37 protein-coding genes, 1 rRNA gene and 13 pseudogenes are annotated in these 52,023 nt (G+C 74.1%); 27 read left to right on the top strand and 24 right to left on the bottom strand.

The window, feature by feature from the left end:
* The first annotated feature begins 102 nt into the window (after positions 1-102).
* Both rrf and UG55_RS32610 read left to right on the top strand, forming a co-directional pair.
* Positions 103-219: ribosomal RNA gene (rrf, locus tag UG55_RS05080) — 5S ribosomal RNA — on the top strand.
* Positions 220-2,309: 2,090 nt separating this feature from the next.
* On the top strand, positions 2,310-3,653 hold the full coding sequence (locus tag UG55_RS32610; RefSeq protein ID WP_242423750.1) for a hypothetical protein: 1,344 nt from the start codon (positions 2,310-2,312) through the stop codon (positions 3,651-3,653).
* 132 nt (positions 3,654-3,785) lie between these two features.
* Here the strand turns inward: UG55_RS32610 and UG55_RS05070 are convergent, their stop codons facing one another.
* Positions 3,786-5,126, bottom strand: coding sequence for a DUF1015 family protein (locus tag UG55_RS05070; protein WP_066063469.1), 1,341 nt, complete (start codon positions 5,124-5,126; stop codon positions 3,786-3,788).
* 374 nt (positions 5,127-5,500) lie between these two features.
* On the opposite strand from UG55_RS05070, the gene UG55_RS05065 reads away from it, so the two are divergent.
* From UG55_RS05065 to UG55_RS32600, 3 genes and pseudogenes are all read left to right on the top strand, one after another.
* Complete coding sequence (locus UG55_RS05065) at positions 5,501-5,932, top strand: lipopolysaccharide assembly protein LapB (RefSeq protein ID WP_066063468.1); 432 nt, start codon at positions 5,501-5,503, stop codon at positions 5,930-5,932.
* Positions 5,929-6,592: pseudogene (locus tag UG55_RS32605) on the top strand (HAD-IIA family hydrolase); the annotation flags it as partial. The gene UG55_RS05065 and the pseudogene UG55_RS32605, both read left to right, overlap by 4 nt.
* Before the next feature lies 1 nt (position 6,593).
* Positions 6,594-7,056: HAD hydrolase-like protein (locus UG55_RS32600; protein WP_242423749.1), on the top strand; the 463-nt coding region annotated here is incomplete at its 5' end.
* 49 nt (positions 7,057-7,105) lie between these two features.
* Here UG55_RS32600 and UG55_RS05055 read toward each other — a convergent pair.
* Positions 7,106-7,444, bottom strand: coding sequence for an SCP2 sterol-binding domain-containing protein (locus UG55_RS05055; protein WP_066063462.1), 339 nt, complete (start codon positions 7,442-7,444; stop codon positions 7,106-7,108).
* Between the two features lie 169 nt (positions 7,445-7,613).
* Here UG55_RS05055 and UG55_RS05050 point away from each other — a divergent pair, with 169 nt between their 5' ends.
* The 9 genes and pseudogenes from UG55_RS05050 (at position 7,614) to UG55_RS05025 (ending at position 14,203) form a co-directional block, all read left to right on the top strand.
* The gene (locus UG55_RS05050; protein WP_066063460.1) at positions 7,614-7,829 is read left to right on the top strand and encodes a hypothetical protein; all 216 of its coding nucleotides are present in this window, start codon (positions 7,614-7,616) and stop codon (positions 7,827-7,829) included.
* 16 nt (positions 7,830-7,845) lie between these two features.
* Positions 7,846-8,850 carry a TlyA family RNA methyltransferase gene (locus UG55_RS05045; protein WP_066063589.1) on the top strand — a complete coding sequence of 335 codons (1,005 nt, stop codon included), beginning with the start codon at positions 7,846-7,848 and terminating at the stop codon, positions 8,848-8,850.
* The gene (locus UG55_RS05040) at positions 8,850-9,737 is read left to right on the top strand and encodes an NAD kinase (protein WP_066063458.1); all 888 of its coding nucleotides are present in this window, start codon (positions 8,850-8,852) and stop codon (positions 9,735-9,737) included. Before UG55_RS05045 ends, UG55_RS05040 begins: the two co-directional genes overlap by 1 nt.
* 106 nt (positions 9,738-9,843) lie before the next feature.
* Complete coding sequence (gene recN, locus UG55_RS05035) at positions 9,844-11,595, top strand: DNA repair protein RecN (RefSeq protein WP_066063456.1); 1,752 nt, start codon at positions 9,844-9,846, stop codon at positions 11,593-11,595.
* Between the two features lie 212 nt (positions 11,596-11,807).
* Positions 11,808-12,444: pseudogene (locus UG55_RS32595) on the top strand (CTP synthase); the annotation flags it as partial.
* A 1-nt stretch (position 12,445) separates the two neighbouring features.
* Positions 12,446-12,586 (top strand): annotated as a pseudogene (locus tag UG55_RS32590) (hypothetical protein); the annotation flags it as partial.
* A 1-nt stretch (position 12,587) separates the two neighbouring features.
* A pseudogene (locus UG55_RS32585) lies at positions 12,588-13,335 on the top strand (CTP synthase); the annotation flags it as partial.
* A gap of 1 nt (position 13,336) precedes the next feature.
* Positions 13,337-13,583: pseudogene (locus tag UG55_RS32580) on the top strand (CTP synthase); the annotation flags it as partial.
* On the top strand, positions 13,580-14,203 hold the full coding sequence (locus tag UG55_RS05025) for an NUDIX domain-containing protein (protein WP_066063452.1): 624 nt from the start codon (positions 13,580-13,582) through the stop codon (positions 14,201-14,203). The pseudogene UG55_RS32580 and the gene UG55_RS05025, both read left to right, overlap by 4 nt.
* Positions 14,204-14,231: 28 nt before the next feature.
* Here the strand turns inward: UG55_RS05025 and UG55_RS05020 are convergent, their stop codons facing one another.
* Positions 14,232-15,098: a PKD domain-containing protein gene (locus UG55_RS05020; protein WP_066063451.1), complete on the bottom strand. Its 867-nt coding sequence runs from the start codon at positions 15,096-15,098 to the stop codon at positions 14,232-14,234.
* Positions 15,095-15,817 carry a hypothetical protein gene (locus UG55_RS05015; protein ID WP_242423748.1) on the bottom strand — a complete coding sequence of 241 codons (723 nt, stop codon included), beginning with the start codon at positions 15,815-15,817 and terminating at the stop codon, positions 15,095-15,097. Before UG55_RS05015 ends, UG55_RS05020 begins: the two co-directional genes overlap by 4 nt.
* A gap of 221 nt (positions 15,818-16,038) precedes the next feature.
* Between UG55_RS05015 and UG55_RS05010 the strand changes: the two genes are divergently transcribed.
* A partial coding sequence (locus UG55_RS05010; RefSeq protein WP_242423747.1) for a tyrosine recombinase occupies positions 16,039-17,056 on the top strand: 1,018 nt, incomplete at its 5' end.
* A gap of 27 nt (positions 17,057-17,083) precedes the next feature.
* Here the strand turns inward: UG55_RS05010 and UG55_RS05005 are convergent.
* Positions 17,084-17,302: a hypothetical protein gene (locus UG55_RS05005; protein ID WP_006542192.1), complete on the bottom strand. Its 219-nt coding sequence runs from the start codon at positions 17,300-17,302 to the stop codon at positions 17,084-17,086.
* A gap of 534 nt (positions 17,303-17,836) precedes the next feature.
* Between UG55_RS05005 and npdG the strand changes: the two genes are divergently transcribed.
* Positions 17,837-18,520 (top strand): NADPH-dependent F420 reductase, encoded by a 684-nt coding sequence (gene npdG, locus UG55_RS05000; RefSeq protein WP_242423746.1) that lies wholly within the window; start codon positions 17,837-17,839, stop codon positions 18,518-18,520.
* A 14-nt stretch (positions 18,521-18,534) separates the two neighbouring features.
* Positions 18,535-19,338, top strand: coding sequence for a helical backbone metal receptor (locus UG55_RS04995; RefSeq protein ID WP_066063447.1), 804 nt, complete (start codon positions 18,535-18,537; stop codon positions 19,336-19,338).
* A 75-nt stretch (positions 19,339-19,413) separates the two neighbouring features.
* On the opposite strand, the gene panB is transcribed toward UG55_RS04995, so the two are convergent.
* Positions 19,414-20,379 (bottom strand): 3-methyl-2-oxobutanoate hydroxymethyltransferase, encoded by a 966-nt coding sequence (panB, locus tag UG55_RS04990; protein WP_066063444.1) that lies wholly within the window; start codon positions 20,377-20,379, stop codon positions 19,414-19,416.
* A 400-nt stretch (positions 20,380-20,779) separates the two neighbouring features.
* Between panB and UG55_RS04985 the strand changes: the two genes are divergently transcribed.
* The 6 genes and pseudogenes from UG55_RS04985 to UG55_RS04970 form a co-directional block, all read left to right on the top strand.
* Entirely contained in the window at positions 20,780-21,424 is a 645-nt protein-coding gene (locus UG55_RS04985; protein WP_066063441.1) for a TetR-like C-terminal domain-containing protein, read from the top strand.
* Between the two features lie 246 nt (positions 21,425-21,670).
* Positions 21,671-23,647: a threonine--tRNA ligase gene (thrS, locus tag UG55_RS04980; protein ID WP_066063439.1), complete on the top strand. Its 1,977-nt coding sequence runs from the start codon at positions 21,671-21,673 to the stop codon at positions 23,645-23,647.
* Between the two features lie 286 nt (positions 23,648-23,933).
* Positions 23,934-24,315 (top strand): annotated as a pseudogene (locus tag UG55_RS32575) (glutamine synthetase beta-grasp domain-containing protein); the annotation flags it as partial.
* A gap of 27 nt (positions 24,316-24,342) precedes the next feature.
* A partial coding sequence (locus UG55_RS04975) for a glutamine synthetase family protein (protein WP_242423745.1) occupies positions 24,343-25,292 on the top strand: 950 nt, incomplete at its 5' end.
* Positions 25,289-26,246 (top strand): annotated as a pseudogene (locus UG55_RS32565) (bifunctional glutamine-synthetase adenylyltransferase/deadenyltransferase); the annotation flags it as partial. The gene UG55_RS04975 and the pseudogene UG55_RS32565, both read left to right, overlap by 4 nt.
* A gap of 1 nt (position 26,247) precedes the next feature.
* A partial coding sequence (locus tag UG55_RS04970) for a bifunctional [glutamine synthetase] adenylyltransferase/[glutamine synthetase]-adenylyl-L-tyrosine phosphorylase (protein WP_242423744.1) occupies positions 26,248-28,426 on the top strand: 2,179 nt, incomplete at its 5' end.
* A 188-nt stretch (positions 28,427-28,614) separates the two neighbouring features.
* On the opposite strand, the gene glnII is transcribed toward UG55_RS04970, so the two are convergent.
* The 5 genes and pseudogenes from glnII to UG55_RS45140 all read right to left on the bottom strand — a co-directional run.
* Complete coding sequence (gene glnII, locus UG55_RS04965; protein WP_066063432.1) at positions 28,615-29,670, bottom strand: glutamine synthetase GlnII; 1,056 nt, start codon at positions 29,668-29,670, stop codon at positions 28,615-28,617.
* Between the two features lie 485 nt (positions 29,671-30,155).
* Positions 30,156-30,468: pseudogene (locus UG55_RS32560) on the bottom strand (type I glutamate--ammonia ligase); the annotation flags it as partial.
* A gap of 1 nt (position 30,469) precedes the next feature.
* Positions 30,470-31,318: pseudogene (locus tag UG55_RS32555) on the bottom strand (type I glutamate--ammonia ligase); the annotation flags it as partial.
* Between the two features lies 1 nt (position 31,319).
* Positions 31,320-31,501: pseudogene (locus UG55_RS32550) on the bottom strand (glutamine synthetase); the annotation flags it as partial.
* 1 nt (position 31,502) lies between these two features.
* The coding region (locus tag UG55_RS45140) for a hypothetical protein (RefSeq protein WP_396230807.1) at positions 31,503-31,601 on the bottom strand (99 nt) is incomplete at its 3' end.
* A 160-nt stretch (positions 31,602-31,761) separates the two neighbouring features.
* Between UG55_RS45140 and UG55_RS04955 the strand changes: the two genes are divergently transcribed.
* Complete coding sequence (locus UG55_RS04955) at positions 31,762-32,238, top strand: RDD family protein (protein WP_083986405.1); 477 nt, start codon at positions 31,762-31,764, stop codon at positions 32,236-32,238.
* Between the two features lie 78 nt (positions 32,239-32,316).
* On the opposite strand, the gene UG55_RS04950 is transcribed toward UG55_RS04955, so the two are convergent.
* The 4 genes from UG55_RS04950 to UG55_RS04930 all read right to left on the bottom strand — a co-directional run bounded on the left by UG55_RS04950 (position 32,317) and on the right by UG55_RS04930 (position 36,490).
* On the bottom strand, positions 32,317-33,312 hold the full coding sequence (locus tag UG55_RS04950; protein ID WP_066063425.1) for a DUF4191 domain-containing protein: 996 nt from the start codon (positions 33,310-33,312) through the stop codon (positions 32,317-32,319).
* A gap of 682 nt (positions 33,313-33,994) precedes the next feature.
* Positions 33,995-34,981, bottom strand: coding sequence for a lipoyl synthase (gene lipA / locus UG55_RS04940; RefSeq protein WP_066063423.1), 987 nt, complete (start codon positions 34,979-34,981; stop codon positions 33,995-33,997).
* Entirely contained in the window at positions 34,978-35,643 is a 666-nt protein-coding gene (gene lipB / locus UG55_RS04935; protein ID WP_242423743.1) for a lipoyl(octanoyl) transferase LipB, read from the bottom strand. Before lipB ends, lipA begins: the two co-directional genes overlap by 4 nt.
* A 106-nt stretch (positions 35,644-35,749) precedes the next feature.
* On the bottom strand, positions 35,750-36,490 hold the full coding sequence (locus UG55_RS04930) for a peptidase E (protein WP_066063420.1): 741 nt from the start codon (positions 36,488-36,490) through the stop codon (positions 35,750-35,752).
* Positions 36,491-36,732: 242 nt separating this feature from the next.
* On the opposite strand from UG55_RS04930, the gene UG55_RS04925 reads away from it, so the two are divergent.
* The gene (locus tag UG55_RS04925; RefSeq protein ID WP_242423742.1) at positions 36,733-38,607 is read left to right on the top strand and encodes a protein kinase; all 1,875 of its coding nucleotides are present in this window, start codon (positions 36,733-36,735) and stop codon (positions 38,605-38,607) included.
* Between the two features lie 25 nt (positions 38,608-38,632).
* On the opposite strand, the gene UG55_RS04920 is transcribed toward UG55_RS04925, so the two are convergent.
* The 7 genes and pseudogenes from UG55_RS04920 to UG55_RS04905 form a co-directional block, all read right to left on the bottom strand.
* The gene (locus tag UG55_RS04920; RefSeq protein ID WP_066063414.1) at positions 38,633-39,547 is read right to left on the bottom strand and encodes a TIGR01777 family oxidoreductase; all 915 of its coding nucleotides are present in this window, start codon (positions 39,545-39,547) and stop codon (positions 38,633-38,635) included.
* 111 nt (positions 39,548-39,658) lie between these two features.
* Positions 39,659-39,981, bottom strand: a pseudogene (locus tag UG55_RS32545) (2-oxo acid dehydrogenase subunit E2); the annotation flags it as partial.
* Position 39,982: 1 nt separating this feature from the next.
* Positions 39,983-41,098 (bottom strand): 2-oxo acid dehydrogenase subunit E2 (locus UG55_RS04915; RefSeq protein WP_242423741.1); only part of this gene is annotated, 1,116 nt, incomplete at its 3' end.
* An 83-nt stretch (positions 41,099-41,181) separates the two neighbouring features.
* Positions 41,182-41,865, bottom strand: a pseudogene (locus UG55_RS32540) (FAD-dependent oxidoreductase); the annotation flags it as partial.
* Between the two features lies 1 nt (position 41,866).
* On the bottom strand, positions 41,867-42,564 hold a 698-nt coding region (locus UG55_RS32535; protein ID WP_242423740.1), incomplete at its 3' end, for an FAD-dependent oxidoreductase.
* 246 nt (positions 42,565-42,810) lie between these two features.
* Positions 42,811-42,922 (bottom strand): annotated as a pseudogene (locus tag UG55_RS32530) (hypothetical protein); the annotation flags it as partial.
* A 1-nt stretch (position 42,923) separates the two neighbouring features.
* A partial coding sequence (locus tag UG55_RS04905) for a leucyl aminopeptidase (protein ID WP_242423739.1) occupies positions 42,924-44,421 on the bottom strand: 1,498 nt, incomplete at its 3' end.
* A gap of 152 nt (positions 44,422-44,573) precedes the next feature.
* On the opposite strand from UG55_RS04905, the gene gcvT reads away from it, so the two are divergent.
* Complete coding sequence (gcvT, locus tag UG55_RS04900) at positions 44,574-45,689, top strand: glycine cleavage system aminomethyltransferase GcvT (RefSeq protein WP_066063576.1); 1,116 nt, start codon at positions 44,574-44,576, stop codon at positions 45,687-45,689.
* A gap of 13 nt (positions 45,690-45,702) precedes the next feature.
* On the opposite strand, the gene UG55_RS04895 is transcribed toward gcvT, so the two are convergent.
* Positions 45,703-46,530, bottom strand: a complete 828-nt coding sequence (locus UG55_RS04895) for an adenosylcobinamide-GDP ribazoletransferase (protein WP_066063401.1) — start codon at positions 46,528-46,530, stop codon at positions 45,703-45,705.
* 10 nt (positions 46,531-46,540) lie between these two features.
* A partial coding sequence (cobT, locus tag UG55_RS26890; RefSeq protein ID WP_128422853.1) for a nicotinate-nucleotide--dimethylbenzimidazole phosphoribosyltransferase occupies positions 46,541-47,704 on the bottom strand: 1,164 nt, incomplete at its 3' end.
* A 208-nt stretch (positions 47,705-47,912) separates the two neighbouring features.
* Between cobT and UG55_RS04885 the strand changes: the two genes are divergently transcribed.
* Positions 47,913-51,986, top strand: coding sequence for a DUF4062 domain-containing protein (locus UG55_RS04885; RefSeq protein WP_066063395.1), 4,074 nt, complete (start codon positions 47,913-47,915; stop codon positions 51,984-51,986).
* The last annotated feature ends 37 nt before the right edge of the window (positions 51,987-52,023 follow it).

Raw genomic sequence — 52,023 nt, 5'->3', positions numbered from 1 at the left:
CCGGTACTAATAGGCCGAGGGCTTGACCACAAAGATTCTGCTGTTTTGCGTCCACTGTGCGGTTCTCGGGCTGCGACCGGTTATGGTCGGGTCTGATAGTGTTTCGGTGGCTATGGCGAAGGGGAAACGCCCGGTTCCATTCCGAACCCGGTAGCTAAGCCCTTCAGCGCCGATGGTACTGCGCGGGGGACCGCGTGGGAGAGTAGGACGCCGCCGGACTTCTTTATGGTTGGGGGCTGTTTCTGGCTGGTGCCGGAGACAGCCCCTACCTGTTTTTGCGGGATGTTCTGAGCGTGGNGCATCCCTGGCCGCCACACCCTGCCGCTGCCCGAGAGCTGCTCCAGGTCTCCCGAGCGGGAACGGCGGTGTTGCCGGTCGGTTCAGCGGAGCTGGCGGTGCGGCCGCGCTGATCGGTCCGCGCGTCTCCTGGCGGCCCGTCCCTTGGCTTCAGCCGCTGGTCGGCGATCTGCGGAGCAGTGCTGCGATGCCGCTCCGCCACGAGCGTGAACCCGGGCGGCTACGAGGCCCGGCCCGGCGCGGCAGTCCGCTGGCGCACCGCGGACAATGAGTTTCACCTGGGGAAGGCCGCGTTCCGGCACCCCGGAACGAAAGGAATGCTTTCCGTCATGCCGAACGACGAGTCGAGGTCCCAGCCTCCGAGGTCCGACAGGTCCGCCGGCGGCAGCCGGCCGGGCTACCAGAGCCAGGCGGCACAGCGCGGTGGCGAACGGCGGGGCGGTACCGGCGGCGCGCGCCGGGGTGCACCTGGAACCGAGCGGGGACCCGCCGGTGACGCGCGCCGGTCCGGCCGGGTGGCCCGGGGTCCGGGCGCGTCGAGGGGAACCTCCGCGCCGCGAGGTCAGGCTCCCCCCGACGGCCCGTCAGCAACGGAGTCCCCGCGTCATTCCGGCCCGCAGCGTCGTTCCAGCGCACCACCGCGCGCCGGCGGATCCTCGCGCGGCGCACTTCCTCCGCGAGCGGGGGGTGCGGGCCGCGGAGCTCCGCCGCGTTCGGGAGGCGGTCGGGATCGAGACTTCGGGTCCGGTGGGCCGACGGGCCGGCACGAAGGCGGGCAGCGTCCGGCATGGCAGCGCCCCCCGCGGCGGGAGGACGAGAGCCGCTCGGGCGCGCAGCGGCCGGGAGAGAGCCGTTTCACCGGAGGTCCGCGGCGTGGGCCGGCCCCGGCGGCGGGTGGCAGGACCTGGAGCAGGCCCGACAACGGTTCTGGCGGCTCTGCCGGCTCTGCCGGCTCTGCCGGCTCTGCCGGCTCTGCCGGCGCAGCTGAGCGCCCCCGGTTCGGGGGAGACGCGCGCAGTCGCGCCGGGCGGGACGGCGGTCGTGGCGGCGCGCCATGGAAGCCGGCCGGGGGAGACCGCGGCTCGGCGCCTTTCGACCGTGGCGGCGACCGACGGCAGGCGTCCGGCGGCCGCAGTGGCGACCGACGGCCAGGAGCGGACAACCGTGGGCCGGTGGGCCGCAGGTGGGAGGCTCGTCCCGAGCGCCAGCACGATCGGCGTCCGGCGGGCGACCACCGCCCGACCGACCACCGCCCGACCGACCACCGCCCGACCGATCGCGTGCCCACCGATCGCCGGCACACGGACGGCAGCTCCACCGGAGGGTCGTCCTACAGCCGGGATCGTGCCCCGGAGGGCGGCCGCGACGAGCGGCGGCCCGACAGCCGCCCCTCGCGTTTCGGTGGAGAGGGAAGTGGCCAGTCCGGCGTGCGCCGGTTCGGAGCGGGCAGCGGAGGCAACCGTCCCGGCTATCGGGCACCGGGTTCGGACGGACGGTCGGACGGTGGTCGCCCTGAGCGGGACCGATCGTCGGCGTACCGGCCTGACCGGGGCCGACCCGGTGGTGACGGAGCCGCGAGGGGCAGCTCGGCCGGTGCGCGTCCCGACAGGTCCCGCCCGGCTGGCGAGCGGCCGGACAGGGGTCGTCCGGCTGGCGAGCGGCCGGACAGGCCTCGTTCGGCCGGGGGTTGGACGGACAGGTCGCGCCCGGCTGGCGAGCGGCCGTCCAGCGATCGCCCGGACAGGGATCGCCCGGACAGGGATCGCCCGACTGGGGATCGTCCGGAGCGGCGTGGAGCCGGGCGTCCCGAGCGCGCGGCGGGACCGGGGCGGTCCGGGCGGCCCGACAGCCGCGGGCGGACGGGATCAGGCCGGCCGCCGAGCGGTGGCACAGGTGCCGCTGGCCGTTCCGGTGGAGAGCGGGGCGACACGGCGCCGCGCCGTCGCCCACCGGCACCTCCGCTCCCGGATGAGGCCCGAGCCGACCTGTTGGACCGTGACATCCGGCGTGACATGCGCGGATTGCCGGCCCCGCTGGCGGAGACGATCTCCCGCCATCTGGTTGCCGCCGCGATGATCGTCGACAGCGACCCTGCGCTGGCGCTGGAGCACGCCCGGGCAGCCGCCGCCAGGCTGCCCCGGATGGCGGCCGTTCGCGAAGCGGTCGGCGTGGCGGCTTACCACGCCGGCGAGTACTCGTCCGCGCTGCTGGAGCTGCGGGCGGCTCGCCGCATCGACGGTTCGCCGCGCAACCTGCCCCTGATCGCCGACTCCGAGCGCGGTCTCGGCCGTCCCGAGCGTGCCGTCGACTGCCTTTCGGATCCGGGCGTCGCCGAGCTCGACGCCGCCTCGCGCGTGGAACTGCTGATCGTCGTGTCTGGCGCGCGGCGGGACATGGGCCAGGCGGACGCCGCTGTCGTGCTGCTCCGCCCGGAGGCGACCGCCAAGACCGAACCGAAGCCCTGGACACCCCGCCTCTGGTACGCCTACGCCGAGGCGCTGCTGGCCGCCGGGCGTCCGGTGGAGGCCCTGCGCTGGTTCACGGCCACGGCGGCAATCGACGAGGGCGAGACCGACGCCGCCGAACGGGCCTACGAGCTCACCGTCGTCGACGAGGGCGAAGGCGAGACTCCGGACACGGATGGCGGTGGGCCGGCGGGCCGACCTGCCGCCGTGGGCGGCCTCGACGAGACGGACTCCGCGGAGGGTGCGCAGTACACCGCCCGGACCGGCACCGAGCCGGCTGATACCGCTGGCAGCGAGCCGGCCGGCACCGCGACGGACGACACCGCGGACACCGAGGACACCGCCGACACTGCCGACACGGAGGAGGACACCGCGGCGATCGGTGACGACCTCGCGGAGGTCGGCGTGGATGCCGGGGACACCGAGACGGCCGGGGACACCGAGACGGCCGGGGACACCGAGACGGCCGGGGATAGCGGCACGGCTGGCGTGGCGGCCGGCGAGGGCGAGGTTGGAAGCCAGGCCGCGGCCGCGGCCGAGGTCGCGTCAGTCGGCGGGGCTCCGGTTGCGGTCGCGTCGACTGACGAGCTGCCGGTCGCCGTTCAGTCGGTTGGTGGTGAGTCGGTTGCCGTTGAGACGGTCGTGGAAGAGCCTGCTGAGGAGCAGTCGGCCGGTGGAGCGCCGGCCGACGCGGAATCGGAGGCGGTAGCCGCGGAGGCCGGAGCCCCCGAGGCCGCTGTCGACTTCTCGGCGGCGGGGGAAGGCTCCTCGCCCGCGCTGGCGGCCGACGGCGCGGCTCCGATCCCGGTGATCGTTTTCTCGGATGCCCCGGACGGTGGGGCGACGCGCTCCCCGGCCGGAACCGGGGAGCCGGGCTCGCCAGCCAACTGATCCGTCCGGCCGGACCTGCCGGCCCAGATCCCTGGGCCGGCAGGTCCGTGTCCGGCCGTTCGCCGGTTCCGGGACCGGGGGAGGGTGACCGTCCCGGTTCCCGCCGGCCTCGCGCCGAGGCACCCCGCGTGCTCAGTCCAGCGGACGCATCACCAGCCCGGTGCGGGGCTTCGGGGTGAACAGCGTGGATTTGCGGGGCATCCGTTCGGCGGCCCCCGCCACGGAGATCACGTCGGCCACCGGGGTCGGGTTGAGCAGCAGCGCAACCCCGCCGGAGGCCTGCGCGGCGGCGATCGCGGCGGGGGCGTCGTGGTAGTAGTCGACGACACCGACGGCGTCCGGCAGGCCCCAGACGTCCGAGATCAGCGCCAGGTGGGCCACCGTCACGTCGAGGCGACGGAACGCCTCCGAACGGTCCGCCGGTAGGGCGCGGGCGAGCAGGTCTGCGGCGGGCTGGGTGAGCAGGTAGGCCGCTGATCCATCGGTGATGACGAAGGCGTGGCCGTCGAGTCCGGCCGCCGCGAGCTCGTCCAGCAGCGGTGCCGGTCGGCTGCCGTCGCCGTCGGGAAGCTGCCGGACGGTGAAGAGATCCCGGGCCCGGCGGACCGCGTCGGCGAGGGTCAGCCCGCGCACGGCGCGGTGGATGGCGTGCACCTGCGGTCCGCTCACGGTCGCGTCCACCAGGAAGGTGAGGCCGAAGTCCCAGGGGCCGTCGCCGTCGCCTGCCGCGTGCCGTTCGGCCTGGTACTGGCGGTAGGTCGCGTACCGGTGATGCCCGTCGGCGATCACCGCGCGGCGGGGGAGCAGGTCTGCCGCGATCGCCTCCAGGGTGGCCGGGTCGTCGATCGCCCAGAGCCGGTGGGCCACACCGTCGTCGGTGCTGACGTCGATGATCGGGGTCGTGGTGACGGTGGCGGCCACGGCGTCGCTGGCCGGCCCGCCGCCGTCGTAGAGCAGGAAGATCGGTTCGAGGTTCGCGGCGGTCGCCCGGGTCAGGGCCAGCCGGTCCGAGACCGGGCCGGCCATGGTGTTCTCATGCGGCAGGACGATCTGTGCGTCGGGATCGGCGAGGGCCAGGGCACCGACGAGGCCGCGCTGGACGTGGTCGTCCTGTCGCTGTTCGTAGACGTAGAGGGCCGGTTTCTCGTCGCGGACGAGGACGCCGCTGCCCAGCCAGGCGCGCAGGGTTGCGGCCGCCTGCTCGTAGCCACTGCCGGGGCTGTCCGGGGAGACGTCGCGCGGCAGGATCAGTCGGACGACGTTGTGCTCCGCCGCTGCCTCCAGAGCGGCCCGCTCGTCGTCGTCGATGACGTCGTAGGGCGGCGAGGTCAGCGTGGCGAGGTTCGCGCCGGCGGCGGCGAAGCGTGCCGCCCGGAACGGCGCGAGGACGAGCCCGGCGGGCACAGGCACGGCAGGCACAGCAGGCACAGCAGGCACGGAGGCCGCGGCGTCAGGGGCAACCATGAGCCGCATGGTAGGTCCTGCCGCGGCGGTGGCCCCGGGGGTTGGGCCGTGACGCACGGTCCCGGCCGGGCGGATCCGGGTGGCACGGAAGACAGGCCGATATTCCGATGTTCAGGCATGTGGGGCCCGCTTACGGTGAAACTGGTTGTTGAGGGTGGGACGCCTCCCTCCCACCTGTGTCGCCGAGGACGTCGGCCGGTGGGGCCGGCCNGGGCTGTTGCCAGGTCGGTCTCCGGTGCGCCGTCGAGCCGCGTCGGCCGGGCTTCGGCCGTGGCCGGCGCCGGTCCCTCGGTGTGATCTGGTGCGGCGTCCCGGTGGTGCTGGTGCTGGTACCGCCGCCGCGGCCGCCACCCCCGCGGTGGTCCAGACGACGTGGAGGTGCCATGACGGAGGAGTCCGGCGTCGCGCGCGGGAACCGACAGGGTCCGGAGCCGGTGCGGTCACCGGCCGGTGAGGTCTACGACTGGTACACCCGGGGCATGGCGCTCCTGGGGCACGGTGACGCCAACGCCGCGGTGCAGCTGCTCGCCCACGCGGTCGCGGCCGAGCCCGCCTCGCCCAGCGTGCGCGAGGCGCTGGGGCGCGCCCAGTTCGACGCGGGGCTGTACGACGACGCGGCCCGCACCTTCGCCTGGATCGTCGACAGACACCCCACCGACGACTACGCCCAGTTCGGGCTGGGAATGGCCGCCCACCGCACCGGGGACCTGCGGGTCGCCGTCGAGCATCTGGCGCTGGCCGTGGCGATGCGGCCGGACCTGGCGCACTACGGGGTCGCACTGCGTGGGGCGCGCGCCGCGCTGGCCCGCGCGTGAGCACACCGGCGACGGCGGCGTGGGCGCCGCTTTCGGGCACGTCCGCCCCGCTGGTGTCGATGTTCGACGTGGCGCTGATGGATCTGGACGGCGTGGTGAACCGCGGCGAGCGGGCTGTCCCGCACGCCGCGGCGGTGATCGAGGCCGCGGGCCGGGACGGGATGCGCACCGTCTATGTGACGAACAACGCCCTGCGGACGCCGGAGACCGTCGCCGCCCGGCTGTCGGGATTCGGCGTGCCGGCGTCGGCCGGTGATGTGGTGACGTCGGCCCAGGCGGCCGCGCACGTGCTGGCCGAGCGGTTGCCGGCGGGGGCGAAGGTGCTGGTGGCTGGGGGTGCGGGGCTGTGGGAGGCGGTGGCGGCCGAAGGTTTGACGCCGACGTCCACCGCGGCCGACGGGCCGGTCGCGGTCGTTCAGGGCTTCGACCCCGAGATGACCTACGCCCGTCTGGTCGAGGCCGTCCTGGCCGTCCGGGCCGGGGCCTGGTGGGTCGCGAGCAACACCGACCTGACAGTGCCGACGGAACGGGGACTGGCCCCGGGGAACGGGGCCCTGGTCGCGTTCGTCCGCGCCGCCACGGAGGCCGAGCCGGTGGTGACCGGTAAGCCGGAGCTGGCGATGCACGCCGAGTCGGTGCGGCGCAGCGGCGCCCGCGACCNGATCATCGTCGGTGACCGGCTGGACACGGACATCGAGGCGGGCTTCCGGTCGGCGACCCCGACCCTGCTGGTGTTCACCGGGGTCACCGGTCCGGCGGACCTGCTGGCCGCCCCGCCGCGGCACCGGCCGACGTTCCTCGCGGCCGACCTGCGCGGGCTGCGGCGCGCGCATCCGGCCGCGGTCGTGCGGGACGGAGTCGCCCGCTGCGGGGAGTGGGTCTGCGGTCTGGACGGTACCGTCCTGCGCTGGCAGCGCGCGGTGGACGGCGGTTCGCCGGGTGCGTCCGGTGCGTCCGGTGCGTCCGGTGTCGACGGGGCCGACGGGGCCGACGACGGCCTGGATGCTCTGCGCGCGGCCTGCGCGCTGGCCTGGTCCGCCCTCGACGAGGGCCGAGCGCTGACGGGCCTCGCCGACGAGCGCCCGCCGGGCTGTGCGGAGCTGCGGCCGCCGACCGCGAGCTGAGCACCGCCGGGCCGGGTGCGCGGCCGCCCGGGTCAGAGCGGCCGCCGGGTCAGAGCAGCGCGCGTACCCGCAGCAGGTCACGGACACTCGCGTCGATCTTGAGCCGGCCGCTGGCCCAGGCCGAGGTGATCGAGAGTGTCCCATCGGTCACGGCGAGCAGGTCGTCGCTGCTGACGGTGAGGGTGATCTGGGCACCTGGCCGCTCACCCTCACCGATGTCCCGCAGGCAGCCGTCCCGCAGATGACCGGAGAAGGTCGCCTCCAGGTCCGGAATGCGGCACACGATCACGCGGTCGGGGGTGCGGGGCGGCCGGCGACCGCGAGCGAGGTCGTCGAGGCGGGAGGCGAGGGCACGTAGCGCGGCCTCACACTGCACACGGTCGGCCATGCCGGACCTCCACCTCCTCCACCTCCTCCGTCACCGCCAGCAGACACTAACGCGTGCGTGCGGCGCCCGGACGGACCGATCGCGACCCGGATGTGAGCGCAGCCACGTACGCGCCGGCTGATGCGCAGGCCGGGCACCGGCATCGCGCGGAATGCGAGAGGCTTGTCCGGTGAACACCGACGAACTGTCCGCCGAGCTGACGGCGGCGCTCGAGCGGCTCGCGACGCTCCCCGGCCGGCCGGCCGGGGAGCATCTGGAGGCGTTCGAACAGGTGCACAGCCTGCTGGAGGAATCCCTGCGGGATCTGGCCGCCGACCCGGGCCCGGGCGCTGTTCCCGGGCCCGGCGGTTCCCCTGGGCCCGGTGGCGTCCGGGCCCCCAGGTGAGGCGGGGGGCCTGTCGGTGGCGCGCCGTACACGTCTGGACGTAGAGCTCGTCCGCCGCCGGCTCGTCACATCCCGGGAGCGTGCCGCCGAGGCGATCAGCGCCGGGCGGGTGCGGGTGGCCGGGGTGACGGCGACGAAGGCGGCCACGATGGTCGACGGTTCGGCGTCGATCGTCGTCGCGGTGGCGGACGATCCCGGCTACGCCTCCCGCGGGGCGCACAAGCTGGTCGGCGCCTTCGAGGCGTTCGGGGTGCCGCTCCCGCCGGGGCCTGCCGGCGGGCCTGCGCCCGGAGCGCAGGTCGCCAGCGGGCTGTTGGTCGACGGGCCGGTGGTCGCCGGGCCGCCGCTGGTCGTGGCCGGCCGGCGCTGCCTGGACGTCGGCGCCTCCACCGGAGGGTTCACCGATGTCCTGCTGCGGTACGGTGCCCGGGAAGTCGTGGCTGTCGACGTCGGTTACGGGCAGTTGGTCTGGCGGCTGCGCGCGGATCCGCGGGTGCGCACGCTGGACCGGACGAACGCCCGTTACCTGACTCCCGAGCAGGTCGGGGATCCGGTGGAACTGGTCGTCGGTGACATCTCGTTCATCTCACTGGTTCTGGTGTTGCCGGCGCTGCGCGCCTGCGCGCAGCCTGGCGCCGATTTCGTCCTTCTGGTCAAACCGCAGTTCGAGGTCGGCCGGGAACTTCTCGGCTCAGGCGGTGTGGTCCGTGATGTTGCCCTGCACGCCAGTGCTGTCCGGTCCGTCGCGACGTCCGCTGGGGGCCTCGGGCTCGGGGTACGTGGGGTGGCCGCCAGCCCCCTGCCCGGCCCGGCCGGAAACGTCGAGTACCTCCTCTGGCTGCGTGCCGACGCCGCGCCGGCCGCCGGCGAGGTCGAGGCGATGATCGCCGCGGCGATCGAGGCGGGGCCGGCGGGCGACCGGGCCACCGCCAGCGACGCAGCCAGTGCCAGCGACGCAGCCAGTGCCAGCGGCAGAGTTCCCGTTTCTCCCTCTCCCACCACCTCCCCAAGGACCGGCTGATGACCCGTGAGGTTCTTGTCGTCACCCATCCGCGCCGCTCCGTGGTGCGGGAGAGCGCCCAGCGGGTGCTGGAGATGCTCGCCGCCGCCGGGGTCTCCCCGCGGGTGCTGCGGGACGAGGCCGAGCTGCTCGACCTCTCGGCGCCGAACGTGGTGCCGGTGGACATCGACGCCGCCGTCGGCACGGAGCTGGTGCTGGTCCTGGGCGGCGACGGCAGCCTGCTGCGGGGCGCGGAGTTCGCGCGCTCGGCCGACGTCCCGCTGCTCGGCGTCAACCTGGGGCATGTCGGCTTCCTCGCCGAGGCGGAGCCCGACGCCCTGGCCGCCACGGTGGAGCACGTCGTCCGCAAGGAGTACACCGTCGAGGAGCGGATGACCGTCGATGTGACGGTGCGTCACCAGGGGAAGCTCATCTACACCGGGTGGGCTCTCAACGAGATGTCGCTGGAGAAGGCCGAGCGCGCCCGGATGCTGGACTGCGTCCTGGAGATCGACGGGCGGCCGTTGTCCCGGTGGGGGTGCGACGGGGTGATCTGCTCGACCCCGACCGGCTCGACCGCGTACGCGTTCTCCGCCGGTGGCCCGGTGATGTGGCCGGGGGTCGAGGCGCTGCTGGTCGTGCCGATCAGTGCGCACGCCCTGTTCGCGCGCCCGCTGGTGCTCGCGCCGGACGCGACGGTCGCCGTCGAGGTGCTGCCGGACGTCCCGGCGGTGCTGTACTGCGACGGGCGGCGGATGGTCGACGTCCCGCAGCTGTCGCGGGTCGAGGTGGCGCGCGGGCGCCGGCCGGTGCGCCTTGCTGTGATCCGGCCGCGGCCGTTCACCGACCGGCTGGTCGCCAAGTTCGATCTTCGCGTCGTCGGCTGGCGGGGCCGCACGCAGCGCTGAGGAGGCACGGGCCGGCGGCCGCCCGAGGCGGGATATCGGCGGCACGCCGCCCTTTCCCCGATTTCCGGGTGCCGGGTGAGGTGGCGGTGACGCTAGAGTTCGGGGCGTGCTCGAGGAGATTCGCATTCGCGGCCTCGGCGTCATTGACGATGCTGTCCTCGACCTGGCGCCAGGGCTGACGGTGGTCACCGGGGAGACCGGCGCCGGCAAGACCATGATCGTCCAGGGGTTGGGGCTGCTGACCGGGGGGCGGGCCGACTACGCCCTGGTCTCCCGGCTGGCCGGGCGGGCGTCCGTCGAGGCCCGGCTTGTGGTGCCCGCGGAGTCGGCCCTGGTCAAACGGGTGCGCGAGCTCGACGGCGAGATCGACGAAGATGTGATCATCATGGGGCGCACGCTGACCGCGGAGGGTCGCTCCCGCGCTCAGCTCGCCGGCCGGTCGGTGCCGGCGAGCGTGCTCGCCGAGATCACCGAGAACGTCATCGCCGTGCACGGCCAGTCCGAGGCGCAGCGGCTGCGGCGTCCCGCCACCCAGCGCGACGCGCTCGACCGTTTCGCCGGGGCGGCCGTCGCCGAGCCCCTGGGGCTCTACCGGCGGGTCCACGCGCGGCGGGCGAAGGCCCGGGCGCGGCTGGCCGAGATCACCGGCCGGGCGCGGGAGCGGGCGCAGGAGGCGGAGCTGCTCCGCCTCGGTCTCGCCGAGGTCGAGCGGGTCGCGCCGCTGCCGGGGGAGGACGCGGCCCTGGCCGCGGAGCTGAGCCGGCTGGAGCACGCCGAGACCCTGGTCTCCGCGGCGCGCTCGGCGCACGCCGCCCTGGCCAGCGATCCGGCCCTGGGTGACGAGGGGCCGGCGGCGCTCGACCTGGTGGGGGCCGCGCGCCGGATCGTCGCCGGGGATGCGGCGCTCGACCCGGCCCTGGCCGAGCTCGCGAACCGGCTCACCGAGGTGACGGCGCTGCTCACCGATGTCACCGCCGACCTCGCCTCCTACGCGGCGGGGGTGGAGTCCGACCCCGAGCGGCTGGCGGGGGCGCAGGCCCGCCGGGCCGAGCTCACGGCGCTCGCCCGCGCGCACGGCACGGACGTCGACGGCGTGCTGGCCTGGGCCGAGACCGCCGGGCGGCGGCTGCTCGAGCTCGACGGCGACGGCGACCAGTCCGGCGCGCTGGCGGCCGAGTGCGAGGCGCTGACCACGGAGCTCGCCGGTCTCGCCGAGCGGATCAGCGCGGCCCGCGTGGCCGCCGCCGAGCGGTTCGGTACGGCGGTGGCGGCCGAGCTGGCGGGCCTGGCGATGCCGCGGGCCCGGGTGGAGGCGGTCGTCAGCCAGCGCGAGGACCCCGAAGGGCTGCCCGTCCGTGGCCGGACTGTGGCCTACGGGCCGAGCGGGATCGACGAGGTGGAGCTGCGCCTGGTGCCGCATCCCGGCGCGCCGGCCCGGCCGGTGGAGAAGGGTGCCTCCGGCGGGGAGCTCTCGCGGGTGATGCTCGCCATCGAGGTCGTTCTCGCCGCCGCCGACGCCGGCGCCACCATGGTCTTCGACGAGGTCGACGCCGGGGTGGGCGGCCGGGCCGCGGTCGAGATCGGGCGGCGGCTCGCTCGGCTCGCCCGCACCCACCAGGTCATCTGCATCACCCACCTCCCGCAGGTGGCCGCCTTCGCCGACCGGCACCTGGTCGTCCACAAGGCCAGCGACGGCTCGGTGACCCGCAGCGGCGTGGTGGCGCTGGACGGCCCGGAGCGGGTGCGTGAGCTGTCCCGGATGCTCGCGGGCCAGGAGGAGAGCACGCTGGCCCGCGGCCACGCCGAGGAGCTCCTCGCCGCGGCGGCCGCCGACAAGGCCGAGCTGCCGCCCTCCTGACCGTCCCGCGCCCGTGACCGGCCCTGTCCCGGTGACCGTCCCGTCCCGGTGACCGTCCCGTCCGGGCTCGGCCGTCGCACCGGCGGCGGGTGGGCGCCGGTGTGGGTGACGTGTGGGCGGGGCGGCCGGAGCCCCTGCTCCCGGCGGTGTTACCGTGAAGACCCGTGGAGGCGCCGGGGCCGGTACCGGCGGCGTGACCACGGGAGTTCCGCGTGGCGCAGGCGCATATGACAAAGCATGTGTTCGTTACGGGAGGCGTGGCTTCCAGCCTCGGCAAGGGGCTGACAGCATCCAGCCTCGGCCGGTTGCTGAAGGCCCGCGGGCTACGGGTGACGATGCAGAAGCTCGACCCGTACCTGAACGTCGACCCGGGCACCATGGACCCGTTCCAGCACGGTGAGGTCTTCGTGACCAACGACGGGGCCGAGACGGACCTGGACATCGGGCACTACGAACGGTTCCTCGACGTCGATCTCGACGCCAGTGCCAACGTGACCACGGGCCAGGTGTACTCCGCGGTGATCGCCCGCGAGCGGCGCGGCGCCTACCTGGGCCAGACGGTGCAGGTCGTCCCGCACATCACTGACGAGATCAAGGATCGGATCCGCCGGCTGGCGACCGACTCGGTGGATGTCGTGATCACCGAGGTGGGCGGCACGGTGGGTGACATCGAGTCACTGCCCTACCTGGAGGCGATCCGCCAGGTCCGGCACGAGGTCGGCCGTGACAACGCGTTCACGGTGCACGTCAGCCTCGTCCCCTACCTGGCTCCCTCGGGAGAGCTGAAGACGAAGCCGACCCAGCACTCGGTCGCCGCGCTGCGCAGCATCGGGCTGCAGCCGGACGCGGNGGTCTGCCGCTCCGACCGGCCGCTGCCCGACGCGCTCAAGCGCAAGATCGCGCTGATGTGCGACGTCGACGACGAGGCGGTGGTCGGAGCCCCCGACGCCGGCTCCATCTACGACATCCCGAAGGTCCTGCACAAGGAGGGNCTGGACGCCTATGTCGTGCGCCGCCTCGGTCTCAGCTTCCGGGACGTCGACTGGACGGAGTGGGACACCCTCCTGCGCCGGGTGCACCATCCCAAGAACAGCGCGACCGTGGCCATCGTCGGGAAGTACATCGACCTGCCCGACGCCTACCTGTCGGTGACCGAGGCGCTGCGGGCCGGTGCGTTCGCCGCCGACGCCCGCGCCGACATCCGCTGGATCGCCTCCGACGAGTTCACCTCGCCCGAAACCGCGGCCCACCTGCTGGACGGCATCGACGGGATCATCGTGCCGGGCGGGTTCGGGGTCCGGGGCATCGAGGGCAAGATCGCCGCGCTGCGGCACGCCCGTGAGCACGGCATTCCCACCCTGGGGATCTGCCTGGGCATGCAGTGCATGGTGATCGAGGCGGCGCGGTCGATGGCGAAGCTGGCGGAGGCGAACTCGACCGAGTTCGACCCGGAGACCGCCCACCCGGTGATCTCCACGATGGCCGACCAGCGGGATGTGGTCGAAGGCCTGCGCGACATGGGCGGCACGATGCGCCTCGGTCTCTTCACCTGCGCGCTGGGAGCGGACAGCGTCGCCCGCCGGGAGTACGGCGAGGCCGAGGTGCAGGAACGGCACCGGCACCGCTACGAGGTCAACAACTCCTACCGGGAGCGGCTGGCCGACGCCGGGCTGGCGTTCTCCGGGACGTCTCCGGACGGTCGGCTGGTCGAGGTCGTCGAGCTGCCCGCCGACACGCACCNGTTCTACGTGGGGACCCAGGCGCATCCGGAGTTCCGCTCGCGGCCGACCCGCCCGCACCCGCTGTTCCGCGGGCTCGCCCAGGCCGCGGTGGTCCACGCGGACCGGCGCCGGGGGCTGCTGCCCGTGGACATCCCGGCGCTGGAGGCGGCTGACTCGCCCGCGGTGGCCGGCGTCGCCGCCGTCAACGCCGTCGCCGGTGTCAACGGTGTCAACGGCATCAACGGCGGGGAGCTGGTCTCCCCGTGAGCGAGACCGCGCACAGCTACGAGGTGGCGGACAGCTCCGTCGTCTACCGCGGCCGGGTGATCTCCCTGCGGCGGGACATGGTGCGGATGCCCGACGGCGACACCTCGCAGCGGGACGTCGTGGTGCACCCCGGCGCCGTCGGCGTGGTCGCGCTGGACGAGCGGGAACGGGTCGTGATGGTGCGCCAGTACCGCCACCCGGTCCGCGGACCGCTGTGGGAGCTGCCCGCGGGCATCCTGGACGTCCCCGGCGAGCCGGCGTCGATCGCCGCGGCCCGGGAGCTGGCGGAGGAGGCCGGGCTGCGGGCGGGCCAGTTCGACCTGCTGGTCGACGTGTACGCCTCGCCCGGAATGACGGACGAGGCCTACCGCGTGTTCCTCGCCCGTGACCTGGTGGAGATCCCGGCGGCCGAGCGGCATGTCGGCGTCCACGAGGAGGCGGAGATGGACATCACCCGCGTCGAGCTGTCGGAGGCGGTGGACCGGGTGATGCGGGGTGAGATCACCAACGCGATGGCGGTGATGGGCCTGCTGGCCACCTACCGGGCCCGGGCCGACGGCTACCGGAACCTGCGGCCTGTCAGCTCCCCCTGGGCGGCCAGGCCGGCCGCCAGCGGCTGATCCGGAGGCGGCGGCCCGGCGGGTGGGGTCAGTCGTTCCCGACGAGCACCCCGCCGGCCTCCTCCACCGTGATCGGTTCGGTCGCGGTGAGGGCGATGTCCGCCAGCGGGAAGGCCTGCGCCACCCCGGGCACGGTGAAGTAGCCGTTCCAGGTCACGGTGAGGGTGACCTGGTAGGTGCCCGGGCGCCGGTAGGAGTGGGTGACGTAGGCGTCCGGATGCTCCCGGGGTGAGATCGCCGGGTCGTAGGGCCGGCCGGGGGCGTCCGGCCCGCTCTCGCCGTCACCGAACCGCCAGGTGTAGTGCGGCACGGCGCTGATCGTCGCCAGCACCGGCTCGGTCACGTCGAAGGTGAACGCGGGCGGCACCGCGGTGTGCACGATCGCGGGCAGGTTGGCGAAGCTGTTGCCGGCGGGCTGGATCAGGACGTTCGGGGTGGGCAGCAGTTCCTCGCGCAGGTAGTCCGCGAACCGGGCCGCGAGGTCGTCGACCGCGATCCCGTCCGGGTCGTACAGGACCGGTCCGCACTGCGCGGTCAGGGCGTCGTACTCGGCCCGCTCGGCGTCGGTCATCTCCGGCGCGGCGCCGACGCCGGTGAGCAGGGCGCAGATCGCGTCGGGATCGGGTGGGCAGTCGTCACCGCAGCCGGCCCCGCCGCCGCCACCGTCGTCCAGTGGCACCTGCTCCAGCAGCCCGTTGTGATAGCGGTACTGGTACCCGCGGTCGGTCGCGCGGGTGTCGCAGCTGCCCCAACCGGCTACCGTGCAGGCGTCCGGCACCGGCGGGGCGGCGGCGGCCGGCGGTGCGGAGCCGGTCAGCCGGCCGTGACCGGGTGCGGCCACCGCGGCCGCGGCCAGCAGCGCGACTACCGCGGCCCGCGCCCGGCCCCGGCTCATGACCGCCGGCCCGCGGCGGTGTAGGTGATGTTCTGGATGCGCCAGCCGGGCCCGGTCAGGGCCAGCCGCGCGGTGGCCGGGCGGGCCGGAACTCCGGGCTGCTCGCCGGCGTCGCGCCCGGCCGGGTCGAGGAGCCGGACCGTTCGAGCCGTCGCGGTGAACTGGACGTCGACGACTGTGCCCCGCCGTTCCCCCGGGCTCAGCCCGGTGATCTCGTAGGGGGCCGCGGCGGCCCGGGCGCCGATCTGATCGAGCCGGCGGGTCACGCCGACGTCCAGCGCGCAGGTCTGGCAGCCCGGCAGGGCGGTGGTCGAGATGTCGGCCACCCGGCCGGCCTGCGCGGCGGCGTTGATCTCGCTGAAGTACGCCTCGACGACGCGGCCGGCGCCGGCGGGGGAGTCGTCCCGGGGCAGGACCGCCGCGGTGGAGCCCTCGCCGCCACCGCCCGCCCCCGGGGCGGTCGACGTCGGTGCGGCGGCTGTCGCCGGGGGTTGTGCCGCGCCGGAGCCGGCGCGGGCCGGGGCCGGCGCTCCGCCCGACCCGCCCGCGCCACCGCAGCCGATGAGCGTCAGGCTGGCGCAGAGCGACCACACGACCGGGAGCGCGGAAACGGCGATCGCCCGCCGCCGCGCGGGCCGCCGCTCCGCGGGCCGCCGCTCCGCGGGCCGCGGCTCCGCCTCGGGTTCCGCGCGAGGTGACGATATGGCGGCTCTCCGCACAAACTGCCACGATAGACGGTTCCCGACGCCGTGGTGACGGTCAACGGCGAACCGGCGTCGACGCGCCCTAATATCAGTTCGATGATGACCGCGGCGGAAGGCGACGACGTCCGCCGCGGTGGGCCCGGCGCCGACCTCTCGGCCGACGCCTCGGACCGGGCCGCGAGCGGCTCCGCGGGCGCCGGCCAGCTCATCGACCGCTACCTGGACCATGTCGGCCNGGAACGCGGGCTGGCCCGCAACTCGGTGCTCGCCTACCGCCGCGACCTGCGGCGTTATCACGAGTACCTGGCGGCGCGGGGCATCACCTCGCTTGCCGCGGTGGGCGCGGACGAGATCGCGCGCTTCGTCGCCGTGCTGCATGCGGGTGACGCGGTCCACCCGCCCCTCGCGCCGGCATCCGTCGCCCGGATGCTCGTCGCGGTGCGGTCGCTGCACCGTTTCGCGGCGAGCGTGGGCGATGTCAGCGAGGACGTGTCCCGTCCGGTCCGCCCGCCCACGCCGCCGCGGCGCCCGCCGCGGGCACTGACAGTGGATCAGGTGTCCGCGGTCCTCGCCGCGGCGGGGCTGTCCACCGGTGAAGACCGGGCCGAGGCCACCGCGGAACCGCTGGATGTACCGGGAGCCACGGAGACACCGGGAGCCACGGAGACACCTGAAGCCACGGAGACACCTGGAGCCGAGCCCGCGGCCGCACCGGCCGGTGGCGACCCGCTGGGCCTGGCTCGGCGGCTGCGGGCCGCGGCCCTGCTCGAACTGCTCTACGGGACGGGCGCGCGGATCTCGGAGGCGGTGGGTCTCGATCTCGACGATCTGGACCTGGAGCGCTCGCAGGTCCGGCTGGGTGGCCCCGGCGGCCGGAACCGGGTCGTCCCGCTGGGACGATGCACGGTGGCCGCGCTGGAGCGTTACCTGCGAGCCGGCCGGCCGCTGTTGGTCGCCGCCGGTTCCGGCGCGGCCGTCTTCCTCTCCCGGCGGGGTACCCGCCTCTCCCGGCAGAGCGCCTGGTCGGCGTTGCGGGCGGCGGCGGACGCCGCCGGTGTGGACGGGGCGTCACCGCATGTGCTGCGGCACTCGTTCGCCACCCACCTGCTTGACCGGGGAGCCGATCTGCGGGTGGTGCAGGAACTGCTCGGTCACGCGTCGGTCAGCACGACCCAGATCTACACACTGCTCCCCGATGCGCTGCCCCCCGATGCGCTGCTGCCCGAGGCGGGGCGACCCGCCTCGGGCCCGTGACCGGAGACCCTGGCTTCGGGAGCGCCGTCAGGACGGGGTGTAGGGCCCGAGGCTCGGCATCCCGTTCGAGGGCGCGGGGGAGGGGACCCCACCGACACCGCCCACCGACTGGTTGCTGCGCTCGGCGAGGGTTTCGCCCACCTTGCGCGCGATCGCTTCCATCAGGCGCAGTGCCTGCGGCAGCGACAGGTTCAGCACCACTTCGCTGTCGTTCGTCATCGCGAAGCGAACCGACACGTCCGCCATTGCTCGACCTCTCTCGCCTGACTCGGAAGTTCTGCCAACCAAAGATCTGTCTGGTGCCTGTGACTGGGAACGGTACGGCCCATCTCGGACGAACGCACGCTCGGGGTTCCCTGAAGCGGGTCGACCCTCACGTTGTGTCAGATCGCCGGCGCTCCACGTCGCGGTCAGAGTTCTGTGCGGATCCGCCACTCCTGTTGCTCCTTCGCCGGTCGCGACGCATCGCCGGAGGCGTCGGGGCCCCGCCCGCCGGGCCTGGGTTCAGGTGGCCCTGGGTAGCGCGGTCGCGATCGTAGCTGCCCCGTTGTTCCTTCATAGTCCACTATCGGGCGGGTGGCCTTGTCGGCGGGTGGGGGATATGTCCAGCCGGCTTGTGTTGTCGTCTCGGTGCGTTCGGTGGGGCGTTCGTGGTATCCGGCGGCCCCCGGTCCACGGCGTTCCCGCGGCGTCCGCCCGATCGATCAGGCAACTGGGAGCGGCGTCACAGGCTGTGACGTGGCTCGGCATGTGCGACCGGCTTGGGGCAGGATGACTGTCGTGACCACTGCCTCGCCCTCACTTCCTGACGTGTCCTCCCTGGTGATCGGGATCCTCGGCGGTTCCGGACCCCAGGGCGGCGGCCTCGCCGTCCGTTTCGCGATGGCGGGTCATGAGGTGCTTGTCGGCTCGCGCTCGGCCGAGCGCGGCCGCGAGGCCGCCGCGAAGCTCGCCGGCGCCGGTCGGCGGATCGAGGGCGGGGACAACGCCGACGTCGCCGAGCGGGCCGACGTGGTCATCGTCGCGGTGCCCTGGGAGGGGCACGGCGAGCTGCTCGCCGATCTGCGCAAGCAGCTCGCGGGAAAGGTCGTCATCGACTGCGTCAACCCGATGGGCTTTGACAAGGGTGGCGCCTTCGCCCTTCCCGTCGAGGAGGGCAGTGCCGCGCAGCAGGCGGCGGCCGTGCTGCCGGACAGCACCGTCGTCGGCGCCTTCCACCACGTCTCCGCCGTCCTGCTCCTGGACGAGGCGGTCGACTCCGTCGACACCGACATCCTGGTGGTCGGCGACGACCGGCCCGCGACGGACACGGTGATCGCGCTGGCGAACCGGATCCCGGGAATGCGCGGCATCTACGCCGGCAAACTGCGCAACGCCGGCCAGGTGGAGGCGCTGACCGCCAATCTCATCTCGGTCAACCGCCGGTACAAGGCGCACGCCGGCCTGCGGGTCACCGACGTCTGATTCGGCGCGTCCGGATGACGACACCGGCCGGCGGCCCCCCGCGGGACGGATCCGGTAACCCGCTGGACGACCTGGGCAACCCGGTGTCGGTGCCGGCGGTGGTCCGCAGAGTGGTCTCCCTCGTACCGAGCCTCACCGAATCCGTCGCGGCCAGCGCCCCGGAGCTGCTGGTGGGAGCCACCGACTGGTGCTCACATCCCCCGGGCCTGGCGGTCACCCGGGTGCGCGGGACGAAGAACCCGGACCTGGCGGCGGTGCGGGCGCTGGCCCCGGACCTGGTCTGTGCCAACGCGGAGGAGAACCGCGAGGTCGACCTGGCCGCGCTGCGCGCCGCGGGGCTCGCTGTCTGGGTGACCGCGCCGACCACCGTGCCGGAGTCGCTGCGCAGCCTCGACCGGCTGCTGCGGCTCGGCTGCCGGCTGCCGCGCCCGGCCTGGCTGGACGCCGCCGAGCGGATCTGGTCCGAGCCGCACCGGGGCCCCCGCCGCCGCGCCGTGATCCCCATCTGGCGCCGGCCGTGGATGGCGGTCGGGCGGGACACCTTCACCGGGGACGTGCTGGCGCGGCTCGGTGTCGACAACGTGCTGGGCGGCTCGGCGCAGCGCTACCCGCGGGTGGATCCCGCCACGCTGCCGCCGCATGACCTGGTGGTGCTGCCGGACGAGCCGTACGCCTTCAGCCCGTCCGACGGCCCGGAGTCGTTCGCGGCGCCCGCGGTGTGCGTTTCCGGCCGGCTGCTGACCTGGTACGGCCCCTCGCTGGTGCGGGCGCGGGCCGAACTCACCGCCGCACTGGGCGGAGCCGTCGCCGGCCCGTGAACGACCCCGGCCACATGTCCTTCTCCCCGGTCTGGCGGGGCCACCGGGCGGTGGGCCCCACCGGACCGGTCGAGTTCAGTAGCTGTGCGCGACAGTCGGGTACTCCCCGCCGGCGACCTCGTCGCTGAAGGCGACCGCGGCGTCGGTCAGCGCCGTCCGCAGATCCGCGAAGCGCTTCACGAAACGCGGCGGACGCCCGCCGGTGAGCCCGGCCATGTCCTGCCAGACGAGCACCTGCGCGTCGCAGTCGGCGCCGGCGCCGATCCCCACCGTCGAGATCACCAGCTCCTTGGTCACCCGGGCGGCCAGATCCGCCGGGACGACCTCCAGCACGACGGCGAACGCGCCGGCCTCCTGCAGGCCGATGGCGTCCGCGAGCAGGACGTCACCGGCGCGGTCGCGACCCTGGACGCGGTACCCGCCGAACGCGTGGACGCTCTGCGGGGTGAGACCCAGATGCCCCATCACCGGCACACCGGCAGCCACCAGCGCCTCGACCTGGGGCCGGACCCTGGCACCGCCCTCCAGCTTGACGGCCTGGGCGCCGCCCTCCTTGAGGAAGCGGGCGGCGGTGGCCAGCGCCTGCTCGGGGCTTCCCTGGTAGGAGCCGAAGGGCAGGTCCGCCACCACCATCGCGTTCGGCGCCCCGCGTACCACGGCGCGGACGAGCGGGATCAGCTCGTCGACGGTGATCGGGACGGTGGTCTCGTAGCCGTAGACGGTGTTGGCGGCGGAGTCCCCGACGAGCAGGACCGGGATGCCGGCCTCGTCGAAGATCCCGGCGGTGGTGAAGTCGTAGGCGGTGAGCATCGCCCACTTCTCGCTCCGGTCCTTGGCGGCGCGGATGTCGCGCACCGTGGTCCGGCCGCCGGGGGCGGTGCGGATGCGGCCCCGGGCCCCCGGCCCCGGCGCGGCGGAGGCGGGGCGGGCCGTGGTCGGCGCGCCGTAGAGCGTCGCCGCCTGAACCGACTCCGCCGCCGGCTCTCGCCCGCCGGCGCCGGTGGGGTCGGCCGCGGCGGGATTGCCGATCGATGAGCTCATGCAGACTCCCGGTGATCCGTCCGGGCGCGGGAGCGCGTCCCGGCGTCCCTCCATGCTGCCACCAACAGGGCGGCCGCCGACAGGGCGGACAACGGCCGGTCGGCGCCAAGGTGCTGGTGTGTCGTCGCGGCGTGGCGCATTGTGCACAGGCGTGGCGTCGACGCAAACAGATGCGCGTGGCGTCGCACACACGTACTCTCCGATCTTGACAAGCTCGGGGTCATGAGCCGCGGCACGAGGTGCCCGGTGCGACCGGGCTGGGTGGGCAGGACCGTGATCTCCGCACGGTGACGCGGGCGGTGCGACGAAGGCGCGGGTGGCATAGAGGTATGCGGATGGATCGTCCGGGTGACCGACGCGGGCGCGGCGCGCCGTCGTGTCGGCGTGGCGGCGAGGCCTGATGGCGGTGGCACCCGCCAGCGGGACGGACCCCCGTGAACGCCCGGCCCGCCCGCCGTCCGGAGTGGTCCGCCCCCCGGGCCGGCCCCGCGACAACAGACGTGATCCGCTGATCATCGAGGCGACCCTGGCGGCACTGGCCGCCAACGGGTTCGGCGGTCTGTCGATGGAGGCGGTCGCCGCCGCGGCGGGAGTGGGCAAGGCCACCGTCTACCGGCGGTGGCCGACGAAGGGCGCCCTGGTCGCCGACGCCCTGGCGACCCTCGCCGAGCCGCATGAGCCGCATGACACCGGGTCCCTGCGCGACGACCTGGTCGCGGTGGTGAACGCCGTGCGCCGGAACAACATCCAGACGCTGTCGGGGCGGATCATGCCGCGGCTGCTGGCGGAGAAGGAGTCCCACCCCGACCTGTTCGACACCTACCGCCAGCAGGTGATCGCGCCGGCCCGGGAGCAGGTCGCGAGCGTGCTGCGCCGGGGGGTGGCGGCCGGGGAGCTCAAGGCGGATCTCGACATCGACCTGGTGACGGACATGCTGGTGGGCCCGGTCTCCTACCGGCAGTACACCGCCGGCAGCCACGAGGTGACCGGGACGCGGATCAGCCAGATCGTCGACACCGTCCTGGGTGGTATCCGCGCCCGCTGACGCCCGCCCGCGCGCCGCTCACCCTCCGTTCACCTCCGGGTGCGTAATCCCGTTGGGGCCCTCGGAGCACGCGAGTAGCATCGGCGATCGGGACGGCCTGGTGTCGGCACCGTGGCCTGGGCACGTGCCGAACGCCGGCGCCCCGGCGAAACCTGTTTCCGAGAGTTTCATCACAGCATCACCGCCCCTGGTCGGGGCGTGCACGGGCGCGTCCCGACCATCCGTCAACCGCAGCAGGAGAGTCCGGTGTCCGACGTCCGCGTTACCGTTCAGCGAGGTCAGCAGGCCGAGGAGCGGGTGGTGCGGGCGGGGACGACGGCCGCCGAGCTCTTCGACGGCGAGCGGTCGGTGATCGCCGCCCGGGTCGGCGGCCAGCAGCGCGACCTGGCTCATCCACTGTCGGCGGGCGACGTCGTCGAGCCGATCACGGTCGACTCGCCGGACGGGCGGGCCATCGTGCGCCACTCCTGCGCCCATGTGGTGGCCCAGGCGGTGCAGGACCTGTTCCCCAAGGCGCGGCTCGGCATCGGACCGCCGATCCAGGACGGCTTCTACTACGACTTCGACGTCGAGCGGCCGTTCACCCCCGAGGACCTGAAGGCGGTGGAGAAGCGCGCCCAGGAGATCATCAAGGCCGGGCAGCGGTTCTCCCGCCGGGTGGTCACCGACGACGAGGCGCGCGCCGAGCTCGCCGACGAACCCTACAAGATCGAGCTGATCGGGCTGAAGTCCAGCGCCGGTGACGATGCCGACGCCTCCGTCGAGGTCGGCGCGGGCGAGCTCACCATCTACGACAACCTCGATCCGAAGTCCGGCGAGCTGTGCTGGAAGGACCTGTGCCGCGGGCCGCACGTGCCCACCACCCGGCACATCCCCGCGTTCGCGGTGCAGCGCTCGGCCGCGGCCTACTGGCGGGGCAGCGAGCGCAACCCGCAGCTGCAGCGCATCTACGGCACCGCCTGGGAGTCCCGGGACGCGCTCAAGGCCTACCAGCACCGGCTGGCCGAGGCGGAGAAGCGCGACCACCGGCGCCTCGGCGCCGAGCTGGACCTGTTCTCGTTCCCGACCGAGATCGGCCCCGGGCTGGCCGTGTTCCACCCCAAGGGCGGCGCGATCCGCACCGTCATGGAGGACTACTCGCGGCGCCGGCACATCGAGGCCGGCTACGAGTTCGTGAACACCCCGCACATCACCAAGTCGGACCTGTACGAGATCTCCGGGCACCTGGACTGGTTCGCCGACGGCATGTACCCGCCCATGCAGCTCGACGGCGGGGCGGACTACTACCTCAAGCCGATGAACTGCCCGATGCACATCCTGATCTTCCGGTCGCGCGGCCGGTCGTACCGGGAGCTGCCGCTGCGGCTGTTCGAGTTCGGCACCGTCTACCGGTACGAGAAGTCCGGTGTGGTGCACGGCCTGACCCGGGTGCGCGGTCTCACCCAGGACGACGCGCACCTGTTCTGCACCCGCGAGCAGCTGCCCACCGAGCTCGACACCGTCCTGAAGTTCGTGCTGGGCCTGCTGCGCGACTACGGCCTGGAGGACTTCTACCTGGAGCTGTCGACCCGTCCCGAGGGCAAGGCGATCGGCTCGGACGAGGAGTGGGAGGAGGCGACTGAGCTGCTGCGCGAGGCGGCCTCCAAGCAGGACCTCGAACTGGTCATGGACCCGGGCGGCGGCGCGTTCTACGGGCCGAAGATCTCGGTGCAGGCGAAGGACGCCATCGGCCGCACCTGGCAGCTGTCCACCATCCAGGTGGACTTCCAGCTCCCGCAGCGCTTCGACATGACCTACCAGGCGGCCGACGGCACCCGCCAGCGCCCGTTCATGATCCACCGGGCGCTGTTCGGGACGATCGAGCGGTTCTTCGCCATCCTGCTGGAGCACTACGCCGGGGCGCTGCCGCCGTGGCTGGCCCCGGTGCAGGTCGTCGGCATCCCGATCACCGACGAGCACGTGCCGTACCTGGCGGGGGTGGCGGCGAAGCTGCGGGAGCACGGGATCCGGGTGGAGGTCGACTCCTCCGACGACCGCATGCAGAAGAAGATCCGTACGGCCCAGAAGCAGAAGGTGCCGTTCATGCTGCTGGCCGGGGACGAGGATGTCGCCAAGGGCGCGGTGTCCTTCCGCTTCCGCGACGGCTCGCAGCGCAACGGCGTGCCGGTGGACGAGGCCGTCGCCGAGATCCTCGACACCGTGGAGCGGCGCGTCCAGGTCTGAGCGCGCCGCTGGTCCGGGTCGGCGGCTGACCGGGACCGTGGTGACGGGGCTGTCTGATCAGGCGGCAGGTCCCGTGGGCCGGGGGGCGGTCCAGCGGTTGCGGTCGCGCAACGTCGCTGTAACGTCTGCAGCCAGGGGCGGCAACAGTCGCTACTCTCGGGCAAAGTACCCGGTGGCGCCGTGTCCGGTCCGGAGCCCTCCGGGCCGGCGGCGGTTCCGGGCCGGACTGCCAGAAGATGACTCGGCTCGCCGTGCCGACGAGTCCGCACTCACGCGCGGAGGGCCCATGGACAAGCAACAGGAATTCGTACTCCGCACCCTGGAGGAGCGCGACATCCGGTTCGTGCGGCTCTGGTTCACCGACGTGCTCGGGGTGCTGAAGTCCGTCGAGATCGCGCCGGCGGAGCTGGAGGGCGCGCTGGCGGAGGGCATCGGCTTCGACGGGTCCGCGATCGAGGGCTTCGCCCGGGTGCACGAGGCGGACATGCTCGCCCGGCCGGACCCGTCCACCTTCCAGGTCCTCCCCTGGCGGGGCGAGCACCCGATGACGGCCCGCATGTTCTGCGACCTGGTCATGCCCGACGGCACGCCCGCCGCCGCGGACTCGCGCTGGGTGCTGCGCCGCACGCTGGCGAAGGCGGCCGACGCCGGGTTCACCTTCTACACCCNCCCCGAGATCGAGTTCTTCCTGCTCNAGGAACCGCCGACGAGGGGGCGCCCGGTCCCGCCGCCGGTGGACGAGTCGGGCTACTTCGACCTGACCCCGAACGACATCAGCCACGACTTCCGCCAGCAGGCCATCAGCGTGCTGGAACGCCTCGGCATCTCGGTGGAGTTCAGCCACCACGAGGTCGCGCCCGGCCAGCAGGAGATCGACCTGCGCTACGCCGACGCGCTGACCATCGCCGACAACATCATGACCTTCCGCCAGGTGGTGAAGGAGGTGGCGCTGCGGCAGGGCATCTACGCGACCTTCATGCCCAAGCCGTTCAGCGACCAGGCCGGTTCGGGTATGCACACCCACATGAGCCTGTTCGAGGGTGACCGCAACGCCTTCCACGACCCGACCGACGAGTACCAGCTCTCGAAGGTGGCGAAGGCGTTCATCGCGGGGGTGCTGACGCACGCCGCGGAGATCACCGCCGTGACGAACCAGTGGGTGAACTCCTACAAGCGGCTCGTGGGCGAAGGCCGTGCCGGAGAGCTGCGGGAGGCGCCCGCCTACGTCTGCTGGGGCCACAACAACCGGTCGGCCCTGGTGCGGGTCCCGCTGTACAAGCTCAACAAGTCGAACGCCGCCCGGGTGGAGTTCCGCTCGCCGGACAGCGCCTGCAACCCGTACCTGACCTTCGCGCTCATGCTCGCCGCCGGCCTGCGCGGGGTGCAGCACGGGTATGAGCTGCCCGCGCCCGCCGCCGACGATGTCTGGACGCTCACGGACGAACAGCGCCGCGAGCGCGGGATCACCGCGCTGCCCGGTTCGCTGGCCGAGGCGATCGCGGCGATGGAGAGCTCCTCGCTGGTCCGCGACACCCTCGGGGACGAGCTGTTCGACTTCTTCCTGCGGAACAAGCGCTCGGAATGGATCGAGTACCGCAGGCAGGTCACCCCCTTCGAGATCGACCGGTACCTTCCGACGCTGTGAGTGACCGGCGGGCGGGCGCCGAGCCGCGGCGCAACACCGTCGGCGCCCAGCTCGCCCGGCTCGGTTTCACCGACGTCGAGCGGGCCGCGGCGACGATGCGCCGCGTCGGGCTGCTGCCCGCGGACGACGGCGCCCCCGGGTTCGCGGGGAACCTCGTCATCGGCGAGCTGGCCGTCGCCGCGGATCCGGACCTCGCGCTGCGCTGCCTGGAACGGATGCTGGACGCCCAGCCCGCCGGCTCGGGCGGCCGGCTGCTGTCGGCCCTGGCCGACCGCCCCGGCCTGCGGCGCCGGTTGGTCGCGGTGCTGGGGGCGAGCGCGGCGCTGGGCGACCATCTCGTCGTCCACCCGCGGGACTGGCTGATCCTGGAACCCGAGTCGACCACCACCGGGCCGGCGGATCCGGCCGCTGTCCGCGCCGACCTGCTCCGCGCGGTCGGCGCCGAGCCGGCGGCCGCGCTGCCCCTGGCCGGCGGTGACGGGCCGGAGGTGCTCGACGCACTGCGGCTGGCCTACCGGCGGGCCCTGCTGGTGCTGGCCGCGCGGGACCTCACCGGCACGGTGTCGCTGGACGACGCGGCCGCCGAGCTCGCCGACCTGGCCGGGGCGGCGCTCGACGCCGCGCTCGCGGTGGCCCGCGTCGGTCTCGGGCCGGCCGACGTGCCCGTCCGGCTCGCGATCATCGGCATGGGCAAATGCGGCGGGCGCGAGCTGAACTACGTCAGTGACGTGGACGTCCTGTTCGTGGCCGAGCCGGAGCCGGGCTCCGACCAGGAGGCGGCCCTGCGCACCGCGACCCGGCTGGCCGAGGGGATCGTGCGGGTCTGCGGCACACCGACCGCGGCCGGAGAACTGTTCCAGGTGGACGTCAACCTGCGGCCCGAGGGCCGGCACGGCGCGCTCGTCCGAACCCTCGAGAGCCACGGCGTGTACTACCGGCGCTGGGCTCGGACCTNGGAGTTCCAGGCGCTGCTCAAGGCCCGGCCGGTGGCCGGCGACCTCGAGCTCGGCGGGCGGTTCGGCGAGATGATCGCGCCGCTGGTGTGGACGGCGGGATCCCGCCCGGACTTCGTCGCGGATGTGCGGGCGATGCGCCGGCGCGTGGAGCGCTCACTGTCGCGTTACGAGGCGGACCGCAACCTCAAGCTCGGTCCCGGCGGGCTGCGCGACGTCGAGTTCGCCGTCCAGCTGCTGCAGCTCGTGCACGGCCGGGCGGACGCCAAGCTACAGGTGGTGTCGACGCTCGACGCGCTCGACGGCCTGACCCGGGGCGGCTATGTCGGCCGGCGGGACGCCGCCGGGTTCGCCGACGCCTACCGGTTCCTGCGGGTCGCCGAGCACCGCCTGCAGCTGCAGCGGCTGCGGCGGGTGCACACCCTGCCGCGTGAACCCGGTGACCTGCGCTGGCTCGCCCGCTGCCTGGGGCTGCGTGGGGCGGCCGAACTCGCCGAGGAGCACCGGCGGGTGGCGCGGACCGTCCGCTCCCTGCACGAGAAGCTCTTCTACCAGCCACTGCTGGAGTCCGTCGCGCGGCTGTCGGCGGAGGAGATGCGCCTGACCCCGCAGGAGGCCGCCGACCGGCTGGCCGCGCTCGGCTTCGCCAACCCGGCGCGCTGCCTGCGGCACATCGAGGCGCTCACCAACGGGGTGAGCCGGACCGCCGCGATCCAGCGTCGCCTGCTGCCGACCATGCTGCCGACCTTCGCCGACGCCCCCGAGCCCGACGCGGGGCTGCTGGCCTACCGGCAGGTCAGCGAGGCACTCGGCCGCACCCCGTGGTACCTGCGCCTGCTGCGTGATTCGGCCGGCGCCGCCGACCGCGTCGCCCGGGTGCTGGCGACGAGCCGGTACGTCGCCGACCTGATGGCCCGGGCGCCGGAGTCGGTGCGGCTGCTGCGGACCGAGGACGAACTGCGCCCGGTGCCGCGGGCGGCGCTGGCCCGGACCCTGCTCGCGGTCGCGCACCGCAACCCCGACACCCGGGACGCGGTGGGCCGCGCGCGGGCGGTGCACCGGGTCGAGCTGGTCCGCGTCTCCTGCGCCGATCTGCTGGGGCTGCTGGACGTCGGCGCCGTGGGCAGGGCACTGTCGGACGCCGCCGCGGCCACGATCGAGGCGGCGCTGCTGGTGGCGCGCCGGGAGATCCTCGGAGAGCACCGCGCCACCGGCGGGACCGCCAGCGGGACCAGCGGCGGGACCAGCGGCGGGACCAGCGGGACCAGCGGCGGGACCACCGGGGAAGGTGCCGACGAGGGTCCCGTCCGGCTGGCGGTCGTCGCGATGGGCCGGCTCGGCGGTGCCGAGATGTCCTACGGCAGCGACGCCGACGTGCTGTTCGTCCACGAGGCGGGGCCGGGAGTCGGTGAGGCGGAGGCGGCCCGGCTCGCTGCCGCGATCATCGGCGAGCTGCACCGCCTGCTCGCGCTGCCGGGGCCCGATCCGCCCCTGCGGCTGGACGCGGCGCTGCGCCCGGAGGGCCGCGGTGGCCCGCTCTCCCGCACGCTGGACGCCTACAGGGCCTACTACGGCCGCTGGTCAGCCGGGTGGGAGGCGCAGGCGCTGCTGCGCGCGTGCCCGCTGGCGGGGGATCTGGGACTCGGCGAGCGGTTCTGTCGGCTCGTCGACCCGGTGCGTTACCCGGAAGTGCTACCGGACGACGCCGTCGCGGAGGCGCTGCGGCTGCGCGGCCGGATGGAGCGGGAACGGATACCGCGTGGGGCCGACCGGAGCCTGCACGTGAAGTTCGGGCCCGGCGCGCTGACCGACATCGAGTGGACGCTGCAGATCCTGCAGCTGCGCCACGCCAGGCGGGTGCCGGCGCTGCGCACCACCTCGACCAGGGAGGGGCTGCGTTCGGCGGCCGAAGCGGGTCTGATCAGCCCGGGGGAGCTCGCGGCGTTGGACGCCGCCTGGACGCTCGCCTCCCGGATCCGCAACGGGATCATGCTGACGTCCGGGCAGGCCGGGGATCTGCTGCCGGCCCGTCGGCCCGGGCTGGAGCAGGTGGCCCGCGCGCTGGGCTACCCGGCGGAGAACGTGGCGGACCTGCCGCACGACTATCGGCGGACCGCCGCCCGCGCGCGTGCGGTGGCGGACGAGGTCCTCGGCCGCGAGCGGTCCGCCCGCCGGGTCTGAGCAGTCCGCCGGGTCTGAGCCGCCGGCGGTGCCCCGGGACTGGCGGGCAGGAGGGTTCGGCGGGAGACGAGATCCCCCGGAGGTGGGATCGGCGGGCCCCGACACTCTCGCGTCGGGGCCCACGACCTCGTGAGGTGCCCGGTGGGCCCGGGAAGTTCCCGGCGGCCCCGAGCGGGTTACCGGGTGCGTCAGACCGAGACGGTCGTCTCGGCGGTCTGCGACGGGACGAACAGGGTCGGCTTGTCGCCGGCCAGCGCGCTGCAGCAGGTGTCCACGATCAGCGCGGAGACCACGTACGGGTCCATGTTCGCGTTCGGACGGCGGTCCTCGATCCAGCCCTTCTTGGCCTTCTCGACGGCCCACGGGATCCGGATCGACGCGCCGCGGTCCGAGGCACCCCAGGAGAACTTGTTCCACGGGGCGGTCTCGTGCTTGCCGGTGAGGCGGTCCTGGATGCCGGTGCCGTAGTGGGTCACGTGCTCCATGACGCGGGTGCCCAGGGACTCGCAGACGGTGACGATCGCGTCCCAGCTCTCCATGGTCTGCTTCGTGGAGAAGTTGGTGTGCGCGCCGGCGCCGTTCCAGTCACCGAGGACCGGCTTGGCGGCGAAGGACACCGACACGCCGAAGTCCTCGGCGATGCGGTGCAGCAGCCAGCGCCCGACCCAGATGTGGTCGCCGATCGCCGGCGTCGGCAGAACGCCGATCTGGAACTCCCACTGGCCCATCATGACCTCGGCGTTGGTGCCCTCGATCGCGAGGCCGGCGTCGAGGCACGCCTGGGTGTGCTTCTCGACGATGTCCCGGCCGGGCATCTTCTCGCCGCCGACGCCGCAGTAGTACGGGCCCTGCGGCTCGGGGAAGCCGACCGCCGGCCAGCCGAGCGGGCGACCGTTCTGGAAGAACGTGTACTCCTGCTCGATGCCGAACATCGGCGTCATGTCGGCGTACTTCTCGGCCACCGTGCGGGCGGCGGCCCGGGTGTTCGTCGGGTGCGGGGTGAAGTCGGTCAGCTGCACCTCGCACAGGACGAGGACGTTGTCGCCACCCCGCAGCGGGTCCGGACAGGTGAAGACCGGCTGCAGCACGCAGTCGGAGTTCGAACCCGGGGCCTGGTTGGTGCTGGAGCCGTCGAAGCCCCAGATCTCCGGCTCCCTGCCGCTCTTGACGATGCGGGTCTTGCTCCGCATCAACGGCTCCGGCTCGGTGCCGTCGATCCAGATGTACTCGGCCTGATAGCTCACTCGTACTCCCCGTGGTTGACGTGTCACGTGACGGAGCGACTGTGTGATCGGCCGGGGGAGGGCCGACCNCGGCCGCAACTGACGGGAGGGTTCGTCCGGAGCTTGGTCGGGTCCCGTTTCCAATCAGTTCCCGGGTTGTTAATTCTCGGTCACTCGGGTGTTGCCGGGCGGGCGAAGTCGCCTCGGGGAAGCGAAATCAGCCGCCAGCCGCGGTGGGTACGGAGCGGAAAAACCGCCGTAACGACGGAAGGCCCGTGTCCACAGGTTCATGGACACGGGCCTTCCGTTCCCGGCCCATCCGCCGGGGCTTCCCCGCCCGCATTCGGTTAACGCCCCGGAGCCGTCATCGGTGGTGGTCGTTGGTCCGTACCGGTGCGGCCCACAGGTCATACCGGAGGCGGGCGGCCGGGCCCGGGAGCGGTGGGTCGATCGCGCCGGCGGAGCCCATTGGTGACCCCACCGCCGCATCGGCCGGAAATCGCTGGCTAGATGTCGTAGTAGAGGCTGAACTCATAGGGGTGGGGCCGCAGCCGGATAGCGTCGACCTCGTTCACCCGCTTGTAGTCGATCCAGGTCTCGATGAGGTCGCCGGTGAAGACGTTTCCCTCACGGAGGAAGTCGTTGTCGGCCTCCAGCGCGTCCAGGACCTTCTCCAGGGAGCCGGGAACCTGGGGGACGGCCGCGAGCTCGTCGGGCGGCAGCTCGTAGAGGTCCTTGTCGATCGGGTCCGGCGGGTCGATCTTGTTCTTCACGCCGTCGAGGCCGGCCATCAGCATCGCGGCGAAGGCGAGGTACGGGNTGCAGCTCGGGTCGGGCACCCGGAACTCGACCCGCTTCGCCTTCGGGGAGTCGCCGCCGAGCGGGATCCGGCAGCACGCCGAGCGGTTACGTGCCGAGTAGACGAGGTTCACGGGGGCCTCGTAGCCCGGTACCAGCCGCCGGTAGGAGTTCGTGGTGGGGTTGGTGAACGCGAGCAGCGCCGGGGCGTGGTGCAGCAGGCCGCCGATGTAGTGCCGGGCGGTGTCGGACAGTCCGCCGTACCCGTTGGGGCTGTAGAAGAGCGGCTCCCCGTCCTTCCACAGGCTCTGGTGGGTGTGCATGCCAGAGCCGTTGTCCTCGAACAGCGGCTTGGGCATGAAGGTCACCGTCTTGCCCCGGCTGCGCGCGACGTTGCGGATCACGTACTTGTAGAGCATCAGGTTGTCGGCCGTCTTCAGCAGCGTGTCGTACCTGATGTCGATCTCGGCCTGGCCGGCCGTCCCGACCTCGTGGTGCTGCATCTCGACGGTGATGCCGACCTCGAAGAGCACGCGGCTCATCTCCGAGCGCAGGTCGGTGAAGTGGTCCGTGGGCGGCACCGGGAAGTAGCCCCCCTTGAAGCGGGGCTTGTAGCCGAGGTTGCCGCCCTCCTCCTTGCGCGCGGTGTTCCAGGCCGCCTCGACCGAGTCGACCGCATGCATGGAGCCGTAGGGATTGTAGTCGTACCGGACGTCGTCGAAGATGTAGAACTCGGCCTCGGGCCCGAAGTACGCGGTGTCGGCGATGCCGGTGCCGCGCAGGTACTCCTCGGCCTTCTTGGCGATGTTGCGGGGGTCGCGGGAGTACTGTTCCTTGGTGATCGGGTCGTGGATGAAGAACGTCATCGCGANGGTGGAGTGCTCGCGGAAGGGGTCGATGAACGCCGTCCGCGGGTCCGGCAGCAGGAGCATGTCCGATTCGTGGATCGCCTGGAAACCCCGGATCGACGATCCGTCGAACATGAGACCGTCACTGAAGACCGACTCGGAGAAGACCTCGGTCGGGATCGTGAAGTGCTGCATGACGCCGGGCANGTCGCAGAACCGTACATCAATGAACAGAACTTTTTCGTCCCGGATATAGCGGAGTACGTCGTCGGCGTTCGTGAACATCCACCCTCCAGCGTTCTTCAGGCTTCCAATGACTGACAGAGTACGCTCTGAGCGGTTGCGTTGCGTGACAGCATGGCGTACCGGGGAAATCACCACACTGTTTCCGGGATGTTACCGTAGCGGCGTCTGTCACGATGTGTCATCGCCTGGATGGCGTGGGCGCGCCGCATAGGCTTGCGGTGTGGGACGCGCACTCGGAGGTTGGCTGGAAGGGCCCGGACTGCCTCGGGACAAACCACCCGGAGCCCGGCTCGGGCTTCCGGTGGACGGGCCCGGCTCGGTGGTGGGCTTCGGCCCCCGGATCATCGCCTTCATCGTCGACGGGGTGTTGGCCAACCTGCTGGTCGGCCTGCTCTACGTCGTCGGCGTGAGCGCGGCGGCGGACATCCGCGGCCTGGCGGTCTTCGGAGCCTTCCTGCTGGAGGAGTTCGTGCTGATCTCGGTCGCCGGGCAGACCATCGGTATGCGGCTCGCCGGCATCCGGGTCATCCGGGCACGGGACGGCGAACGGCAGGGCTGGGTGTGGATCCTCGCCCGAACCCTGCTGCTGGCGCTGCTCGTGCCGGCCTTCATCTGGGACCGCGACCTGCGTGGCACGCATGACCGGGCCGCGGGCACGGTCGTCGTCCGCGATGCGGTGGTGCCTTCGAAGGCATGAGCGGGCCGGGCGCGGGGCGCCCGGCCCGGGTGCGGGTTCCGCGGTGCGGGCGGGTGCGCGGCTGCCCGCGCACCCGGGTCAGCGCAGGCGCCCGCCGCGTGGGATGTTCCGCGGGATGGGGCCCTTCGGGATCGGCAGCGCCGGGCTGCTCACGGCCCGCAGCCGGCGCTCCAGGGCGTCGACGTCACGCTTGCGCAGTTCACGGCGCAGCCGCATGAGGGTGCTCTGCAGTTTCGGGAGGGGAATCTCGCCCTCGCCGTTGCCGACGATGTAGTCGAGCAGCGGGGCGTCGCCGACGATCTTGCGGATGCGCCGCTTCTCGGCGACCAGCAGCTCCCGCGGGCCGCGCCCGCGGCCTTCGGCGATGAGGACCACTCCGGCGCGGCAGACCACACGATGGACGACATCCTGGTGCCGGTTCACGCCGACAGCCGGGGTGAGGCGCCAGTCCCCGCGCATCCGCTCGACCACGCCGGCGGCGGCGCCGGGTTTCCCCTCCATCTCGGCGTAGGCGGTCTTCTGGACCCGGCGGCTGAAGACGTTGAGTGCCACGACCAGCCCGAGCAGGACCGCGATCGGCAGCCAGATGTACAGCGGGCCGACGAAGATCCCCAGCACCACCCCGACCGCGATCGGCACGACGAGCGCCAGCAGGCTCAGCCAGAGCACCTGCGGATCGCGCTGCCGGGTGATCTTGTACACGAGTCGGAGCTGCGCGAGCTTCCCTGCGGAACCCCCGGCGGGCTCGCCGCCGCCGGGCCGACTGCCTCGGCCCGGCTGACCAGCCCCGCCGGCGCCCTTCGGATCGCCGGCCCGGGCACCGCCGCTCTGGGCGCCGCCCTTCTTCCCGCCGCTCTTCCGGGCACCGCTGTTACCGGTGCCCCCGGCCTGCGACGCCATCGCGCTCCCGCTCGCACCGCGCGGGTCGCCGCCAGCCGGCCGGCTTCCAGCCCGGCCCGCCGCACCCGGCCGACCCGATCGACGGGAAGACCCGTCACTCGTTGTTCCGTTCCCACCCGCGGCCGCGAGCACCGGCTCCCCGCCGGCACCGGTCGGCTTCCTCCGCAGCGCCATAGCCGCGAGCCTACGGCCTGGCGGCGCCTGCCTGGCGGCTGGTCGGTGCCGGCGGCTCAGGAACGTGCGGCCGCGGGGCGGGTTCGGGTCGGTGCGATCCGTGCCCTGGCCGCCCGGGGAGCGCCGGGGCGCGCTCCCGGGGCCCGGCCGGCACCGGGGCGTGGCGCGGCTTCCCGGGGGGCCGGCAGGTCGGCCGCGGGAGCTGCGGTCCGGGTGGTCACCGCGCCCGCGGCCACCGGCTTTGCGGTCACCGGGTTCGCGGGAGCCGGGTTCGCGGGAGCCGCGCCGGGAGCGGGCCGAGNGGCCAGGCCGACACCGAAGGCGGACACCGAGATCTGGTCCACCCAGCGGTAGCCGGTCGTGACGTGCAGGTCGGTGGCGGCGCGCCAGGCGTTGTGGCGAGCGGTGCGCTGGCCACCGTGGGGGAGAACGAGAAGAGTCAGTTCCTCGAGTGCGTTGAGGAGTGAGTGGAGCACGGTGTCGACGACCTCCCGACGCGGTCGTGTCGCCCGGGACGGGATGGCATCCCGCCTGAACAGCACTGAGTGTGAAGCGCGTGGATGTCGTCGCGATGTCCAGCAGGTGGCGGCGACCCCCACGCCGCGGCGAGCCCCGTGTGGTGACCGCCACGTTACGCAAGCCCGAGCCTAGTCGCCCCGGGTAGTCACCACCAGTGCAGTCGTCACCCCGCGTGAGAGTCGTGCGACACACTTTCGGGCGTAACCGGCTCTTTCGCAACGTTTCCATCACGGAATGTGATCGCCTGCTGGTACAGTCGACCGGCCCTGTAGGACGAACGAACGAGCGGCCCCGACATCACGCCGGCGAAGCCGATCTCGATCGCCCGGCGCTCCCACTCCACGAACTCCTCGGGACGCACCCAGCGCTCCACCGGGTGGTGGCGGGGGGTCGGGCGCAGGTACTGGGTGACGGTCAGCAGGTCGCAGCCCGCGGCCTGCAGCGCGGCCATCGCCTCGGCGACCTCCTCGTCGGTCTCACCGAGCCCGAGGATCAGGTTGGACTTGGTCACCAGGCCGGCCTCCCGGGCCCGGGTGAGGACGGCCAGCGAGCGCTCGTAGCGGAAACCCGGCCGGATCCGGCGGAAGATCCGCGGAACGGTCTCCAGGTTGTGCGCGAGCACCTCCGGCCTGGCCCCGAAGACCTCCTGAAGCTGGTCGGCCCGCCCGCCGAAATCCGGGATCAGCACCTCGACACCGGTGCCCGGCGACCCGGCGTGGATCTGCCGGACGGTCTCGGCGTACAGCCACGCCCCGCCGTCCGCCAGGTCGTCCCGGGCGACACCCGTCACCGTGGCGTACCGCAGCCCCATGGTCGACACCGACTCGGCGACCCGGCGCGGCTCGTCGACGTCCAGCGGGGTCGGGCGGCCGGTGTCGATCTGGCAGAAGTCACAGCGCCGGGTGCAGACGTCCCCGCCGATCAGGAAGGTGGCCTCGCGGTCCTCCCAGCACTCGTAGATGTTCGGGCAGCCGGCCTCCTCGCACACGGTGTGCAGGCCCGACTCGCGGACGAGCCGGCGCACGTCCGTGTACTCGGGGCCGGTGCGCAGGCGGGTGCGGATCCACGGCGGCTTGCGCTCGATCGGTGTCGCGGCGTTGCGGACCTCCAGCCGCAGCAGGTGGCGGCCCTCCGGAGCGACGGCGGTCATGAGGCGACGCTCTCCTGGGGGGCCGGGCGGGGCCGGCGGCGGGCCTCGGCCACCCGGCCGGCGGCCAGGTAGTCGGTGATGGCGCTCGTGAGGTGGCGTTCGACCACCGGGCGGGCCTCGGCCACCGACACCGTCCGCCCCAGCTCCAGGCTGAGGCTCGTCACACCCGCGTCGGAGATTCCACACGGAACGATCCGGCCGAAGGCGGACAGTGCGGCGTCACAGTTCAGCGCGAAGCCGTGGTTGGTGACCTTCCAGCTCACCCGGACCCCGATCGCGGCGAGCTTGCGCATCCCGTCGGACGTCCAGACGCCGGTGCGGCCCTCCACCCGGCGGGTCGGCAGCCCGAACTCGGCGCAGGCGGCGATCAGGCCCGCCTCCAGCGTGCGGACATAGGCCACCACGTCCAGCGGCATCGGCAGACGGACGATGGGATACCCGACGAGCTGCCCGGGCCCGTGCCAGGTGATGCCGCCGCCGCGGTCGACGTCCACGACGTCGCTCCCGTCCACCGGGCGGTCAGCCGGGCCGGTGCGCCGGCCGGCGGTGAAGACCTCCGGATGTTCGAGGAGGATCAACGTGTCCTCGCCGCGCCCGTGGCGGCGCTCTTCGGCCAGGGCACGCTGCATGACCCAGGCCTCGTTGTATGGAACGACACCCAACCGGAGGACATCCACAACCCGAGCGTACGCCCGCCCGGCGGCCGGCCGAGGCAAGCCGGCCGGGCCCTCGCCGGCCAGCGGCAACCGGCCCGCGTCGCTGCTGGTGTCAGCCCGCGTCGCTCCCGGCGTCCGGCAGGCGGCGGGGTGAGATCCGCGTCTCCACGGCGGTGCCGTCCAGGCCCGGCTCCACCCGCCAGGCGTACACGTCCGGCCGGTCCGCGACCGCCTCGACCAGCTCGGTGCCGCGGAAGTGCAGGCCCACCCCGTCGTCGGTGGCCCAGCCGGCGGGCAGCGTCCCGTCGGCCACCAGCCGCTGGTAGAGCGGGCGGCGGGCGGCCTCGGAGTCGTAGTGGGGGGTGTTGCTGTGCGGCAGCAGCGCCAGGCCGTTCGTGACCGGGCGCAGGTCGGGGCCGAAGGAGTCGGTGGTTCCGCCGACGTGCCAGCACAGCGAGCCGGCCGAGACGCCGCCGAGCACGACGCCGGCCTCCCATGCCTCCCGCAGGATCTCGTCGAGGCCGTGGGCCCGCCAGACGGCGAGCAGGTTCGCCACGCTGCCGCCGCCGACCCAGATGACGTCCTGGGCGAGCAGGTGCGCCCGCACGTCGGCGACGTTGGGCATCGGGAACAGCGCGAGATGGGAGACGAGGACGTCGGGCCGGTCGCGGTTCAGTGCCGCGTAGCCGCGGGCGTAGGCCGCCTGGTCGTCGCCGAGTGCTGTCTGCAGCAGGCACAGCCGGGGCCGGCCGGCCGGCGCCGCCAGCCGGATCGCGTGGTCCAGCAGCGGCCCGACCCGGGCGCCCCACCTGCCGTCGGGCTGGAAGCCGCCGCTCGTCGCGAGGATCTGCACAGATGACTCCTGGATTGCTTGACTCCTGGATTGCTGAGCTGAGCTGGGTGGCCGAGCCGTCTCGCCGGACGGCCGGCCCCTGCCCGGCACCCGGCTCCGGGTGGGCCCGGGCGGTTCCGGGCGGGCCCGGGGGTGGTACACCGCGCGGTGCGGCGGATCACCGCGACCGTTGCGAACGAAGTTATCCACAGCTGGCGAAAGAGTCCTGCGCGGGTGCCGGCTTGCGCCTAGCGTCGACGATCGTGACCTTCACGGACGATTCCGATCCCCGGCCGGGGCGGCACGGCGGTGAGCCCGTGGTGCCCGGCATCACCCTGCGCCACCGCCGCTATGACGCCGGTGCCGGCGAGGTCTGGGCGGGCCGTGTCGAGCGTCTCGGGGTGGACGTCACCGTCCGCCACGTCCGGCTGCCGGCCGATCCGCTGCTGCGCGCCGAGGCCGCGGAGGAGATCCTGCGGCTGATCGAGGTCCGGCACCCGCACCTGGTGGCGGTGACCGACGTGGTCCGCACGCCCGACGGGCTGGCCGTGGTGGCGGAGCCGGTGGACGGGGCGGTCAGCCTCTCCCGGCTGCTCGCCGCCCGGGGGCGGCTGGACCCGGGCGAGGTGGTCACGATCGGGCTGCCGGTCGCGCAGGCACTCGCGGCCGCACACGCTGCCGGGCTGGTCCACGGCGAGCTGACCGCGCTGGACATCCTGCTGGAGCCGAACGGCCGGCCGATGCTCACCGGCACCGCCCTCGCCGCCCTGACCGATCCGGCCGCCTCGGCCGCGGACGACGTCCGGGACCTGGCCGACCTGCTGCTCGGAGCGATGCGCCAGGCCACCGGACCCGACGCGGCGGCGGTCGCCGTCGCGGTCGCGATGGCGCTGATCGACGAGCCGCTGCGCCGGCCCTCGGCGGCCGAGCTCGCCGCCGGGCTGGCCCGCAGCGCCACCCCGCTGCCCGTCCGGCTGGCGGACGTCTCGCCCGGCGGCGGCGAGGCCGAGGCGCGGCCTGAGCTGCCCGGCGGCGCGCCGGAACCGGCCCCGGCCGCCGCGGGCGATCTCGATGACGAGCTCGATCCGTGGGCTACCGGCCCGCACTGGCACGGCGGCGGGAGCGACGCGGACCACGAGGGTGAGAACGACGCGGACTACCTGGGTGACGAGCCCTACGCGGACTACGTCGGCGAGCCGGGCGAGCGGGGCCACCCGCGCGGTGCGGGCGCCGAGGGCGCCGTGGTCGACGCACCACCGTGGCCGGCGGGTGGGGCGGACGCGGCCTGGGACGAGCCGGCCGGCTACGCCCACCGGGCCGGGCAGCCGGAGCCCGCGGAGGCGGGCGGGGGCCCGGCGGCGGAGCCTGTCGGCGGTCTCGCGCCGCCGCCGGCGGACGGTAGGACGGCGCCCGCCGACCCGTCCGAGCTGGTGGGGTCGCTGCGTCCCACCGGCCGCGAACGCCGGCCGAGAACCAGCCGGCGCGGCGGGCGGCCGCCAGCCGTGGCCCGCCGCTCCGGCCGGTCGCCGGGGGCGGGCCGCGGCGGGGCTCGGGGCCGGTCGGCCCGGCGGGCAAGGCTGCGGCACCGGCTGCTGCTGCCGGGCATCGGGTGTGTCGGGCTGGCGGCCGTCATCGTCGCCGCCGTGCTGATGAGCGGTGCGTCCGAGCCTGAGACCCGCTCCGCCGCCGCGGTGGCCGGAGGGGCCCAGCGGGAGCCGAGCGCGGCACCGGTGAGCGGGCGCACCCCGGAACAGGCCTGGCGCGCGGTTCTGGACGAGCTCAACGCCGCGCGTAGCGCAGCCTTCGAACGCGCCGACGAGGCCGCGCTGGAGGCCGCGGACGCGCCCGGAAGCCCCGCCCTCGACACCGATCGGAACATCATCAGCCGGCTGCGGGAGCGCGGTGCGCATTCCACCCCGGTGCGGGTCGAGATCATCGACCTGGTGATCCGGGAGGAGGGCGCGGACCGCGCTGTCCTGCGGGTCACCGAGAGCGTGGCCGCCTACGACTTCGTCGACGCCGCGGGCGCTGTGGTGGCCAGCGAGCCGAGCAGCCCGCCCGGCACGAAGGACCTGACGCTGTGGCGGGCGGCAGGGGGCTGGCGGCTCGCCGTCAGTGAGGAGGTCGCACCCGGCTGACCGGTTCGGTCGGCTTCGCGGTGGCTCAGGTGCCGTGGAGCACGGCGTCTGCCAGGGCCGGGGCGAGCTCGGGATGGGTGAACCGGAAGCCCGCGCCCAGCAGCGCGGCCGGCGCGAGCCGCTGGGAGGCGAGTGCTCCCTCGTCGGCGAACTCGCCGAGCGCCAGCCGCAGCGCCGCCCGCGGGACGGGGACGAGCGCCGGCCGGTGCAGAACACGAGCCAGCGCGGCGGTGAACTCCGCGTTCGTCACCGGGTTCGGGGACACCAGGTTCACCGGTCCCCGGGTGCCCTCCGCCTCGCCGAGCAGCAGGGCCAGCGCTCTGACGGTGTCGGTGAGGGTGATCCAGCTCAGCCACTGGCGCCCGGTGCCGAGCCGCCCGCCGGCGCCGAGCCGGAAGATCGGCAGCAGTCGTCTGAGCAGGCCGCCGCGCCCGGACAGCACGACGCCGGTCCGCAGGTGCACGACCCGGACGCCGGCCGCGTCAGCCGCCGCGGTGGCGGCCTCCCAGTCGCGGGCGAGATCGGCGAGGAAACCGGTGCCGGCCGCGGCTGATTCGTCCAGGGCGGATTCGGTGGATCCGGCGGAGGTTCCGTACCAGCCGATGGCGCTGCCGGAGAGCAGCACCCGGGGCGGCGGGGTGAGGCCGGCCAGGGTCTCGGCGAGGAGGCGCGTGCCCTCGATGCGGCTGGTGCGCAGGGTCTGTCGGTAGGCCGCGGTCCACCGGTGGTCACCGATCCCGGCACCGGCGAGGTTCACCACCGCGTCGGCGCCCCGCAGGGAGAGCGGGTCGAGTACCCCGGCGCGGGGATCCCAGTGGACCTCGGAGGCGTCCCGCGGCGGGCGGCGGACGATCCGCACCACCTCGTGGCCGTCGGCCCGCAGCGCGGGCAACAGGGCGGAGCCGATCAGCCCGGACGACCCGGTGACAGCCACCTTCATGCGTGTGGGCTCCTGGTTCGTCCTCCGCCGGGAGGCGGCCAGGGCGCGGGGTCCTGCCCCGCCCCCGGCCGCCACCCGGCACCGCTGATCTCGGCCGCGGCCTCGGCCGGGCTACAGCCCCAGCTCGGCCTCGAAGGCACCTTCCTCCAGCCGGGCGGCGATCGAGGTGAGGAAACGCGCCGCGTCGGCGCCGTCGACGATGCGGTGGTCGTAGGTGAGGGACAGGTAGACCTTGGACCGCACCGCCACGACCTCGCCGAGCTCCGCGTCGGTGATGACCGCCGGGCGCTTCACGACCGAACCGGTGCCCAGGATCGCCACCTGGGGCTGGTTGATGATCGGGGTGTCGAACAGCGCGCCCCGGCTGCCCGTGTTGGTCAGCGTGAAGCTGCCGCCGCCGAGGTCGTCCGGCGAGACCTGGTTCGCCCGGGTGCNGGCGGCCAGCTCGTCGATCTTGCGGGCCATGCCGCTCAGGTTCAGGTCGCTGGCGTTGTGGATGACCGGCACCACCAGCCCGCGGTCGGTGTCGACCGCGATGCCCAGGTTCTCCGAGTCGTGGTAGGTGACCGTCCCACCCTCCAGGTCGATGCTGGAGTTGATCACCGGGTGCTCGCGCAGCGCCTCACAGGCGGCCACCGCGAAGAACGGCAGGAAGGACAGCTTCACGCCCTCGCGGGCCTGGAAGGTCGCCTTGGCCCGGTCCCGCAGCTTCGCGATCCGCGTGACGTCCGCCTCGACGACGGTCGTGAGCTGCGCGCTGATCTGCAGCGACTCGACCATGCGGCGGGCGACCAGCGAGCGCAGCCGGCTGAGCTTCTCGGTGCGGCCGCGGGCCGCCGCGGGGGCGGGAGCCTGCGCCGGTGCGCTGGCCGGGCGAGCCGGCACGGCCGCGGCGGGCGCCGCCGGGGCGGCGGTGGCCGCGGGTGCCGCCGGCGCGGTCGCGGGCGCCTGTGCCTTGGCGGCGTCCTGGATGTCCTGCTTGGTGATGCGCCCGCCCGGGCCGCTGCCGGTCACGGAGCCGAGATCGACACCCAGCTCCGCGGCCATCTTGCGGACCAGCGGCGTGACGTAACGGCCGAGCCCGTCCGCGCCGGCGTCCGCCGTCGGCGCGGGGACGGGGGCCTGCGCCGGGACCGGAGCCGGAGCCGGAGCCGGCGGCGCGGCGGGGGCGGCCGGCGGCGGCGGTGTCGGCGCGGGAGCAGGCGCGGGCGCCGGAGCAGGAGCCGGAGCGGGCGGCGGCGCGGCGGCCTGGGGCGGCTCGGGAGCCGGGGCGGGCTGGGCGGCCGGAGCGGCGCCGCCGCCCGCGCCGCCGGCGCCATCCTCGATGACGGCCAGCTCGACGCCGACCTCGACGGTCTCGTCCTCGGCGACCTTGATCGAGCCGAGAATGCCGGAGGCCGGCGCGGGGATCTCGGTGTCGACCTTGTCCGTGCTCACCTCAAGCAGCGGCTCGTCGGCCTCGACGCGCTCGCCTTCCTTCTTCAGCCAGCGGGTGACCGTCCCCTCGGAGACGCTCTCCCCGAGGCGGGGCATTGTGACGGATACTGACATGCTGACAACGACTCCTTCGTCGCGCCCGACGTCCGTTGCCGGCACCCGGTCGGGCTGCTGGGGCGAACGGCGGGCACCGCAGGCTAACTGTGGACGTGCAGTGGCTTGCCGGCGAGAGCGAGGTGCGCCTCGCCGAGCGCCTCGGAGAGTGTCGGGTGCGGGTGGATCAGCTGGGCGACGTCAGCGGGGTATGCCTCCCAGTTGGTGATCAGCTGCGCCTCGGCGATCAGCTCGCCCACCCGGTCGCCCACCATGTGGACGCCGAGGACGGGACCGTCCTTCGCCGAGACCACGGTCACCGCGCCCGAGGTGCGCAGGATCCGTGCCTTTCCGTTTCCTGCCAGGTGGTACGTGGCGGTACTGATCTCACCGTAGCGTTCCCGGGCGGCGTCGACGGTCAGGCCGACGGATGCCACCTCGGGATGCGAGTAGGTGACCCGGGGGACGCCCGCGTAGTCGACGGGGACCGGGTCGAGCCCGGCGAGCCGCTCCGCGACCGTGATTCCCTCGGCGAACGCGACGTGGGCCAGTTGCGGGCCGGGCCGCAGGTCACCGAGAGCGGAGACGGTGGGGACGTTCGTCCGCAGCTGGCGGTCGACGAGGACGTGGCCGCGTTCGGTGACGACACCGATGCCGTCGAGGCCCAGGCCGGCGGTGACCGGCGCCCGCCCGACGGCCACGAGGAGCAGCTCGGCGGCGACCGTCGTCCCGTCCTCCAGGACGACCGTCACGCCCAGGTCTGTGGTCTTCGCGTCCGCGAACGGCACNCCGAGGCGCAGCGTGATGCCACGCCCCCGGAAGGCCCGCTCGAGCAGCTTCGAGCTGGCCTCGTCCTCGGCGGGGACCAGATGCGGCGCGGCCTCGACGATGGTCACCTCGGCACCGAACGAGCGCCAGACCGAGGCGAACTCACACCCGATCGCGCCACCACCGAGGACGACCACCGAGGCGGGTACCCGCCCCAGCGTGAGCGCGTCGTCACTGTCGATCACCGTGTGATGATCGATGTCGAGACCGGGCAGGGTCCGCGGCGCCGAGCCGGTGGCGAGCAGCACGTGCGCGCCCTCGACCAGGCGGCCCCCGACGGCCACCGAGGTCGGGGACACCACCTGGCCGACACCGTCGACCACCTCGATGCCGCGGGAGCGCACCAGGCCGGCCAGTCCCTTGTGGAGGCCGTCGACGACCGAGTCGCGGTACCTGGCCACACCGGCCATGTCGATGCCGTCCAGGGTCGCCTGGATGCCGAAGCCGGCGCTGCCGGCGATGGTGTCGGCGACCTCCGCCGCGTGCAGCAGCGCCTTGGTCGGGATGCAGCCGCGGTGCAGGCAGGTTCCACCGAGCTTGTCCTTCTCCACCAGCGTGACCCGTAGGCCGAGCTCGGCGGCCCGCAGCGCGGCGGCGTACCCGCCGCTGCCGCCACCGAGGACGACCAGATCGGCGGAACCGGCCGCAGTGTCCGCCACGCGAGGGTCCCTTCTTCGTCAGCTTGCGGACGTAGGGGTCCCGGTCTGGCGGCGGCNGGAGCGTGGCCGTCGTCATGGCCGGTGAACCCGGCCGGAACGACCGTGCGCCAGGGGACGGACGTCCCCACCCACAGCTGTTCCGGCTGGCCTCAGTCTTTCACGAGGAGGCGGACTGTCCGGACTACCCGGCGCCGACTGTGCCGCATCACGCGACAGGAGGTGGTGGCGGCGGCCGGGATGACCGGTTCAGGAACCCGCGCGGTCCTCGGCCAGCTGCACGAGCGTGCGCACGATGGCCCCGGTGCCACCCTTGGGGGTGTATCCGTAGGGCTCGCCGCCGTTCCACGACGGCCCGGCGNTGTCGACGTGCGCCCACGGGATGTCCTCGGGCACGAACGCGGCCAGGAAGTGGGCGGCCAGCAGCATGCCCGCGTCCCGGTTGCCGCCGGGGGCGACGTTCGCCAGGTCGGCGACCACGGAGTCCAGGCTCTTGCGCAGCTCCGCCGGCATCGGCATCGGCCACACCGTCTCCCCGGCGCGCCCGGCCGCGCTGACGACGGCGTCCGGCGCGTCGCCGCGGCCCATCACCCCGCCGGTGCGGGTCCCCAGCGCCACGATCTGCGCGCCGGTGAGGGTGGCGACATCCACGATGAGGGCGGGGGAGTCCTCGGCGGCGCGGGCCAGCGCGTCACCGAGCACCAGCCGGCCCTCGGCGTCGGTGTTGAGCACCTCCACGCGCTTGCCGCCACGCAGAGTGATCACGTCGGACGGGCGGATGGCCTCGCCGGAGGGCATGTTCTCCGCGCACGGCATCCAGCCGGTCAGGTTGATCGGCAGGCCCAGCCGGGCGACGGCGACGACCGTGGCGAGCACGGACGCCGCGCCGGCCATGTCGCTCTTCATCCACTCCATGGACACCGGCGGCTTGAGCGAGAGACCACCGGAGTCGAACGTGATGCCCTTGCCCACCAGCGCCAGGTCCGTGCTGGCATGGCCGGTCTCGCCCGCCTCGCCGCTCTCGTCAGGGGCGCCGTCGCCGTCGACGTCGCCCTCGACCTGGCCGGCGCCCGCGTAGCGCAGGCGGATCAGGCGCGGCGGGTTCGCGGAGCCCTGGCCGACGCCGAGCAGGCCACCGTAGGCGCCCTCGGCGAGGGCGTGCTCGTCCAGCACCGTCACCTCGACGCCGGCGGCCTCGGCCCGCTCCGTCGCGATCTCGGCCAGCCGGGCCGGGGACAGATGGCTCGGCGGCGTGTTCACCAGGTCCCGGACGAGGGCCACCGACTCGCTCACGATCACTGCCCGGTGCAGGGCCGTCTCGGCCGGTGCAACCCCGGCCGGGTCGGCGACCACCAGGACGATCTCCCGCACCGGCGCCGGCCCGTTCGACCCGGACCGCAGGCTGTCGAAGGAGTAGGCCCCCAGCAACGAGCCCTCGGCCGCGGCGCGCAGCGTCGACGGCGACGCCGAGCCGGCGGCGAGGGCCAGTGTGGTGGCGACCCGGCGGGTGCCGGTCAGCGCCCGGACAGCCGCGCCGGCCGCCCGCCGCAGGGTCTCGTGGTCCGGCCCGGTGCCCGCGCCGCCCGCGCCGCCCGCGAACGAGCTGTGGTCCCCGACCCCCACCGCGAGCACGGTGGGTGCCTTCATCGTGCCCAGCGTCGCGAAGCGAACGGTGTTGCCGGCCGCGCCGGTCGCTCCGAGGTCGGCGAGGATCTGGGCGAGCCGGCCACCGAGGGCGGAGTCGACCGCGTCCGACCCGCCGAGGGGGACCGGGCCGTCCGCACCCTTGGCCATTCCGATCACCACGGCGTCGACGTCGAGATCGGTGGGGGCGGCGGAGGCGACAGAGGTGACGGTCATTCCCCCAGCGTATTGGGACGGCCGATCGGTGCCCCGGTGTGGCATCGACACGGCGGGTGGCGCCGCCGCGGGCGCACCCCACCGGCGCGGTGGGCAGTGTGGATCGTCGCCATGGGCCGCGGCGCGACCTCTTGGGCCGCTACGCTGCCGGCATGACAGAGGCTGCCGCCACGACAGAGCCGCGCCGGTCCCCGCTGCACGAGCGGCATGTCGAACTCGGCGCGAAGTTGGCCGGGTTCGGCGGGTGGGAGATGCCGATCGAGTACGCCGGCCGCGGGGTTCTCGCGGAGCACTCGGCCGTGCGCTCCGCGGTGGGCGTCTTCGACGTCAGCCACCTGGGCAAGGCCCGGGTGCGCGGGGCCGGGGCGGTCGACTTCGTCAACTCCTGCCTCACCAACGATCTGCGCCGCATCGGCCCCGGCCAGGCGCAGTACACGCTGTGCTGCGACGACAGCGGCGGCGTCGTCGACGACCTCATCGCCTACTACTACGCCGCCGACGAGGTGTTCCTGATCCCGAACGCCGCCAACGCCGCCGAGGTCGTCCGCCGGCTGGCCGCGGCGGCGCCGGCCGGTGTGACGGTGACGGACCTGCACACCGGGTTCGCCGTCCTCGCCGTGCAGGGGCCGGCCGCGCCCCAGGTCCTGGGTGCGCTCGGGCTGCCGGCCGACGGGTCCTACATGAGCTTCGCCGACGCCGAGTGGAAGGGCCGTCCCATCGTCGTCTGCCGGTCGGGCTACACCGGCGAGCCGGGGTTCGAGCTCCTGCCCCGCTGGGAGGACGCGGTGGCGCTCTGGGACGAGGTGCTGTCGGTCGTGACCGGGCTCGGTGGCCTGCCCTGCGGTCTCGGTGCCCGCGACACGCTGCGGACCGAGATGGGCTACCCGCTGCACGGCCAGGACCTCTCGCTGTCGATCTCTCCGGTGCAGGCCCGCTCCGGCTGGGCCGTCGGCTGGGACAAGCCGGCCTTCTGGGGCCGCGAGGCGCTGCTCGCCGAGCGCGCCGAGGGGCCGGCCCGCTCGCTGTGGGGGCTGCGCTCGAACGACCGCGGCATCCCGCGGCCACACATGCGGGTCACCGGTCCGGGTGGCACCGAGGTGGGCGAGGTCACCAGCGGCACGTTCTCCCCGACCCTGCGCCAGGGCATCGGCCTGGCGCTGCTCGACCGCACGGTGACGGCGGGCGACACCGTGACCGTGGACGTCCGCGGCCGCGCCTCGACGATGACGGTGGTGCGCCCGCCCTTCGTCTCCTCCTCGCCGCGCTGACGCCCGGCAGCCGCTAGTCGAGGTCGAGGAGACGCAGCACCGGCGTCGGGATCGTCATGGCCATGGTCAGCAGGGTGACCATGACCGTGATCTCGATCGTCGCGCCGAGCGTGTCGCCGGTGATGCCGCCGAGGCGGCGGGCCAGCCACCGGCGGACGACGACCGCCGCGGCCAGCCCGACCGCCGCGGCCACCACGGCGCGCACGGCCCGGCCGTTGTCGCCGCCGTGGAAGTCGAACCGCCCGGCCAGCGCCGCCACCACCAGCACACCGCCGGTGGCCAGCAGCGCGTGGCGGCGCCGCACCGTGCCGGCGACCAGCGCCCCGAGGCCGTCCGGCCGGGCCGCCGGAATGCCCTCGACGCATGACCAGGTGGCTGCCAGCCGGCTGGTCATCACCGCGACCAGGATCGACACCGTTCCCCGGTGCGCGGTGATCGCGACGCTGAGAGCCGAGGCCTGCAGCAGCACCACGAAGAGCAGGGTGATCGCCCCGAAGGCGCCGATCGTCGACTCCCGCATGACCGCCAGCCGCCGCTCGCGCCCACCCCGGACACCGAAGCCGTCCGCGACGTCCGCCAGACCGTCCAGGTGCAGGCCGCGGGTGAGGGCGGCGATCAGCGCGAGGCCCACGACGGCGGGCAGCAGTGTCTGCGGACGCTCGCCCGGCGTCTTGGTCATCACGCGGGTGCCCAGGACCACCAGGGCGCTGACGAAACCGAGCCCGAACCCCACCGCGGGGGCGGCCAGCATGGCCCGCCCGGCCGTGGCGCGGTCCAGCCGCTCGGGGCCACGGAGCGGCAACACGGTGAACAGAGTGACGGCCGCGCGCACCCCGGTCACCGGCCGGTCNCGGGGCCACGGGCGTCGGGCCGCCAGCACCCCGACGGCCGCCGTCGCCGTCGCCGTCGCCGCCGTCGTCGCCGGTGGCGGTTCCGGCGGGGTCCGCCTCCTTGCTGCTGACACCCGCCTGGTCGAACGTCGCCATCTCGGCGAGGGTGCTCTGGGCCGCGAGCAGCATCGGCACGGCGAGCAGTGCCCCGGTGCCCTCCCCGAGGCGCAGGCCGGCGTCCACCAGCGGCTCCAGGCCGAGATGGTCGAGGGCGAAACGCTGGGCCGGCTCGGGGGAGCGGGTGCCGGCGACCCACCACTGCTTCGCGCCCGGCGCGATCTTCTCGGCGGCGAGTGCGGCCGCGCAGACGATCACGCCGTCGAGGACGACGGGGGTGCGCCGCGCGGCGGCCTGCACCAGGAGCCCGGCGAGCGCGGCGAGATCGGCACCGCCGGCCACCCGCAGCACCGACAGGGCGTTGCCCGCGTACGGGCGGGCGCGGCGCATCGCGTCCCGGATCGCCGCGACCTTGAGCATCCAGCGCTGGTCGTCGATGCCGGTGCCGCGGCCGACGACCTCGACCGGCTCCCGGTCCAGCAGCGCGCCGACCACCGCCGCCGCCGCGGTGGTGTTCCCGATGCCCATCTCACCCGGGACGATCAGGTCGGTGCCGGCGTCGATCTCCTCGTCGGCGATCAGCCGGCCGACGGCGAACGCCAGATCGACCTCGGCCGGTGTCAGCGCGTCGACCTGGTCGATCCGCCCGCTCGCGCGCCGGACCCGGTACCGCTCGGGGGCGGCGGTGCCGTCCACCCCGCCCGGGGCGGTGGGCACGGGGGTGTCGACGGAGACATCCACCACCCGTACCGACGCGCCGACCTGGCGCGCCAGCGCGTTGACCGCCGCGCCACCGGCGGCGAAGTTCGCCACCATCTGCGCGGTGACCTCGGCCGGGAAGGCCGACACCCCGGTGGCCGCGATGCCGTGGTCGCCGGCGATGACGATCACCCGGATCCGGCGCGGCGGCCGGGGCGGGCAGACGCCCTGGGTGCCGCTGACCCAGATCGACAGGTCCTCAAGCCGGCCGAGCGCACCCGGTGGCTTGGTCAGGATGCCCTGGCGGCCGCGCGCCGCGGCCATGGCCGCACCGTCGAGGTCCGGGATGTCGGGAACGGCGTCCGGCATCGGCTTGGGCGCGGGAGGTCCGGCCGGGGTGATGTCCACTGGTCCTTATTACCTGATCAACCGGGATCGCCCGATCGCCGGCGGGACCGGCGGGTGTTGATCCGGTAATTTGCCGGGTGTGTCTGCACCGGAGCGGTAGCTGTCTGGTCCGGCGCCACCGGGGCGTCCCGGTGAGCGGCCAGCGCTCCGCGGTCGGAGAGGAAACTCGTTGGATCCTGTTCGCGGCCGAGCCGTCTTCCTGAGCCACACAGCGGAGCTGCGGCGGTTCCCCCGGGACCGGTCCTTCGTCGCCGCCGCCGAGCGTGCGATCGCCCTCGCCGGCGACCGCGCGGTCGACATGGAGTACTTCGGCGCCCGGTCGCAGAGCCCCGCGGAGTTCTGCGTGCGCCAGGTCAGGCAGTGCGACGTCTACATCGGCCTCATCGGCTTCCGGTACGGGTCGCCGGTGCCGGAGATGCCGCACCTCTCCTACACCGAGCTGGAGTTCCAGGCCGCCACGGAGGCCGGCCTGCCCCGGCTGGTCTTCCTGCTGGACGACCTCGCAGAGGTGCCCTTCCGCGAGTTCCTCGACGTCGAGTACGGGGCCCGGCAGGACGCATTCCGGCAGCGGCTGCGGGACAGCGACGTCATCGTCGCGGACTTCCGGGACGGGCGGCTGGAGACGGCGGTGCTGGACGCGCTGGTCAAGCTGCGTGACGCGACGGCGCCGCGCCCGCTGCCCACGCCCCGGCCGCCGACGCCGATCGCGGGCCTGGTGGAACGTCCGGAGCTCACCGAGGAGGTGGTGCGCCGGGTGCTGACCGCCGCCGACGAAGCGGGGCCGGGATCGGGACCGGGTCACCAGGAGACCCGGCGGGCCGGCATCCCGCGGCCGGTCGTGCTGGCGGGCACGGGTGGGATCGGGAAGACGACCCTCGCGGCGGCGGCCGGTGGCAGCCCGCGGATCGCGGACCGCTTCAGCGGCGGGGTGCTGTGGGTGACCATCGGTGAGTCGCTGGCCGGGGCGCACCTCGCCGACCGGATCAACGACCTCAGCGAGGTCCTGTCCGGCGACCGCCCGACGCTCTCCGACCCCGAGCAGGCCGGCTTCCGGCTGGGTGAGCTGCTGGGGTGGGAGCGGCGGCTGCTGGTCGTCGACGACGTGTGGCGGCGGGGCCAGCTCCGCCCGTTCCTGCAGGGCGGGCCCGGCTGCGTCCGCCTCATCACCACCCGCAGCCGGATCCTGGTGCCTGACGGTGATCTTCTTGAGATGCCCGCCATGGCCGACAGCGAGGCCGTGAGCTTGCTGACCCGGGACCTGGCCGGGAAGCTGCCCGACCCGCTGCTGCGGCGGCTGCTGGTCGTCACCGGTCGCTGGCCGGTGCTGCTGTCGCTGGTGAACCGGGCGGTCGCCCGCCAGACCCGCGGCGGGATGCCGGAACAGCGCGCGGCCGAGCGGGTGCTGCGCCGGCTGGAGCTGCGCGGCCCGACGGCACTGGATGTCAGCCGGCCCGAGGAGCGCGCGCTCGCCGTGGAGGCCACGCTGTCGGCGAGCCTGGGCCTGCTGACCGGCGAAGATCTGGAGCGCTACCGGGAGCTCGCCGTCTTCGGCGAGGACGTGGAGATCCCGCGGGACGTGCTGGAGACCTACTGGCGGGCGACGGGCGACCTTGATCCCGACGAGGTCGAGGACCTGTGCCAGCAGTTCGCCGACCTGTCGCTGGTGGTGGCCTACCGCAGCGAGCCGCCCGCGCTGTTGCTGCAGGACGTGCTGCGGACGTATCTGCGGGCACAGGTGGGCCCGGCCCGACTGCGGGAGCTGGACGGCGTCCTGTGCGACGCGCTCGCCCGCATGATCGACGGTTCGGCCGGTTCGGCCGGTTCGGTCGGTTCGGCGGGTTCAGCGGATTCGGGCGGTTCGGCGGGCTCGGGCGGTTCGGCTGGTTCAGCGGGTTTGGGCGGTTTGGGCGGTTCGGGCGGTTCGGCCGGATCGGCGGGGTCCGCCGGTTCCGACATCGGGCTGGTCACCACCGGGACCGGGCCGGCGGCCGTTCCGTGGTGGACGGCGTCGGAGAACGCCGGCTATCTGTGGGCGCACCTCGCCCGCCACCTGGCCGGCGCCGGCCGTGACGACGAGCTCGCCGCGCTGCTCGGTGATCTGCGCTGGACGGTGGGGAAGCTCTCCGTGGCCCGCCTCGGGCCGGTCGCGGTCGAGGCCGACCTGGACGTCGCCGTCGAACTGCGGCCCGAGGACGCGGCCCTGCGGGCGCTGCGCCGGGCACTCGGGCAGAACGCGCACCTGCTCGGCCCCACCGTGCCGGCCCGGGCGCTGGGCGCGGTGCTGGTGAGCCGGCTGGACGGGGCCCGGGTCCTGGAACCGGCCCGGGCCGCGCTGGCCCGCGGGCTCAGCGGTCCCCGGCTCGTCAACCGGTGGGCGCTGCCCGACCAGCCGCATCCCGCGCTGCGGCGGGTCCTGGCCGGGCACAGCCAGCAGATCCACGCCCTCGCCGTCGCGCCGAACGGCTCCTGGCTCGCCTCGGCGGGTATGGACGGGACGGTCCGCACCTGGACGGTTGGTGCGGGGACGGCCCGATCGGTGTTCACCGGGCACACCGGCAACGTGCTCAGCTGCGCAGTGGCGCCGGACAGCGGCTGGCTCGCCTCCGCGGGCCTCGACGGCACCGTCCGGATCTGGGACGTGGCCGAGGAGCGGGAGTCCGGGGACTTCCACGGGCCCGCCGCCGGCGACCGGCCGGTACCGGACGCGCCCGTGCCCGGCGTCGAGCCCGCCGCCCGGCTGGTCCTGCGGGGTCATCACGGTGCGGTGAACGGCTGCGCGGTCAGCCTCGACGGCGCGTCGGTGATCGCGGTCGGCTCCGACGGCACGCTGCGGACCTGGGACGCCGTGAGCGGCAAGCCGGGGCTGGTCGTGCCGTTGGCGGTGAGCCCGCTGCGCTGCTGCGCGGTCGCCCCGGACGGGACGACCGTCGCGGCGGCCGGTGACGACGGGTTCGTCTGGCGGGTCGACCTGCGCACCGGCGAGAGCCGCGGCCGCCTGTCGGGCCACGTCGGCCCGGTGCTCGCGCTCGCGTTCGGCCCGGACGGGTCGTGGCTGGCCTCGGCCGGCGAGGACGGCACCCTGCGCCGGTGGGACACGATCAGCGACCGGCAGATCGGGGTGGTCAGCGACGGAGCCCGCCCGGTCCGCTCCTGCGCCGTGGCACCGGACGGCTCCTACCTGGTCGCGCCCGCCGGGGACGTGATCGTCGTCCGGGACGTCCGGGACGGCACCCAGCGGGCCGAGATCACCGGTGCGATCGGCACCCGGGCCTGCGTGGTCGCACCCGACGGGTCCTGGATCGCCTCGGGCGGGCGTTACGGCACGATCCGGGTCTGGAGCACCGGCAGCGACCTGGCCCGGACGTCGAACGGGGGGCGCAACGAGGGCGCCAGAGGGTGCGCGGTGGCGGTGCGCTCCGACCGCCGCGGTGCGCAGTACGTCGTGTCGTCGAGCGACGACGGGACGGTGACCGCCTGGGATCTGGCGACCGGCGAACCGGGCGGGGCGATGGTGGGCCTGCCCGGCCCCGCCCGCGGGTGCCGCGCCGCGCCGGACGGGCGGTGGGTCGCCGTGCCGTCCCAGCCGAACGCGCTGCGGCTCTGGGACCCCGCCACCGGGGCCGTGCGGGCGGTGCTGACAGCGAACGTGCCGATCCTCGGCTTCGCCGTGGCCGCGGACGGCACCTGGGTCGCCGGGGGCTGCGAGGACGCCTCGATGCGGATGTGGGACGCCGAGTCCGGTGAGTGGATGGCCACGTTCACCGGCCACACCGCCCGGGTGCTGACCTGCGCGGCCGGCCCGGACGGGCGTTGGCTCGCCTCCGGCGGCGACGACGGGACGGTGCGGGTGTGGGACACGGCGACCCTTGAGCAGCGGCAGGTCCTGACCGGCCATCGCGGGCCGGTCCTCGGGCTCACCACGGACCCGGCCGGCCGGGTGCTGGTCTCCGCCGGTCAGGACCACACCGCGCGGGTCTGGGACGCCGCCACCGGCCAGCCGCTGACCGTCCTGGAGGGGCACACGCACACCGTGCGGGACGCGAGCTTCGCACCGGGCGGCGACTGGCTCGCCACCGCGGGCGGCGACGGGTCGGTGCGGATCTGGGATCCGCGGACCTGGGCCTGCCGGGCCATGATGCGGTTCGAGGGCGCGGCTCGCGGCTGCGCCTGGCTGCCGGACGGCACCGGGCTGGCCGTGGCCGGATCGTCCGGCCTTTACCTGTATTCGTTCCTGCCGGACTAGGCAGCACCGGTCGAAGGACTCGGCGGGCGGGCGGGCG

This window comes from Frankia sp. EI5c (genome assembly GCF_001636565.1).
Taxonomy (GTDB): Bacteria; Actinomycetota; Actinomycetes; order Frankiales; family Frankiaceae; genus Parafrankia.
The sequence above is the reverse complement of the archived record's forward strand: the minus strand, read 5'-3'. Positions and strand labels throughout refer to the sequence as shown.

What these genes read in the sequence shown, in the direction of transcription:
- UG55_RS04920 (WP_066063414.1), bottom strand. Translation starts at nt 39,547, where the DNA reads ATGAAGGTGGCTGTCACCGGGTCGTCCGGGCTGATCGGCTCCGCCCTG.
- UG55_RS32610 (WP_242423750.1), top strand. Translation starts at nt 2,310, where the DNA reads ATGCGCGGATTGCCGGCCCCGCTGGCGGAGACGATCTCCCGCCATCTG.
- UG55_RS05005 (WP_006542192.1), bottom strand. Translation starts at nt 17,302, where the DNA reads ATGGCGGACGTGTCGGTTCGCTTCGCGATGACGAACGACAGCGAAGTG.
- lipA (WP_066063423.1), bottom strand. Translation starts at nt 34,981, where the DNA reads ATGACCGCCGTCGCTCCGGAGGGCCGCCACCTGCTGCGGCTGGAGGTC.
- UG55_RS05070 (WP_066063469.1), bottom strand. Translation starts at nt 5,126, where the DNA reads ATGCGGCTCATGGTTGCCCCTGACGCCGCGGCCTCCGTGCCTGCTGTG.
- UG55_RS04950 (WP_066063425.1), bottom strand. Translation starts at nt 33,312, where the DNA reads ATGGCGCTGCGGAGGAAGCCGACCGGTGCCGGCGGGGAGCCGGTGCTC.
- UG55_RS05065 (WP_066063468.1), top strand. Translation starts at nt 5,501, where the DNA reads ATGACGGAGGAGTCCGGCGTCGCGCGCGGGAACCGACAGGGTCCGGAG.
- UG55_RS05020 (WP_066063451.1), bottom strand. Translation starts at nt 15,098, where the DNA reads ATGAGCCGGGGCCGGGCGCGGGCCGCGGTAGTCGCGCTGCTGGCCGCG.
- UG55_RS04995 (WP_066063447.1), top strand. Translation starts at nt 18,535, where the DNA reads ATGACGACACCGGCCGGCGGCCCCCCGCGGGACGGATCCGGTAACCCG.
- panB (WP_066063444.1), bottom strand. Translation starts at nt 20,379, where the DNA reads ATGAGCTCATCGATCGGCAATCCCGCCGCGGCCGACCCCACCGGCGCC.
- UG55_RS05055 (WP_066063462.1), bottom strand. Translation starts at nt 7,444, where the DNA reads ATGGCCGACCGTGTGCAGTGTGAGGCCGCGCTACGTGCCCTCGCCTCC.
- UG55_RS05040 (WP_066063458.1), top strand. Translation starts at nt 8,850, where the DNA reads ATGACCCGTGAGGTTCTTGTCGTCACCCATCCGCGCCGCTCCGTGGTG.
- UG55_RS04985 (WP_066063441.1), top strand. Translation starts at nt 20,780, where the DNA reads ATGGCGGTGGCACCCGCCAGCGGGACGGACCCCCGTGAACGCCCGGCC.
- gcvT (WP_066063576.1), top strand. Translation starts at nt 44,574, where the DNA reads ATGACAGAGGCTGCCGCCACGACAGAGCCGCGCCGGTCCCCGCTGCAC.